This window comes from Sphingobium cupriresistens (assembly GCF_004152865.1).
GTDB classification, from domain to species: Bacteria; Pseudomonadota; Alphaproteobacteria; order Sphingomonadales; family Sphingomonadaceae; genus Sphingobium; species Sphingobium cupriresistens.
On record NZ_SEOO01000024.1, the window covers coordinates 1 to 54,140 of the forward strand.

At 63.6% G+C, this 54,140-nt stretch carries 63 protein-coding genes (1 of these 63 running past the window's edge); 50 read left to right on the forward strand and 13 right to left on the reverse strand.

Annotated elements, in window-relative coordinates; genetic code table 11:
- Window positions 1–71 precede the first annotated feature (71 nt).
- The 19 genes from EWH12_RS14345 (at window position 72) to EWH12_RS14435 (ending at window position 10,945) form a co-directional block, all read left to right on the forward strand.
- The gene (locus EWH12_RS14345; protein ID WP_129927024.1) at window positions 72–767 is read left to right on the forward strand and encodes a hypothetical protein; all 696 of its coding nucleotides are present in this window, start codon (window positions 72–74) and stop codon (window positions 765–767) included.
- A gap of 3 nt (window positions 768–770) precedes the next feature.
- Window positions 771–1,073 (forward strand): hypothetical protein, encoded by a 303-nt coding sequence (locus EWH12_RS14350; protein WP_017183247.1) that lies wholly within the window; start codon window positions 771–773, stop codon window positions 1,071–1,073.
- Window positions 1,074–1,266: 193 nt separating this feature from the next.
- Window positions 1,267–2,928 (forward strand): ATP-binding protein, encoded by a 1,662-nt coding sequence (locus EWH12_RS14355; RefSeq protein WP_011950458.1) that lies wholly within the window; start codon window positions 1,267–1,269, stop codon window positions 2,926–2,928.
- Between the two features lie 23 nt (window positions 2,929–2,951).
- On the forward strand, window positions 2,952–3,146 hold the full coding sequence (locus tag EWH12_RS14360) for a hypothetical protein (protein ID WP_017183246.1): 195 nt from the start codon (window positions 2,952–2,954) through the stop codon (window positions 3,144–3,146).
- Entirely contained in the window at window positions 3,143–3,469 is a 327-nt protein-coding gene (locus EWH12_RS14365; RefSeq protein ID WP_011950457.1) for a hypothetical protein, read from the forward strand. The genes EWH12_RS14360 and EWH12_RS14365 overlap by 4 nt, the downstream gene beginning before the upstream one ends.
- Window positions 3,470–3,606: 137 nt before the next feature.
- On the forward strand, window positions 3,607–4,071 hold the full coding sequence (locus EWH12_RS14370; RefSeq protein ID WP_011950456.1) for a DUF736 domain-containing protein: 465 nt from the start codon (window positions 3,607–3,609) through the stop codon (window positions 4,069–4,071).
- A 126-nt stretch (window positions 4,072–4,197) separates the two neighbouring features.
- A complete protein-coding gene (locus tag EWH12_RS14375; protein WP_026002487.1) occupies window positions 4,198–4,710 on the forward strand; it encodes a hypothetical protein in 513 nt (170 codons plus the stop codon).
- Window positions 4,711–4,712: 2 nt separating this feature from the next.
- Window positions 4,713–5,183 (forward strand): DUF6878 family protein, encoded by a 471-nt coding sequence (locus EWH12_RS14380; protein ID WP_011950454.1) that lies wholly within the window; start codon window positions 4,713–4,715, stop codon window positions 5,181–5,183.
- Between the two features lie 3 nt (window positions 5,184–5,186).
- On the forward strand, window positions 5,187–5,579 hold the full coding sequence (locus tag EWH12_RS14385) for a DUF6915 family protein (protein ID WP_017183642.1): 393 nt from the start codon (window positions 5,187–5,189) through the stop codon (window positions 5,577–5,579).
- A gap of 33 nt (window positions 5,580–5,612) precedes the next feature.
- Window positions 5,613–5,873, forward strand: coding sequence for a type II toxin-antitoxin system Phd/YefM family antitoxin (locus tag EWH12_RS14390; protein ID WP_017183643.1), 261 nt, complete (start codon window positions 5,613–5,615; stop codon window positions 5,871–5,873).
- Window positions 5,873–6,283, forward strand: a complete 411-nt coding sequence (locus EWH12_RS14395; protein WP_011950451.1) for a type II toxin-antitoxin system VapC family toxin — start codon at window positions 5,873–5,875, stop codon at window positions 6,281–6,283. Before EWH12_RS14390 ends, EWH12_RS14395 begins: the two co-directional genes overlap by 1 nt.
- 190 nt (window positions 6,284–6,473) lie before the next feature.
- Entirely contained in the window at window positions 6,474–6,788 is a 315-nt protein-coding gene (locus EWH12_RS14400) for a DUF7673 family protein (RefSeq protein ID WP_011950450.1), read from the forward strand.
- Between the two features lie 41 nt (window positions 6,789–6,829).
- Window positions 6,830–7,027 (forward strand): hypothetical protein, encoded by a 198-nt coding sequence (locus EWH12_RS14405; RefSeq protein ID WP_017183644.1) that lies wholly within the window; start codon window positions 6,830–6,832, stop codon window positions 7,025–7,027.
- 192 nt (window positions 7,028–7,219) lie between these two features.
- Window positions 7,220–7,915, forward strand: coding sequence for a hypothetical protein (locus EWH12_RS14410; protein ID WP_011950449.1), 696 nt, complete (start codon window positions 7,220–7,222; stop codon window positions 7,913–7,915).
- Window positions 7,916–7,927: 12 nt separating this feature from the next.
- Complete coding sequence (locus EWH12_RS14415) at window positions 7,928–8,212, forward strand: hypothetical protein (protein ID WP_011950448.1); 285 nt, start codon at window positions 7,928–7,930, stop codon at window positions 8,210–8,212.
- Window positions 8,213–8,289: 77 nt separating this feature from the next.
- On the forward strand, window positions 8,290–9,228 hold the full coding sequence (locus tag EWH12_RS14420) for a hypothetical protein (RefSeq protein WP_011950447.1): 939 nt from the start codon (window positions 8,290–8,292) through the stop codon (window positions 9,226–9,228).
- Window positions 9,229–9,336: 108 nt separating this feature from the next.
- Window positions 9,337–9,609, forward strand: coding sequence for a hypothetical protein (locus EWH12_RS14425; RefSeq protein WP_011950446.1), 273 nt, complete (start codon window positions 9,337–9,339; stop codon window positions 9,607–9,609).
- Complete coding sequence (locus EWH12_RS14430) at window positions 9,606–10,172, forward strand: hypothetical protein (protein WP_011950445.1); 567 nt, start codon at window positions 9,606–9,608, stop codon at window positions 10,170–10,172. The genes EWH12_RS14425 and EWH12_RS14430 overlap by 4 nt, the downstream gene beginning before the upstream one ends.
- 221 nt (window positions 10,173–10,393) lie before the next feature.
- A complete protein-coding gene (locus tag EWH12_RS14435) occupies window positions 10,394–10,945 on the forward strand; it encodes a DUF736 domain-containing protein (RefSeq protein WP_129927025.1) in 552 nt (183 codons plus the stop codon).
- A gap of 123 nt (window positions 10,946–11,068) precedes the next feature.
- Here EWH12_RS14435 and EWH12_RS14440 read toward each other — a convergent pair whose 3' ends face one another.
- Window positions 11,069–12,349 (reverse strand): SulP family inorganic anion transporter, encoded by a 1,281-nt coding sequence (locus EWH12_RS14440; RefSeq protein WP_011950443.1) that lies wholly within the window; start codon window positions 12,347–12,349, stop codon window positions 11,069–11,071.
- A 2-nt stretch (window positions 12,350–12,351) separates the two neighbouring features.
- Window positions 12,352–12,666, reverse strand: a complete 315-nt coding sequence (locus EWH12_RS14445) for a helix-turn-helix domain-containing protein (protein ID WP_011950442.1) — start codon at window positions 12,664–12,666, stop codon at window positions 12,352–12,354.
- Between the two features lie 173 nt (window positions 12,667–12,839).
- Between EWH12_RS14445 and EWH12_RS14450 the strand changes: the two genes are divergently transcribed.
- The 7 genes from EWH12_RS14450 (at window position 12,840) to EWH12_RS14480 (ending at window position 19,679) form a co-directional block, all read left to right on the forward strand.
- Window positions 12,840–14,660, forward strand: coding sequence for a phosphoenolpyruvate carboxykinase (GTP) (locus tag EWH12_RS14450; RefSeq protein ID WP_011950441.1), 1,821 nt, complete (start codon window positions 12,840–12,842; stop codon window positions 14,658–14,660).
- 15 nt (window positions 14,661–14,675) lie between these two features.
- The gene (locus EWH12_RS14455) at window positions 14,676–14,984 is read left to right on the forward strand and encodes an alkylphosphonate utilization protein (protein ID WP_011950440.1); all 309 of its coding nucleotides are present in this window, start codon (window positions 14,676–14,678) and stop codon (window positions 14,982–14,984) included.
- Window positions 14,985–15,592: 608 nt separating this feature from the next.
- Entirely contained in the window at window positions 15,593–15,922 is a 330-nt protein-coding gene (locus tag EWH12_RS14460) for a single-stranded DNA-binding protein (protein WP_011950439.1), read from the forward strand.
- A gap of 58 nt (window positions 15,923–15,980) precedes the next feature.
- Window positions 15,981–16,310, forward strand: a complete 330-nt coding sequence (locus EWH12_RS14465) for a hypothetical protein (RefSeq protein ID WP_011950438.1) — start codon at window positions 15,981–15,983, stop codon at window positions 16,308–16,310.
- Between the two features lie 32 nt (window positions 16,311–16,342).
- Complete coding sequence (locus EWH12_RS14470; RefSeq protein WP_011950437.1) at window positions 16,343–16,945, forward strand: hypothetical protein; 603 nt, start codon at window positions 16,343–16,345, stop codon at window positions 16,943–16,945.
- A 901-nt stretch (window positions 16,946–17,846) separates the two neighbouring features.
- A complete protein-coding gene (locus EWH12_RS14475) occupies window positions 17,847–18,926 on the forward strand; it encodes a DUF2493 domain-containing protein (RefSeq protein ID WP_011950436.1) in 1,080 nt (359 codons plus the stop codon).
- Between the two features lie 186 nt (window positions 18,927–19,112).
- Complete coding sequence (locus EWH12_RS14480; RefSeq protein WP_017184750.1) at window positions 19,113–19,679, forward strand: hypothetical protein; 567 nt, start codon at window positions 19,113–19,115, stop codon at window positions 19,677–19,679.
- Window positions 19,680–19,685: 6 nt separating this feature from the next.
- Here EWH12_RS14480 and EWH12_RS14485 read toward each other — a convergent pair whose 3' ends face one another.
- Window positions 19,686–19,946, reverse strand: coding sequence for a hypothetical protein (locus EWH12_RS14485; RefSeq protein ID WP_017184751.1), 261 nt, complete (start codon window positions 19,944–19,946; stop codon window positions 19,686–19,688).
- Window positions 19,947–20,530: 584 nt separating this feature from the next.
- Here EWH12_RS14485 and EWH12_RS14490 point away from each other — a divergent pair.
- A complete protein-coding gene (locus EWH12_RS14490) occupies window positions 20,531–21,346 on the forward strand; it encodes a hypothetical protein (protein ID WP_011950433.1) in 816 nt (271 codons plus the stop codon).
- Between the two features lie 371 nt (window positions 21,347–21,717).
- The gene (locus EWH12_RS14495; RefSeq protein ID WP_011950432.1) at window positions 21,718–21,942 is read left to right on the forward strand and encodes a hypothetical protein; all 225 of its coding nucleotides are present in this window, start codon (window positions 21,718–21,720) and stop codon (window positions 21,940–21,942) included.
- A gap of 119 nt (window positions 21,943–22,061) precedes the next feature.
- Here EWH12_RS14495 and EWH12_RS14500 read toward each other — a convergent pair whose 3' ends face one another.
- Complete coding sequence (locus EWH12_RS14500) at window positions 22,062–22,280, reverse strand: hypothetical protein (RefSeq protein WP_026002696.1); 219 nt, start codon at window positions 22,278–22,280, stop codon at window positions 22,062–22,064.
- A 481-nt stretch (window positions 22,281–22,761) separates the two neighbouring features.
- Between EWH12_RS14500 and EWH12_RS14505 the strand changes: the two genes are divergently transcribed.
- The 6 genes from EWH12_RS14505 to EWH12_RS14530 are packed head-to-tail and all read left to right on the forward strand — an operon-like array spanning window position 22,762 to window position 29,831.
- Window positions 22,762–23,052 (forward strand): hypothetical protein, encoded by a 291-nt coding sequence (locus tag EWH12_RS14505; protein WP_011950431.1) that lies wholly within the window; start codon window positions 22,762–22,764, stop codon window positions 23,050–23,052.
- A complete protein-coding gene (locus tag EWH12_RS14510) occupies window positions 23,042–25,348 on the forward strand; it encodes a type IV secretion system DNA-binding domain-containing protein (RefSeq protein WP_011950430.1) in 2,307 nt (768 codons plus the stop codon). The genes EWH12_RS14505 and EWH12_RS14510 overlap by 11 nt, the downstream gene beginning before the upstream one ends.
- Window positions 25,348–28,392: a MobF family relaxase gene (gene mobF / locus EWH12_RS14515; protein ID WP_011950429.1), complete on the forward strand. Its 3,045-nt coding sequence runs from the start codon at window positions 25,348–25,350 to the stop codon at window positions 28,390–28,392. Before EWH12_RS14510 ends, mobF begins: the two co-directional genes overlap by 1 nt.
- Before the next feature lie 50 nt (window positions 28,393–28,442).
- Window positions 28,443–28,643 carry a hypothetical protein gene (locus tag EWH12_RS14520; protein WP_011950428.1) on the forward strand — a complete coding sequence of 67 codons (201 nt, stop codon included), beginning with the start codon at window positions 28,443–28,445 and terminating at the stop codon, window positions 28,641–28,643.
- A gap of 13 nt (window positions 28,644–28,656) precedes the next feature.
- The gene (locus tag EWH12_RS14525) at window positions 28,657–29,166 is read left to right on the forward strand and encodes a DUF2726 domain-containing protein (RefSeq protein WP_011950427.1); all 510 of its coding nucleotides are present in this window, start codon (window positions 28,657–28,659) and stop codon (window positions 29,164–29,166) included.
- Window positions 29,167–29,171: 5 nt separating this feature from the next.
- Entirely contained in the window at window positions 29,172–29,831 is a 660-nt protein-coding gene (locus EWH12_RS14530) for a hypothetical protein (RefSeq protein ID WP_011950426.1), read from the forward strand.
- A 37-nt stretch (window positions 29,832–29,868) separates the two neighbouring features.
- On the opposite strand, the gene EWH12_RS14535 is transcribed toward EWH12_RS14530, so the two are convergent.
- Complete coding sequence (locus tag EWH12_RS14535) at window positions 29,869–30,780, reverse strand: LysR family transcriptional regulator (protein ID WP_011950425.1); 912 nt, start codon at window positions 30,778–30,780, stop codon at window positions 29,869–29,871.
- A 100-nt stretch (window positions 30,781–30,880) separates the two neighbouring features.
- Between EWH12_RS14535 and pdhA the strand changes: the two genes are divergently transcribed.
- The 4 genes from pdhA to lpdA are packed head-to-tail and all read left to right on the forward strand — an operon-like array spanning window position 30,881 to window position 36,033.
- Window positions 30,881–31,963 (forward strand): pyruvate dehydrogenase (acetyl-transferring) E1 component subunit alpha, encoded by a 1,083-nt coding sequence (gene pdhA, locus EWH12_RS14540; protein WP_011950424.1) that lies wholly within the window; start codon window positions 30,881–30,883, stop codon window positions 31,961–31,963.
- A complete protein-coding gene (locus EWH12_RS14545) occupies window positions 31,963–33,333 on the forward strand; it encodes a pyruvate dehydrogenase complex E1 component subunit beta (RefSeq protein WP_011950423.1) in 1,371 nt (456 codons plus the stop codon). The genes pdhA and EWH12_RS14545 overlap by 1 nt, the downstream gene beginning before the upstream one ends.
- Before the next feature lie 19 nt (window positions 33,334–33,352).
- On the forward strand, window positions 33,353–34,615 hold the full coding sequence (locus EWH12_RS14550) for a pyruvate dehydrogenase complex dihydrolipoamide acetyltransferase (RefSeq protein WP_011950422.1): 1,263 nt from the start codon (window positions 33,353–33,355) through the stop codon (window positions 34,613–34,615).
- A 20-nt stretch (window positions 34,616–34,635) separates the two neighbouring features.
- Window positions 34,636–36,033: a dihydrolipoyl dehydrogenase gene (lpdA, locus tag EWH12_RS14555; RefSeq protein ID WP_011950421.1), complete on the forward strand. Its 1,398-nt coding sequence runs from the start codon at window positions 34,636–34,638 to the stop codon at window positions 36,031–36,033.
- Between the two features lie 70 nt (window positions 36,034–36,103).
- On the opposite strand, the gene EWH12_RS14560 is transcribed toward lpdA, so the two are convergent.
- Window positions 36,104–37,303 carry a tyrosine-type recombinase/integrase gene (locus tag EWH12_RS14560; RefSeq protein WP_011950420.1) on the reverse strand — a complete coding sequence of 400 codons (1,200 nt, stop codon included), beginning with the start codon at window positions 37,301–37,303 and terminating at the stop codon, window positions 36,104–36,106.
- Window positions 37,304–37,330: 27 nt separating this feature from the next.
- Between EWH12_RS14560 and EWH12_RS22260 the strand changes: the two genes are divergently transcribed.
- The 4 genes from EWH12_RS22260 to EWH12_RS14575 all read left to right on the forward strand — a co-directional run bounded on the left by EWH12_RS22260 (window position 37,331) and on the right by EWH12_RS14575 (window position 39,487).
- Window positions 37,331–37,501 carry a hypothetical protein gene (locus EWH12_RS22260; protein WP_017184755.1) on the forward strand — a complete coding sequence of 57 codons (171 nt, stop codon included), beginning with the start codon at window positions 37,331–37,333 and terminating at the stop codon, window positions 37,499–37,501.
- Between the two features lie 6 nt (window positions 37,502–37,507).
- Window positions 37,508–38,242, forward strand: a complete 735-nt coding sequence (locus tag EWH12_RS14565) for a hypothetical protein (protein ID WP_011950419.1) — start codon at window positions 37,508–37,510, stop codon at window positions 38,240–38,242.
- 324 nt (window positions 38,243–38,566) lie between these two features.
- Entirely contained in the window at window positions 38,567–38,809 is a 243-nt protein-coding gene (locus EWH12_RS14570) for a hypothetical protein (RefSeq protein ID WP_242496070.1), read from the forward strand.
- A 3-nt stretch (window positions 38,810–38,812) separates the two neighbouring features.
- Window positions 38,813–39,487 carry a nucleotidyl transferase AbiEii/AbiGii toxin family protein gene (locus EWH12_RS14575; protein ID WP_011950417.1) on the forward strand — a complete coding sequence of 225 codons (675 nt, stop codon included), beginning with the start codon at window positions 38,813–38,815 and terminating at the stop codon, window positions 39,485–39,487.
- Here EWH12_RS14575 and EWH12_RS14580 read toward each other — a convergent pair.
- Together EWH12_RS14580 and EWH12_RS14585 are read right to left on the reverse strand one after the other, a co-directional pair.
- The gene (locus tag EWH12_RS14580; protein ID WP_011950416.1) at window positions 39,484–39,792 is read right to left on the reverse strand and encodes a hypothetical protein; all 309 of its coding nucleotides are present in this window, start codon (window positions 39,790–39,792) and stop codon (window positions 39,484–39,486) included. The genes EWH12_RS14575 and EWH12_RS14580 overlap by 4 nt on opposite strands.
- 72 nt (window positions 39,793–39,864) lie before the next feature.
- Window positions 39,865–40,479 carry a hypothetical protein gene (locus EWH12_RS14585; protein WP_017184756.1) on the reverse strand — a complete coding sequence of 205 codons (615 nt, stop codon included), beginning with the start codon at window positions 40,477–40,479 and terminating at the stop codon, window positions 39,865–39,867.
- 221 nt (window positions 40,480–40,700) lie between these two features.
- Here EWH12_RS14585 and EWH12_RS14590 point away from each other — a divergent pair, with 221 nt between their 5' ends.
- From EWH12_RS14590 to soxR, 7 genes are all read left to right on the forward strand, one after another.
- Window positions 40,701–41,102, forward strand: coding sequence for a hypothetical protein (locus tag EWH12_RS14590; RefSeq protein WP_017184757.1), 402 nt, complete (start codon window positions 40,701–40,703; stop codon window positions 41,100–41,102).
- A 6-nt stretch (window positions 41,103–41,108) separates the two neighbouring features.
- Complete coding sequence (locus tag EWH12_RS14595) at window positions 41,109–41,528, forward strand: PIN domain-containing protein (RefSeq protein ID WP_011950414.1); 420 nt, start codon at window positions 41,109–41,111, stop codon at window positions 41,526–41,528.
- Between the two features lies 1 nt (window position 41,529).
- Window positions 41,530–42,504, forward strand: a complete 975-nt coding sequence (locus EWH12_RS14600; RefSeq protein WP_011950413.1) for a CBASS cGAMP-activated phospholipase — start codon at window positions 41,530–41,532, stop codon at window positions 42,502–42,504.
- A 99-nt stretch (window positions 42,505–42,603) separates the two neighbouring features.
- Window positions 42,604–43,668, forward strand: a complete 1,065-nt coding sequence (locus EWH12_RS14605; RefSeq protein WP_011950412.1) for a PIN domain-containing protein — start codon at window positions 42,604–42,606, stop codon at window positions 43,666–43,668.
- Window positions 43,669–44,046: 378 nt separating this feature from the next.
- The gene (locus EWH12_RS14610; RefSeq protein WP_017184758.1) at window positions 44,047–44,322 is read left to right on the forward strand and encodes an HU family DNA-binding protein; all 276 of its coding nucleotides are present in this window, start codon (window positions 44,047–44,049) and stop codon (window positions 44,320–44,322) included.
- Window positions 44,323–44,471: 149 nt separating this feature from the next.
- Entirely contained in the window at window positions 44,472–44,672 is a 201-nt protein-coding gene (locus EWH12_RS14615) for a hypothetical protein (RefSeq protein WP_017184759.1), read from the forward strand.
- A gap of 167 nt (window positions 44,673–44,839) precedes the next feature.
- Window positions 44,840–45,409 (forward strand): redox-sensitive transcriptional activator SoxR, encoded by a 570-nt coding sequence (gene soxR, locus EWH12_RS14620; RefSeq protein WP_081095122.1) that lies wholly within the window; start codon window positions 44,840–44,842, stop codon window positions 45,407–45,409.
- A gap of 42 nt (window positions 45,410–45,451) precedes the next feature.
- On the opposite strand, the gene EWH12_RS14625 is transcribed toward soxR, so the two are convergent.
- On the reverse strand, window positions 45,452–46,627 hold the full coding sequence (locus EWH12_RS14625) for an AAA family ATPase (protein ID WP_026002697.1): 1,176 nt from the start codon (window positions 46,625–46,627) through the stop codon (window positions 45,452–45,454).
- A 115-nt stretch (window positions 46,628–46,742) separates the two neighbouring features.
- Between EWH12_RS14625 and EWH12_RS14630 the strand changes: the two genes are divergently transcribed.
- Entirely contained in the window at window positions 46,743–46,952 is a 210-nt protein-coding gene (locus tag EWH12_RS14630) for a hypothetical protein (protein WP_017184762.1), read from the forward strand.
- A 3-nt stretch (window positions 46,953–46,955) separates the two neighbouring features.
- Here EWH12_RS14630 and EWH12_RS14635 read toward each other — a convergent pair whose 3' ends face one another.
- The 4 genes from EWH12_RS14635 to EWH12_RS14650 all read right to left on the reverse strand — a co-directional run.
- Window positions 46,956–49,763: a conjugal transfer protein TraG N-terminal domain-containing protein gene (locus tag EWH12_RS14635; protein ID WP_017184763.1), complete on the reverse strand. Its 2,808-nt coding sequence runs from the start codon at window positions 49,761–49,763 to the stop codon at window positions 46,956–46,958.
- A 29-nt stretch (window positions 49,764–49,792) separates the two neighbouring features.
- The gene (locus EWH12_RS14640) at window positions 49,793–51,193 is read right to left on the reverse strand and encodes a conjugal transfer protein TraH (RefSeq protein WP_037515325.1); all 1,401 of its coding nucleotides are present in this window, start codon (window positions 51,191–51,193) and stop codon (window positions 49,793–49,795) included.
- A 65-nt stretch (window positions 51,194–51,258) separates the two neighbouring features.
- A complete protein-coding gene (locus EWH12_RS14645) occupies window positions 51,259–52,074 on the reverse strand; it encodes a conjugal transfer protein TraF (protein ID WP_026002698.1) in 816 nt (271 codons plus the stop codon).
- A gap of 271 nt (window positions 52,075–52,345) precedes the next feature.
- Window positions 52,346–54,140 carry the 3' portion of a conjugal transfer protein TraN gene (locus EWH12_RS14650; protein ID WP_017184766.1) on the reverse strand. It continues 71 nt past the right edge of the window, so the window shows 1,795 of its 1,866 coding nt (coding positions 72–1,866); its start codon lies beyond the right edge, outside the window; it ends in the stop codon at window positions 52,346–52,348.

The following is a 54,140-nucleotide window of genomic DNA, read 5'->3' on the forward strand; positions in this document are numbered from 1 at the left end:
CCGGCAGCTTCACACCGAACCGTTACCAGTCCCGCATGTGCCGGTAGGCTACTGATGACGGAACATCAGGTTTGATTCATGAGATAACTCCTTTCAAACAATTACTTAAGCGACTTCACGTCGCACGAGGCAACTTCCATTATCAGGGCGATCTCTATCGTCCCAGTGATAATCTTGCGACCCTCGCTGGCCGCATCGAACCGCATCTGGCGCGGTGCTTTCCGAACGCGTCCTTTGCGATCCAGACCCAGAAATTCGCGGGAGGACGCAAGATCACCGCTGAGATCCTCGACTGGCCCGAGGATCTGACCGGGCGTGACGCTCAGGAGGCCGCGCAGGTCGCGATCCGCGACCAGATGGAGCGGTTCGGAACTACCCGCACCAACCCTCTACAGGACTTCTGGTCCTGCTCCTTCTACTGCGAAGCGCGCATTGGACAGGTTTATTGGTCGGCGCTCGCGAAACGCAACGGACTGAAGAATCCGGTCGACGCGATCGTATCGCTGGCCGCCTTCAAGAAGCGCGTAAAAGCGGGCGACGCCCTCAAACTGGTCGATGCGCCGGCAGGGCATCGCGCAATTGGGACCACGCGGACGATCACCAAGGTGCGCTCGGGCGATCTGATCCTCGAAGGCAAATCCTATCTCGGTTTCCCGCGGGCGTCGGCTTTCGCGTGCGATGGCAAGTTCGTTCGCATCTCGATCGGATCGGAATATGAGCCGGACGCCCATCTGCTGTACGAGTGGATAGTGCAAAAGGCCGCGTGAGACATGGCCCTCATCGTCAAGGGCGGCGCCGTCTGCCAGAGCCCTCCGCGTCGGCGCCGACCATTCCGTATCGTGCAGAAGGGCTATCCCGACATCTGGGCGGCTGACTGGGCTGACGCCTCGCGCCTTTACTGCGATCGGCGGGACATGAACGGCCTGGGCGCAAGTATGTTCCCTGAAGCCACCCTGCTCCTCGAACACATGCCTGTCGGCCGCATCAGCTACAACGGCCGTATCTGGCTTCCAGGCGAGTGGCGTCCGGACGACCGGCCACTGTACGATAACCAGATCGCGTCCGGCACCTGACCGCGCGCTCTGGTCCTCCCATCCGAAATCGCCGTCCCGAGGAAACTCCATATCCGCAAGCGGCGTCCGAACGGCGAGCGCTACGTCCACATCGAGACCGAGGCCGAGACCAGCGCCGCTGTGCCTGATCGGTTGCGAAAGGGGAGAAGGGGAGGGCCGGGGGAGCAGGTCCGCTCTTGTCCAGGAGACCCCGATGCCCCTTCCCACCGTCATCCACAGCCAGGTCGATCCCGCCGCGATCACCAAGGTGACGCGCCTCTTCAACAACACGCTGGTCGACACCCTGGCTGAGCTCATCCAGAATTCGCGCAGAGCCGGCGCGACGGTCATCGATCTCGATGTTGCCGAGGCCGACGGGCAGAGCTGGCTTGTCATCGCGGATGACGGCGCGGGTATCGCCGATCCCGCCGTGATCCTGGCGCTCGGGCGCTCGGGCTGGGACGACAACATCGCGCGGCGCGAAGACCCTGCCGGCATGGGCGTCTTCAGCCTTGCCGGTCGCCATGTCGAAATCCGCTCCTGCCCGCGCGGTCCGGGCGAGGGCTGGGCTATCACCATCGGACCAGACCATTGGGAATCGGGCGCACCGATAGCTGTCGCCCCCTGCGATCATGGCTTCGGAACTGCAATCCGTCTTCTGCTCGACGACGATTGCACTAGGAATCTCGAAGCAGTGGCCAGCGGCGCGGCGCGCTATTGTCCCACACCGATCCGTTTCAACGGCGTACCCCTTACGCAAGCCGACTGGCTCGCCGGGGCCGATGTGGTCGAGGAGGTCGATGGCGTGCGGATCGGCCTGTTCACCGACGGGCGCACGACGCCCCATCAACCGCGCATCAATTTTCACGGCCTCACGGTTCCTTGCGTCCTGCCGTCAGTCGACGAGAAGGATCGCCATTGGTGGGCCCGGGTCGATATCGTCGATGCGCCGGCCCTGCAGCTCGTCCTGCCGGCCCGCAAGGAGATGGTCGAAAACGCCGCCCTCGAAGCGCTTCGCAATAGGGTGCTCAAGACGATCTACCGGCACATCGCCTCGCTCGGCAGCCATCGACTGTCTCATGCGCAGTGGACCGAGGCCGCCCAGCTTGGCGTCGATCTGCCCGAGGCGACGCCGCTCTTGCGGGCATGGATCCCGGCGACTGCCGACCAGAACAGCGGGCGCGAGAGTCAGGGGCTCATCCCCGCCGATAACCTGATGCTCGTCGATGACTTCGGTCCGCCACTCGAACAATGCGCGGCGTTCGCGCTTGCCCGCGATGGCCGTCTGAGAGGACGCTTGGCTGACCCCGACACTGCCATGGCCGGATATAGCTGGTACGACGCACTGCAGCGCATCGCCGCGCTCCGCTTCGAGATCGAGCGCGATGGCCGCGCCCATGTCTTCGACTGCACCGAGCTACCCGGTCTCGAAAGCGGCCCGGTCGAACGGCTCGACCTCGTGCTTGAAATCACAGGTCCGCAGCCCGAAACGATTACCGTCCCGGCACCTGTCGTCATCGAATATGACGATGGCCTGTTCTGGACCTTCGAAGATGCGAATATCCTGCTGGGCTCTCGCGACGCCGTCTCGCCCGAGGAGCTGGTTGATCTGCTGGAAGCCGCTTGCTTCTGCGCGAGCGACGATCGCGACGCTGATAGCTGGGAGACCCAAAACGACCGCTTCCTTCTCGACGCCAGGGAAATGGCTACCCGCCTTCTGCTCGGCGACGATGCCGCGCTCGTCGAGCGCCTGCGGGCGATCATCGCTTATCGCGCCCAATGGTTCGTGCCCGAAGGCCGGCAGTTCTCGGCGGTGATCGGCCGCGACGCGATCGCCATCGAGCTCCAGCCCACCAACCAGGTGGCGGCATCCTGACGGCATAATTGGAGGACCAAGCCATGCGATCCATCAAACGAGCGGCGCCGGCCGATCGCGCCGCCGTGGCGGAGGCGATTGACCATCTGCGCGCCGCGCGTAACCTTCTCGCCAGGAGCGGCGCCCCGCGTGCCGCCAGGGCCGTTCGCAAGGCACTGCGCAGCGCCGAAGGCGCGGCCCGGCACGTCAACCATCGTATCCGCAGGAGCCAGACATGAGCCGCTACGAACTGAAGCCGAGGCCCGGAAACGGTGTCATCAAGGCGGTGATCGGATGGGATCGCCCGCTGCAGAGCTTCTTCGCGCAAGTCTTCACGCCCACCGAAGACGAGCCCGACGAGGGCGAAGCAACGATCTGGCTCGGCACGGAGCCGGGGGAACTGCCGACCCCCGAGGCCGCGATCCGCGTCGTCGAAGCCTATGCGGACATTCCCGAAACGCTGGCGGCGTCCCTCGCCGCCGACCGGCACGCGACCATCGGGATGGTGGACGGCGTCCACCAGACGCGAGCCAAATTGAGTCTCTTCGGCACTCGCTCCTAAACCCCCCGAGGCCGCTGAAGCGGGCCTCGGAAATGGCGCTTGCGCGCCTGCTCGGCCGAACGGCCGAGGAGGGGAGTGGGGAAGGAGGAAGTTGGCTCGGACACAGTGTTCGAGACCGGCTTTCAGGAGACTTTCCCATGAATATCGGTTCGATCAAGCAGAATGACGCCGGCATTTTCGTCGGCAAGATCGCGACGCTGGCGATCGCGATGACGATTGCGCTGCGCGAGGTGCACTCGGCCAATCCGAAGGCGCCGAAGTACGAGGTGCTGGCGCTGTCGGCATCGCGGGCGTGGGTGCAGGTGGGTGCTCTGTTCGAGCTTGCCTCCAACAGCACCGGCGAGGCGTTCCTCAACGGCAAGATCGAGGATCCGAGCCTGGCCGCGCCGCTCTACGTGTCGGCGTTCCGTCAGGAGGACGGCAGCTACAACGTCGTGTGGTCGCGCCCGACGCGCCGCCGCGACCTCGCCTCGGAGATGGCGCCCAAGGCCGACGAGGGCCTGCCGCCGCTGCCCGGTGCCGACGAGACCGCCGGCCCCGCCACACAGGGCACCGAAGCCGGCCTCGGACAGTCCTCCGCAAGCCATGCCTTCGCTGGCTGATCGCACACGCCAAGTCACGAAAGGCCCTCGCTCTTCGCGGAGCGGGGGCTTTTCGCAATTTCCCCGGCCGTGCGGCCGCAGAGGAGAGGGGGCTTGGGCTGGTTGCTCACCGAATTGGAGAAGGCCATGTCCGACATCATCGATCTGGGCGGCGCGCCAGCGAACGAGGATTGCGCCCAGCTCGGGCACACATCCGACTTCGAGCGATTGAACCGCCTTGAGGTCGCCACCTACCGCGCGGCAATCATCGCCCGTTTCGGTCCGCCGCCTGACGGCTGCGCGCTGCTCACATTGACCAACCGGCACGATTTCGGCGTCTATTACACGCTCGGTCTCAAGGTCGATGCAAGCGCCACGCGGCGCGATTCCACCGTCGCCACCTATGCGGAGACCGTCGAGAACGGCCTTGGCAGCTGGATCGAGGCCGGCTTCGCCGCGCCGGTCTGCTATGAGGACGGGGAGGCCCCCAAGGTCGAGCGAAGCTCGATCGACGACATCGTCATGGGGGCGCTCCTCGCCACGCGGCCCGGCCCCGACGGACACTTCCCGGTCGCCGACTTCGCGATACTCCACCGCAATCTGGCTGCAGGCTATCCCCGCAGCGCCGAGGCCGCACAGCGCCTCCCCGAGGAGATTTGACCATGACCGCGACAGATCAATCTGCCGATGCCGCCATCACCGATCCGATCGAGGCCGAGTTGCAGGCGGCCCTGTCCGCCGTGCGGACAGTCGAGGCGCGCTGCAAGGATGCCTTCCTCCCGCATCTGCTCGATCATGGCATTGTCCGTGTCGAAATCCACTACGATGGCGGCGGCGACCAAGGCAGCGTCGGTGATGTCAATGCCTACACGCTGGAAGGCGAGATCGCGCTGCCGCGCATCCTCTGCGATCACCATAGCCTCGCCTATAGCGGCGAAGTGTCGACCCGCACGATCGACCTCGAGGATGCTCTGAGCGCCTTCGTCGACAACGCCATCTGCGCGCGGCACGCCGGCTGGGAGGACGGGGAGGGCGCTTATGGCACCATCGCCATAGACGTCGCCAGCGGCGCGGTGACCCTCACGCACAACAGCCGGTTCATCGACTATGACACGACCGAGGCGGAGCTATAGGCGATGTCGCACTGCTATTATCACGCGCTCAGCTCCGTGAAGCGCTGGGGCGGCGAGGCCGAGGACTATCTGCCCCTCCACCAATGGTTCGACGAGTCGAAGAAGATCGTCGCGGACCCCCGCCACCGTTCCTTGCGCCACCATGCAGAGGGCATATTCATGCTCGAGACGGTCTTCGGCGTGACGATCCGAAACGCTGATGGACGGGATATCCCGGTGCGGTTGATCGGGGAACAGCACGTCCAAGAGGATCTTGGCCGTATTCCCTCCTTCGCTGACTGGGCGCGGCTCATCCAGCCGATGCCGTGGATTCTTCGGGGCAACCCGGCCGGGTCACCGGGATTGGATCCAGATGTTGAAAACATGTGCCGGGTTGCTCCAGCGACGCAATTGTAGTAACATGGCTACATGCCCAAGTGCGAGGCTCTTATGAACATGACAACCATTTCAAGTCGTGACTTCAACCAAGGTGCGAGCCGGGCAAAGAAAGCTGCCCGCAAGGGCCCTGTCTATATCACCGAACGGGGCAGGCCCACCCATGTGCTCATGACGATCGAGGATTATCATCGACGGCAGGGCAAGAAGCCCCGCAGCTTGCTCGCGACCTTGGCGCAAGCCGGCGACGATGCTGACTTTGACTTCGAACCCAGCAAGCTGGATCATATCGTCCGACCGGCGGATCTGGATTGATGTTTCTCCTAGATACGAACGTCATCTCCGCGCTTCGCAGACCTGAACGGCTGCCTCCCGAGGTGACATCCTGGGCGGACGAAGCCGATGTCGACCAGTGCTACATTTCGGTCATATCGGTCCTCGAAATTGAACTAGGCATTTTAGCCAAGGAGCGCGTCGATGCTTCTACCGGCCGCATTTTGCGGACATGGTTTCAAACCGACGTGCTGGCGGCGTTCGATGATCGCATCATCCCGATCGACACCGAAGTCGCGATGCGGTGCGCCGCATTGCATGTGCCGGATCCCCAACCGGAGCGGGATGGTCTGATCGCCGCGACGGCGGTTGTGCATTCGATGACGCTTGTTACCCGCAACGTTGCGGATTTCGAGCGCACGCCGGCCAACCTCCTAAATCCCTGGCATTGAACTGGCGCTGAGCCGAAGTTGATTTGAGGTGACAGACCATGAAGTCTCGGCACAAAGATCCGAAAGCAGGCGACACATCCAGGCGGGAAGTGCTGCGCCTCCCCGACTTCAATGCAGATGATCGCAAAAATGTTGCAGCTGCTCGTCCTCCGGTAGCAGCGGACGCTTTCAATGAAGAAACGCGGCCGGCGTGACCGCGGCACCCTTCGGCAAGGCCGCTGCGGGAAAAGCTCTCGATCGCCTGATCGATCTTGCCCGGTCCGACACGGGCCAGGCGCGCCGCGCCGCCAACTTCCTGCTCGCCTGGTGGAATGGCGAGGATTGCGGTCATTTTCCCATCGCCGATCTCTTCGGTGTCGATGCGACGATCGCGACCCATATCACGACCATCATTGGATTTCTTGGCCAGCATGAAGGTGCGATCTACCCCGATGCCTTCGGTCGCAAGGCCGAGATGATCGAACTGGTCGGGCGCTGGCGCGACTTCGCCGACGAGGATGGCTGAGCGCTCGCATCGGGACGCTATCGGCGCTATTGTCGAGTCCCATGGCCGAGCTTGATCCCCACACGCTGCGCGTCGCCGCTTCGCTCGTTCGCTCGCGGATCGAGACCATAAAGCTCGACGGGCGCATGGACGGGCTCCAGCGGTTGGGTGCGCACCGTACGCTCACCCAGCTCGCGGTGGATCTCGAAGTGTCGGCCGACCATGTCGGGCCTCCCCGCCGGCGCAAGCGTACGAGCTGAACGCGCCAACCCGGCGGTGACGCCGGCCGGGCCTTCCGACCATCGCTGACCGAGGCCGAGAAGCTTCTCCGCACGTCTTCTGCCGTCCGCGCTCCGCGCACGGGGAGGGAAGGGGGGAAGAGGATGGCGGCCGGGCCTGTCTCCGAGGCCGGGGACCGGCCTTGCGCCGCACGCCCTTCCTGAGGAGCCATTATGGCCAACCATTTTACCAAGGCGAGCTTCACCTTCGCTGTCACCGATGCCGAGGCCGAAATCTTCCGGCATGTCGGCGAGGCTGCCGAGATCGTTGGCGATTCCCGCCTCGCACCCGATCAGCGCGCTGCAGCCTATGCCGACCTTGGCGCGGGCTTCGCCGCCTGTTTTCCCCCGATCGACTCCGATCCCTTCGGCGGCTTCCTCGCGATCTTGAGCGATCCCGATTATCCACGGCTCGGCTTCTCCGTCCAGGTCGATCCGTCGGATGGGACAGGGCGGTGCAAGGTCTGGCTCCATGGCGATCAGTTCGACGTAGAAACCGCCGCGCAACTGATCCAGAAGGTCGCGAAATCCGCGCTGCCGGCCGGCTTCGAATATTGCCTCGATTGCGACCGCCTGCGCCCTGGCGAATTCGGCGGCGGCTATGTCGTGATCCGCGAGGATCGCTTCGAATTCGCCTCATCGGCCCAGCTCCTCGAGCGGGCGCTTTCGCGCGAGCACCGTGAAGGCGCCGACGGCTACGTCCTCACCACGCGAGATGCTGAAGAGGGTCTGCTGTTCTGGAACAATGACACGGGCTTTGGCGAGCTAAGCACCGCAACCGTGTTCTCCGAAGCCGAGGCCGGCCGTTTCGACGTTCCCATCGCCCATGATCAGCCGGAATGGCTGGCCATGCCGGCGCCGATCTCCTGAAGGAGCCCGCCCATGCGCTTCATCATCGCTCTCTACGAGATCGACCGCGCCTATGGTGGGCCTGAAGAAGGTGCCTGGTGGTACGATACCGGCGAACTGGCTCGATTGCTGGCGCTCGCGCCCACCGAGACCCGCGCCGTCCAGCTTGCCGATCGCGCCAATCGCCTGCTCGAGCGGTTACAGCGCCACCGCCGCCGCGTCGATTCCGTCCTCTACGACGGTGGGCGCTATGCCGCCATCGTCTTCGAATGGACGGCGCCGCCGGCATTTCCCGAAGTCCGGCCGCAATACGCCTGACCACGCACGCGCAGGCAACCGGTCCGCGCCTGCTCCCTCCTGACCCCCCAGACCGACCATCCCAAGGAGGATTCTCCATGTCGACCTATCATGTCGCCTTCACGGCGCGTGTCCCTCACTGGATTCTCGAGCACGCCGAGGCCGGGAACACGGACCGTGCGCGCAGCTGGATCCTCTTGCAAGGCTGGTATGAGCGCCGCAGGCTCGAATGGAACGCCACGCTTACGGTGGAACCGGACAAGGCCCACTCCCCGATACGCCATGAGGTCATTCTCGATCTCGATTGTCCCGAAACCGACAGGCCCAGCGCCGCCTCGTTCGCGTTCACCGTCAAGGTAGGCGTTCGCCATGGCGAGGATCCGATCCACAAAGCGCGCCGCGTGCTCGATCTGTCCCGCCGCCGTGACTCGCTGTGCCGCAAGGCCGACCGCTGGGACGTTCTGGACCGCGGCTCGTTTCGCGCCGTGCGCGGCAGTTCGCTGATTGGACCGATGCCGCCGCAGTGGCCCATCGACCGGACGCTGACCGCCTTTTCGAGCCATCTGGGGAGCTATGGACAAGGCGGGGTCGGCCTCGCGGGCTGGCAATGCAACGGGGGATCATGGATGGTGCTGCCGCTGACCTACTCCGACGGATGGATCTGGCTCACGCGCGAGGAGATACGGCCAGCGCCGGACCATCGGTCACTTGCGATCGCTGTCGATCAGCGAATCCTCGGTGTGCATCCCGATCAGCTCGCGGACTTCCCGCCCTGGGAGCATCGCTATGCCGGTCAACATCAGATCCTCGACATGCCTGACTTCGGAGCCGAAAGGCCCACAATCCTGCGGTTCGACGCGAGCGAGACCGGCTTCATCCTCGAGGCCGCCAACGGTCCGACCCGCTGGCGCTTCGCCATGGGCGACGACCTACCGCGCCCTGTCTGGGGCGGTTCGCGGAAACCGCGGCTGCTGTGCGAGGGCGAATCCGTCGCCGAGGCCTTCTGCCTCGCCCATGATTGCTATCTTGAAGTCTGACCGGGGTCACGCACGTAGCACTCGCCCACGCGCTACCGCGATCGTTGCTGTGACCGCATGCCATCGGTCGCGGCCCGCTGACCTACCGCTTCCGACATGGAGGATCACATGATCGTAATTTCAGGCCTGCGATGGAAGGTCCTGGCAGCCAGCGCCCCAGCCTGCTGCGACCCGGCAGATGTATGCCGCGAGGCCGTCGAACACTGCAACGCCTTGAGGGTCGGCATCGACGTCAGCTTCCGCGACAACATCATCGAAGCCCGGCCCGGCAGCGATCCCGCGCAGCTCGCCGACATCTTCGAGCGCCGCGCGGCCGAGCTGGCCAAGCCGGTCGGCTCTCCCTCGTCCGACCACGTTCAGTCCCAAGGGGAACGACCATGACCACCATCGTCCTGAGCAACGGCCATTTGCGCACAGAGACCGCCGACGCGGCGATCGACGCGCTGATCGAGATCCTGCGCGATCATCCGCTCAACCGTCTGTTCGAAAAATATGGCGACTTTGTCGAACGCGACGCCCGCAATCTGCGCGGCGAATGGCTGGAAGGCGTCGAGAATGCCGTCAGCTTCTTCGGCAACTTCTTCGATCGCTCTCATATCTTCAGCATCGTCTCGAACGATCCGGATCATGTCGACCGGCTCTGCACGGCGATCGCGGCCAACAGGCAGCGCGCCGACTATCTGCGTCAGCCGCCGCCTTATGATTCCGACAAGCTGGTCATCGAGCGCAAGCGTTTCAGCGTCACCCAAGGCGAAGTGCTGCTGACCTATAACGGCCAGCGGATCGAGCAATATGGCGACACGATCCGGCTCAATGGTCGCGGCGACTATGACGGCCATGACGACCATTACTGGCACGGCATCGCAAAGCGCGACCTCGCCCGTCGCCATGTCGAGGCCTTCGACCGCAGCAGGACCGCGAGCGAGCGGCCTGCTTCCTTGTAGCTGTCATCGCCCAGCCAGTACCGGCGGCCCGGGGCGGCCTGACCGCTTTAAGGCGATCAGCGGCATCCCCTCACAGATCCATTTTCGCCCCGAGGCCGCGGAAGCGGGCCTCGGATGTGGCGCTTGCGCGCCTGCTCGGCCGAACGGCCGAGGAGGGGAGTGGGGAAGGAGGAAGTTGGCTCGGACACAGTGTTCGAGACCGGCTTTCAGGAGACTTTCCCATGAATATCGGTTCGATCAAGCAGAATGACGCCGGCATTTTCGTCGGCAAGATCGCGACGCTGGCGATCGCGATGACGATTGCGCTGCGCGAGGTGCACTCGGCCAATCCGAAGGCGCCGAAGTACGAGGTGCTGGCGCTGTCGGCATCGCGGGCGTGGGTGCAGGTGGGTGCTCTGTTCGAGCTTGCCTCCAACAGCACCGGCGAGGCGTTCCTCAACGGCAAGATCGAGGATCCGAGCCTGGCCGCGCCGCTCTACGTGTCGGCGTTCCGTCAGGAGGACGGCAGCTACAACGTCGTGTGGTCGCGCCCGACGCGCCGCCGCGACCTCGCCTCGGAGATGGCGCCCAAGGCCGACGAGGGCCTGCCGCCGCTGCCCGGCGCCGACGAGACCGCCGGCCCCGCCACACAGGGCACCGAAGCCGGCCTCGGACAGTCCTCCGCAAGCCATGCCTTCGGCTGCGAGCCGCAGCAGGAACAGCAGCAGGAAGGCGGACGCCGGCAGCGTCGTCAGCGCGCGCCGGAGCAGGCGGAGGAGCCCGAAACCGTCTGAACCTCCCCGTGCCCGGTCCCACACCTCCAGGCCGGGCACACCCTCCCGCTGGGCTCGCTTCGCTTCTCGCGAAGCGGGCCCTGTTTTCATTTACCCGGCAGCCCGCACGTCTGCATTCCGGCTTCAGTCTCCCTCTTGCGGAACCCGTCGTCGTGCCATGGCCAGCAGCGCAGCGACGACGCATCCCGCGACGATCCCGAAGGTCAGGTCCTTGACCAGGGTCAGCCCAAAGGTCGCCAGGAGCACCAAGGCCGTGGGCCAGCTGCGGATCAGGCGCAGAAACTCCGCCTTCTCGGCCATGTTCCAGCACACCACCAGAAGGACGCCGGCGAGCGCGGAGAGCGGAACGTACCGTGCGAGCGGTGCCGCGACGAGCATGAAGAGCAGGACGAACAGCGCGTGCATCATGCCCGACAGCGGACTGATCGCGCCGGCCCGAATGTTGGTTGCTGTGCGTGCGATCGTGCCGGTGACGCTGATCCCTCCGAACAAGGCGGACACGATATTGGCAAGCCCCTGCGCAACAAGCTCCATGTTGGAGCGATGCTTGCGCCCGGACATGCTGTCGGCGACCTTCGCTGACAGCAGACTTTCGACGCCGCCGAGCAGCGTAAACGACAGGGCCGACGGCAGCAGCTGGAGAACCAGCGCCCACGACAGCTGCGGCGCCTGCGGCGTCGGAAGCCCACGCGGGATCTCTCCGAAACGGCTGCCGATCGTCTCTGCCGGAAGCTGCAGCCAGGCGGCAGCTATCGAGGCCAGGACGACCGCGATCAGCATACCGGGCCAGTTCGGCCGGAACCGGCGCACCACGAAAATCAGCGCGGCGCATCCCAGGCCGAGCACCGCGGCCGCGGGCGTCACCGTCGAAGCCGCGTTGCCCAGCCCCACCAGCTTGGGGATGAGGGGGCCAGGTTCCGCTCCGTCGAGATGAAGACCGAAGAGGTCCCGGATTTCTCCGGAGAAGATCGTCACCGCAATGCCGCAGGTGAAGCCCACCGTCACCGGATGGGGAATATGGCGGATCAATGAGCCCAGCCGCGAAAGTCCAATCAGCGTCAGCAGGGCCCCGGACAGCATCACGGTGACGAGGAGGCCGTTCAGACCGAATTTCGTCGTGGTCGCCGCGACCAGAACAATGAAAGCCCCGGCGGGACCCCCAATCTGATAGCGGCTACCGCCCAAGGCCGAAACGAGGAATCCGCCGATGATCGCGGTATAGAGCCCTCGCTCGGGCGACACCCCCGAAGCCACGGCGATCGCCATCGACAGCGGCAGAGCGACGATCGCGACCGTCACGGCGGCCAGCACGTCCTTGCGAAACGACGAGAAGGAGTAGCCCTCGCTCAGGACCGTGAGCAGCTTCGGCCGGAAGAGATGCGATGTCGCCGTTCCGTCAGGCATCGCTATGACGCCGACGCATTGTCCGGCGTGCGCCGCACGGGCTCGCGCAGGGTCGGGCTGGTGGGATCGCGCAGCCGGACGCCACGCCCGCCACTCGTGCTAACGCTGTTTTCCCGGATGAGTTCGATGCCCTCGCGTTCGAGCGCGTCGACCACCTTGGTCAAGGTGTCGACGACGCCCCGGACATAGCCATCGCTCGCCGCTTCCATCCGCTGGATCGTGGGAAGCGATACGCCGGCGCGCTCGGCGAGCGTGCGCTGGTCGATTCCGAGAAGCGCGCGCGCCGCGCGAAGCTGGGCCGGAGTGAGCATCGGCATGATGTAAAATACATCAGAAATGACGTCAAGGATCGCTTAAAAGCGTTGTAGAGTATCTATCATGCTATCCTAAACTTGCTTTCAGCGCCATCAAACTGCTAACGCTCAGGCACCCAAACCACCTTTTTAACCGCGCGCGCTCGACGCGACGCCCAGGTATTCGGAGAGTTTCGATGTCGGACGCCCTTATCGCTGAAACGCTGGCCGCCCCGACTCGCCATCGTCGCCTCGCCGCCTGGGTGGACGAGATCGCCGCCCTTACCAAACCGGACCGGGTCCACTGGTGCGATGGCTCCGAGGCCGAGTGGGACGCGCTTACCGCGCAGCTCGTCGCCGCCGGAACCCTGCGCCGCCTCGATCCCGCGAAGCGTCCCAACTCCTTCTGGGCCGCATCCGATCCACGCGACGTCGCGCGCGTCGAAAGCCGCACCTTCATCTGCGCCGAGGACGAGGCCGACGCCGGCCCTACCAACAATTGGCGCGCACCGCATGAGATGCGCGATACGCTCCACGGCCTATTCGACGGCTGCATGCGCGGACGCACCATGTATGTCGTGCCCTTCTCCATGGGGCCGATCGGCTCGCCCATCAGCGCGCTCGGCGTGGAGATCACCGACAGTACCTATGTGGTGCTCTCGATGCGCGTGATGACGAGGATGGGCGCACCGGCGCTGGCAGCCCTGGGCGATGACGGCGAATTCGTTCCCGCGGTCCACTCGGTCGGCGCTCCGCTGGCGCCCGGCCAGGCCGACGTCGCCTGGCCCTGCAACGAGACCAAATATATCGTCCATTTCCCTGAAACGCGCGAGATCTGGTCCTATGGATCGGGCTATGGCGGCAACGCCCTGCTAGGCAAGAAATGCTATGCGCTGCGCATCGCCTCGGTCATGGCCCGCGACGACGGCTGGCTTGCTGAGCATATGCTGATCCTCAAGCTGACCTCGCCCGAAGGCGGCGTGCATTATGTCGCCGCCGCTTTTCCCTCGGCCTGCGGCAAGACCAACCTCGCCATGCTGCAGCCAACCATTCCAGGCTGGAAGGCCGAAACGATCGGCGACGACATCGCCTGGATGCGCTTTGGCGACGATGGCCGGCTCTATGCCATCAATCCCGAGGCCGGATTCTTCGGCGTCGCACCCGGGACGAGCGCAACGACCAACGCCAATGCCCTGGCCAGCCTCAACGCCAACACGATCTTCACCAACACCGCGCTCACCGCCGACGGTGATGTCTGGTGGGAGGGCCTGACGAAGGAGCCGCCCGACGGGCTTACGGACTGGCGCGGCCAGGCCTGGTCTCCCGATCTCGGGACGCCGGCCGCCCATCCCAACGCGCGCTTCGCCTGTCCCGCCGGCCAGTGCCCGGCCATCGCACCCGAATGGGAGGATCCCAAGGGCGTCCCGATCTCGGCGATCCTGTTCGGCGGCCGGCGCGCGACGACCGCTCCGCTCGTCACCGAGGCCTTCGACTGGCAGCACGGTGTGTTCCTGGCCTCGAATGTCGCCTCCGAAGGTACGGCTGCGGCCGAGACCAAGATCGGGGATGTCCGCCGCGACCCCTTCGCGATGCTGCCCTTCTGCGGCTACAATATGGGCGACTACTTCGCGCATTGGCTCAAGCTGGGAGCAGAAGCAGCGGATCCAGCCAAGCTGCCACGCATCTTCTACGTCAACTGGTTCCGCAAGGATGCCCATGGCCGCTTTCTCTGGCCCGGCTTCGGCGACAACGCCCGCGTCCTCAAATGGATCGCGGACCGGCTCGACGGGTGCGTCGAGGCGGAAGACAAGGCCATCGGCCGCCTTCCCAATAGGCACGACCTCGATCTGCAGGGGCTCGATCTGTCGGATGACGCGGTCACCGCCTTGCTCGCCGTCGATGACGATGAATGGCGCGCCGAGGCCGAGCGCATCCGCCGTGACTATGCGCGCTTCGGCGACCGCCTGCCCGCCGCCTTGACCGCCGAACTCGGCGCGCTCGAAGCCCGTCTGGCGTGAAGGGCGCCATCGATCGTGACCGACGCAAACGACGACTATGTCTATGACGAAGCCTCTGGCGACTGGATCACCGCTGCCGAGGCAGCCGTGAATGCCCGGACCGCCGAGACGATCGAGGTCCGCGATGCCGTTGGCAACGTCCTCGCCGATGGCGACAGCATCATCACGATCAAGGACCTCAAAGTGAAGGGGGCGGGGCAGACCCTGCGCAAGGGTACCGTGATCAAGGCGATAAGGCTGACCGGCGACGCTCAGGAAATCGACTGCCGCTACGAAGGCATCAAGGGCTTGGTCCTGCGCGCGGAATTCGTCCGCAAGCACTGACATGGCTGGCGAGGCTTCGCCGACCGCTCCAAGGACGAAGCAGGCCGGTGCCCCGCGGCCCGATGGTCATGGAGCCTGACCGAGTTGCGTGGACGGCGTCAGAACCTGCGCCCATCGCCGTCCACGCGGCCGGTGATCATGCCCGACCACTTGGCGCCGCGCCCTTCTCGTGTCTGGCGCTAGCCGAGCGCCGCCCGGCATGACCTGACGGCGTAACGCCGCCGTGGAAGGCGCGCCGATGTCAAGCTGCGACGCAGGCCGTCCCCGACCATTTGGGCACCGATGAATGTCTGACGCGCGCTGCAGTCGTGCTGCCGGCGTGTCTCGCCGTGGCGGGTCCGTGTGAAGACCGTCCATGCCGCGCGCCTTGCCGATATCACCGCGGGGCCATCCGCTTGTCTGGATGAACGCTACGCCCGTGCGGGATCCCCGCAACCCGCCATTTTCCGACCGTGTTGAGGCCTGACGGCCTCTGCCCGCACCACTCGAAAAATGGGGGTTTCCCCGCGCTGAAGCGCAGGTGCGGTGCCCCCTCGATCACGGGCCTTCGCGATTGTTCATCCCAGCGGGATCGGCCCGCTGGCGTGAAACGCGAAAGGCATCAGGCCATGAACAAGGTTTTTCTCTCGGGCCGCATCACCTCGGACATCACCCGCTTCGGCACGGACAGCAAGGGCGGCGTCAGCTTCAGCCTCGTCACCTCGAAGCCGGTGATCAAGGACGGCCAGGTCCAGAAGGACGACAACGGCTACACCGAAACCTACGACGAGTTCCATCAGGTCAAGGCCTTCAACGGCCTCGGCAAGTCGGTCGCCAACAACAAGAAGAAGGGCGACAAGCTCCTGGTGGTCGGCGAGATCCGCTACAGCCGCAACGAGCGCGACGGGCGCACCTACTACAACACCGACATCGTCGCCGAGGAAATCGAGTTCCTCTGACCGTCTCCCGGGCGGTCGCTCGCGGCCGCCCTCCACCTTCCTTCAGATGGAGAGCAAGATGTTCACTCTCACCAGCTTCGACGACATCGCCGGAATCGCCCAGGGCGTCGAGATCACCAACCCCAACATGGTCGAGCGCATCCGCCGCGCGGCAGACAGCCTTAACCGCCACGAGATCGCCGCGCACCTCGGCCAGGCGATCACCGAGGCGACCGACGCCGCGCATGTCCGCGACTTCGAGGAAGTGCAGTTCGGCGAGGCGAGCGCCGATGCGATCGTCGATTGCGAATATTACGAAGATCTCGCCGCAGCCTGGTCGCTGATCGCCAGCGAGCATCAGCTGACCATTCCCCATTCCATCTTCGCGCACGACGGGTCGGTCCACTGACCCGTCACACGCCTTTCGAACGGAGTACCGTCATGATCAAACCTGCCCCTTCGAACACCGCCGCCGCCCATTGCTACGGCATCGTCCTTCACCATCGGCTCGCCTGGTGGCTGGTCGAATTTCCCGAACTCGACGCGGCGCCGACCGCCGCGCGCAAGCTTTCGGGCAAGCTCACGCCGGGCATGGCCGACTGGCTCCGCTCCGAGACCGGCGATGCCGGTCTCGCGGCCGACGTCGCTGCGCTCCATCCCCAGAGCCGGTGCTGGTCCGGCGAATTCTCCTACCTCCCCGCGGCCGGCGCCGCCGACCAGATCGACATCGATGCCCATCCCTGGGGCAGCGAAGCCGGTGAACTCGAGACCCGGCTCGCGCGCACGATGATCGATGCGACACTGCATCCGGTTCCCGCGGGCTTCATCTCAGTCTTCACGGGCCTACCGCCGGAGAACCAGCCCGTGCTCGCGATCAGGTTGAGCGGCTACACCTGTTCGACCTTCGAACTGCTCACCGCCCGGCATATGCCGACCTATCGGCCGCGGTCGCCCTGGCGCGACATCTCGGCCGATGCGGTCAGCGATAGCGGCAGCGACATCATCGGCTGGCAGCCGGCGGCCGACTGGATCAGGCCTATCTGATCCGTGCGGCGAAGCCGGCGAGTGTCGTTGGCTTCGCCCTGCCTTTCGCTCGAGCCTGACTATCATCTGCCCGCGCGAGCGCACAGCCGGGCGCCACCACCGCTGGTGGCGTTTTCCACTTGCCGTGCCCACCTCCCGGTGAAATCCGGACGCCGGCGGCTCCTGTCGTGACCCGGCTCTCATGCGTGCCGCAGGTTGTGCCGCGCCTTGTGCCGCGTGAGGTTCATCGCCCTGCCGCGAGCCGCGTTCACTGCGCCCGGGCCCTATCGCTCAGCCCCGTTCGGACATGCGGGCGCGAGCGTGTCAGCCGGCGATCGAACTGCCTCGCAGCCAGCTCCTCAATCCAGGTGATCGATACCGTGACGCCCCAGGACGTCAGGCACCGGGGAGGTTTGCGGTGACCATCCAGTGCCGGGCGGGCCGGCGAGGTTTTGCCCGGACAAGAAGAAGAGAAGAGGGTTTCGGCGCATCCCGCCCAACGCTTCGCGCCGGGCGGGACCGGGGCTCTATTCGCTAAGCCGCCGCCCGCGCGTACCGCACGTGCCCCGGCCAAGCTCACGGAGCCAGGCCTTCGGCCCGTCTCCGCCCATTCGGGTGACGAACCCGCTTGCGGGATTCCCCCGGTGAGGTTTGAAATCCCTATTCCTCTCTTGTGTCTGCCTAGTTTGGCATGCGGGGTTGGCAGTCCGTCGAGGATGAGCGGTCCCCCCAATTTTTTCGTGCGGCCGCTGCCGCGCCCACCCGAAAAAAATCGGTTCCCCCGCTCCCCGCTGGTGCGGCGTCAACCGGGGTCCGGCCGCGGCCGGCTTCCCGGTTAACGTCCCCGACCTCCCTGACCGCCGCATGTCCTGAACAAGGCCTCATCGCGTGGATGAGACATCCAAAAGCCACGGAGGCCAACATGTCCAAGTCCTTCTCGAACTTCGCCGATTTCGCCAGCTTCATCGCCAGCGAGACGGGAACCGACCAGCGTAGCCCGCTCTACGAAGCCGCCTTCATCGAGCATGACGAGCGCGCCAAGCTTTCGCCTGTCGACGAGAGCGAGCAACTGGAAATGCCCGATCCGGAACAGAGCCGAGCCGCCGTCGAAATGGTGATGGCGACGCTCTTCGATGTGTTCCGCGACACCCGCCTCGAACCCTTCGCGAGCGATCTCGCCTGGGGCTTCGTCAACAGCTTCCATGTGGTGGCGAAGCGCATCAGCGACCGCGAGGACGATGCGGCCAAGGAGCTTGGCGAACTCGCGCGCAGCTTCGATCCCAGCGAAATCTACGCATCGCAGATCGAGGAGGCGCAGCTGCTCTGCCAGACGCTGCAGGGGTGCCGGGATGCCATGGAATGCATGCGCGACCACGCCGCCGACGTCTACCGGGTCGAGACCGGACGGCCCTATTCGCCGACGCGCGGCAGCCGGGTCTCGAAGGGCGTCACCGCCTCGATGATCGACGCCCGAGACTATCTCGCCGCCCGGATGCGGGAACGCCGTGAGCAGTTCGCTCCGGAAGGTCCGGTCGTTGCCTTCTCGGGCGGTCAGGTCTGGGAGGATCATGACATGCTCTGGAAGGGTCTGGACTCGATCCTGGCCCGCATCCCGGAGATGATCCTCGCCACGACAGCACAGACCAAGGGCTGCGATGCCATCGCGCAGGCATGGGCAGCAGCACGCGGCGTGAAGGTCATCATGTTCCGCCTCGACCGCCGGCTGGGGGCCAAGGCCGCCTTCGTCCGCAACGATCGGCTGCTCGCCCTCAAGCCGGTCGAAGCTGTCGTCTGCGAAGGCTCCGGCATCCAGATGAACCTCGCCCAGAAGCTGCGGCAGGCAGGCGTTCCCCTCCACATCGTGAAGCTCGAACCGTCAGCCAAGCCGCAGCCCGCCCAGCCCACCGGCAGAACCGCAAAGTCGCGGGACGAATTCGATCCCTGGACCCAGGACGACTATTACGCCGCCATGGTGAACGGCGGTGGTCGCCGTCGTCGGTGACGCGTCCGGGAGAGGCTCCGGCAATCGCCGGGGCCTCTCCTGCTTTTTCGCTGCGAGGATGCGGTGCGCGGGGGCATCGAACCCCCGCGCACCGCCGGGCGCTGGCGCGCGCCGCACGGACAATACCCGAAAGGGCCAAGGAAAGAGGGGAGAGGCGAGGCGCTTTCAGCCGAGGAGACCAAGCCCGTGTCCATCCTGTTCCGCATCACCGAGCCGGCCGACGATACAGCCTCGCCCAGCGCCATCATCACAGCCCGCAAGCTTGCGGCTTTCCGCCGGTTCCTCCGTTCCGAAGGAGATCGTATCGGCATCGCGCTGCTCGAACCCGACGAATATCTTGGCGACAGCTTCGAGGCGCGCGTCTGTCCACTCGCGCTCGCCGCGATCACGGGCATTTTCGACCACGAGGCCACTGTCATCGCAGTCGTCGAGGAGGCCCAGTTCAGAGGCAAGCGCATCGCGATCCATCACTGCCCGAGCAGCGCCGAGATCATCCTGCGCGTCGCCCTCACGTCCGATCAGGGCGTCGAACTCGATCTCGCCTACGGCAATGCCTACGCGCTGCTCGAAGCGCTCGCGATCGAGCCTGACAGCGTCGGTGACATCCCCATCGATCTCCTACGCGCCCGGCTGTCCGATCCGGCCACGCCGAGCCGCGCGGCGCTGCGCGGTGTCGGTCATTACCTGCCCCGACTAGAGCGTCTCGTCGCGAGCGCGCAGGAGCGCGAGGCTGCCCGCTTCGCATGGGCCTGACATGCGTTAGTCCCGGCAATTCTTCTCCGGCGGGATCCTGTCGGTCCTTCGACGCATGAGGCTGTCGATCGCCGCCTGTAAATGACAGGTCGCCATCTGCTCGCCAGCTTGCTCGAGCGCCGCCATCGCCTCACGCATCAGCACGACTGCGAGGGCCCGGCGGACGTTTGAATCGATTCCCTGCGGATCATATATGTCGATTGATTCCGGCGTGCGCGGTGCGGCTTTCGCGCGGCGGGGAACAATCTCTCGTCCCGAATTGGTCATCCCCAGGCTCCCCGCAATGCGCAAAGGTCGAACCCTTGCTCAAAACTCCCGCGCACGAGGCGCGGGAGCCGGGGCTGGTAACACGTCGAGACATGCGCCTACGCTTTTAGCACCAAGGCACCTGGACATATGCGCAGGCACCCCGGCGTGAGATCACACCGAGCTGCCTTTCTCGACGGGATTACCAGTCCCGGCGCCACGGCCTTCGCGGCGCAAACAGCCACCTATCACAGACATGGGAAGACACCAAGGTGGGTCGTCTGAACAGCGAGCCACAGTGCCTTGCCGGCAGGCACGGACACGTGCCTAAGATGGGAGACGGGACCCAAGCTCTCTCACATCTCGGCATCAGACGAGGCTTCATCGCCAAAGCATGACGCTGGGTGTCGATCGGCCGTCAAGGATCAGCGGTCCCCCCAATTTTGCCGGCCGGCGCGCTGCGCTTCCCGGCGACAAAATCGGCTCCCCCCGCTGCCCGCTCACGCGGCGGCCATGCCGTCCCTGACCGCCTCAACACCGCGTCCAGATGAGCCCATCCTCATCGATGCGAGATGGGGAGCGCACCATCATCAACGGAGGCTTCGATGGACAATCTTCACCACTCCCTGCGCACGCTGTTCAGCACCCCATTCTGTCCAAACTGCACGACCCTCTTCGACGCCGAGCAATATGATCATGTCGACGAACGCGCGCGCTGCTCGCACTGCGGAACCGTCTATCGGATCCCCGACGACCATGTGCCGGACAATCCGGATGACGACATCGACGACGTCCGGCCGGATACCGCCCATATTGTCCAACCGCACGAGCCGGGCTACTGGCCAGCGCAAGCGACTGGCTTCCGGCTCATTCGCCTGCTCGAAAGATATCTCGCACTTACCCAGACCTGCGGGCGCTTAGTCAGCGTTGCCCAAACCTCCACCGAACGGGATTTCTTCAGGGCCGAGCATGACCGGCTCTACCGCCTAACTTGCCGCATCGCACGCCAGGTCGCCCGATCGAACGGCTACGCGATCCTTCGAGCACTCTCGGACGATAGCCCGGCCTATCGCGTGGTGATCCAGAACCAGCCTATCGCTCTATCCGGGGGTTCGTGCATCAAGGAGACGCCGCAGTTTCTGACCCTCGAACAGTTGCGTGCCGACGCGGAACGGCTCGCCGAAGCGGAGATGCGGGCCACCGCCGGCGCGACGTACGAACTCTACGCCCGCCAGTTCTCCACGGCCTGTGCACGCGCCATCAACAAGCTTGATCCGGACCTGCGCCGCTACGCCGTCAAGATCGCCAATGACCACGGCTACATCGCGGGCGAGGACGAGCGATATGCCGACTTCGGACCCGGCCTATGCTCCCTGACCGGCATCGACGAACACTATTGCCATTGCGGCCGTCACCCCTGACGGCAGCCGGGACCGGGCCACGCGCTCGGTCCCGTTCTTTCGACGAGATGGCTCGATGCCCCGGCTCGCTCGCGTGCCATGCGGACCCTTCGGTCCGCACGTCGCTACGCCTCGGCCGAGGTCTCCCGACGAGAGGGAACATCTCTCACAGTCTTCCCATTCTGTCAGACGTCCGAGGCCGCCTCAAGGACGGCGGGGCCCCACGATTTTCTTCGGCGGATCGAGGGGAGGCGCTCGTCCTTCGGCGTGGTGGCCGCCGAAGAAAATCGTGACCCCCACCGCCGCTTCGCGGCCCGCTTCGCGGGTCCTTGACCCGGCCTCGGCCGCCTGACGCGCCGCTCCTGTCATTCAAGACAGACAGGAGCGAATCCATGCAGATGATCTCGACCAGCGCCGCCGCCGACAACGCCGCCTTCTTCGCAGCCATCGCGAACGCCGAACGCCGCGCGCTTCACAGCTACTTCGACCAGCACGTCGTGGCGGACGACGAGGCGGGCTACATCACCATCGACGAGGGCGATTACGGCGCGCTGCCGATGACGATCATCGACCGGATCGTCCACAGCGTGCCGGGCGGACTGCTCGACGAATATTGAGGCAAGACGGGGAGGGGCGCGCACGCGCCTCTCCCTTTTTTTGTGTGGCGATGTTACGGGCATGGGGGGCATCGAACCCCCCATGCCCGTGCCGCGACAAGGGTCGCGGCGGGGGCTGTTCAGGCCGTGAGGCGCTTTTCCACTTCGTCGATGCCGAGCGACCGGATACGGGCAACGAGCCCACCCAATCGCTTGCCGTCGAGCTTCAGCAGGCCGGTCTTCTCAAGAGCCTGGATCGCGGCCTCGCGTTCCTTCTCTTCCAGCCGTTGCCGTCGCTCCTCGAGCTTGCGGCCTTCCTCTTCTATCGCTGCTCTTTCCTGTTCCAATGTGCGTGCCATGAAGGGCCTCTCGGTTCACGCTGATCGGGCTATGAACAGGCCCACTATAAGCGCTCACCGGCCATGCCGGAAGCACGGAATGCGCGCCCGCCAAGCGGTTGGTCAACTGCCGCAACCATGGCTTTCCTTCCGTCCACCGGACGGCCTGGCGTCCCGCCGGAGGCGCTTCCCCATGCCATTTGATCGCGTCACAAGACGCCCCGGGGAGTGGATCAGCCCTGGTGCAGAGAAGCACACCGAACGCACCTCGGTGCATTGGGTTCTGGAACAATTCCAGCGACTTATGGCGGTCTTGGTGCGTGTGCGGCTGTGGGACAGGATTTCGCTGCCCACAAAACACACGAAAATCGGCCATTTCAGCGTGTTACACGAGAACACGCTCCGCGCCGCGCATGCGATTTTCTTGCTCCACCGACACGATTGCGCTATAAGTCGGATCGGTTTCTGAGACCCCACCAGCCTCCCTGCTAGGAGGCTCGGTTTGACCATTCCCTACAAGCATTGCTCGGTCCGGCTCGACCGGAGCAAATATGATCGCCTCGTAGCGCTCGCCGCGGAGCGCGGATGCACGCCGTCCGACCTGCTGCGCGCGGCCGTCGATGCCTTCCTGGGATCCGGCCAGCTCTTGACCTCAAGCCACCGTCGGATCGCCCGCATCAGCGAGTTCCAGCATCTCGCGCTCGACATCATCATCCGCGAACAATTCCCCGAATATCGCGACCGCATCATCGCGGAAACCGACAAACGTCTGGAGCAATATCATGGCGCGTGAGGACATCCGCACGGACGGGCGTCCCGTCCCGCTCACCCATCATTCGGCGCGCGGCCGCGTGCAGCGCAATGCCGGCAATTTCACCCGCGGCAGCCAGCTACTCACCCATGAGATGCTGATGTGGTTCTCGGGCGCCAAGCTGCCCTTCATCCTCTGGTTCTTCGCCTTTCTCGCCGCCTGGTTCATCATCATGTCGCTCAAGCTCGACGAGCATGGTTTCCAGCTCGTCTGCATGAAGGTCTATGCGACCCTCTGGAACTGGATCGACCTCAATCCGAACAAGCGCGTCAACGTCACGCTGCCGAACGGCGACCTCATGCGCACCGTGATGAAAGCGGTGCCCTATATTCCCGAGGTCATCACAGCCTGGGCCGTCGCGATGCGGGGCCTCATCGGCGCTTTCCTGATCTCGGTCTTCATCACCATTCCGGCCGCCATCTGGTTCGTCGACATCTCGCATCGGCGCGGCCGTTCGATCCTTCAGGAACGGCATGAACGCGGCGCCATGCTGGTTGATCGCAGCGTGCTTCTGGTGGAGATCAACGAGCATAACCGGGTGAAGTTCGAAGAGGAGGCGGCCGACCTCTTCCCCGGCCTGTCCTCGCGGCAGGTTCTCGCGCTCCCGTTCCGAGCGCGCAAGGAAGCCGGCATCCATCATCCCTACACGCTCGCGGGCATCCCCTTTCCGCACCGCACCGAACAATCCCATGCGATGCTCATCGGCACCACCGGATCAGGCAAGACGACCGAGCTCAGAAGCCTCGTCACCCAGATGCGCGAGCGCCAGGACACGGCCGTCATCTTCGATCTCACCGGCGCCTATGTCGAAGCCTTCTACGATCCCACACGCGACACGATCCTCAATCCCATGGACGCGCGCTGCCCGGCCTGGTCGATCTTCAACGATTGCCGCACCCACAGCGAATTCACGGCCGCCGCGGCGGCGCTAATCCCTTCGGATGGCGGTTCGTCCGAACCCTTCTGGGCGCTCGCAGCGCGCACCCTCTTCATCGAGATGTGCATTCGCCTGATGGAGCGGGGGCAGACCAGCAATCTGGCGCTGTCCGAGAACCTGATGACGGCCGACCTGAAGCGCGTCCACCGCTTCCTCGCCAACACCATCGCCGACCCGCTCACTGCCCCCGAAGCGGCCCGCATGGCGGAATCGATCCGCGCCGTCTTCAACACCAATGCGCAGGTCCTTCGCTTCCTTCCCGACGAGGGCGAATCCTTCTCGATCCGCGACTGGATCACGCGGGACAAGAAGCCCGGATCGATCCTGTTCGTGACGTCGAACTATGTCGATCTGCCGATGAACCGGGCGCTGCTCACGCTGTGGATGGATCTCGCGATCAACCGGCTGATGACGCTGCCGCGCACCCGCAGCTTGCGCACCTGGTTCATGTTCGACGAGCTTGGCGCACTGCATCGCCTTCCGGCGATCGAGAATGGTCTCCAGACGGCGCGCGCGTTTGGCGGCGCGATGATCCTGGGCATCCACAGCTTCGAGAAGCTGGTCGAAGTCTATGGCGAGCAAGGGGCACGCAATCTCGCCTCGCTCGCCCGCTCCAAGCTCATCCTCGCGACGGCCGATCTCGACACGGCCGAGCAGTGCGCGCGCTACATCGGCAACCGCGAGGTTCGCCAGATGGATGAGGCCTATAGCTACGGCTACAATAACACCCGCGACGCTTCGACCCTGACCCCGCGCAAGCAGGTCGAACCACTCGTCATCGCCGATGACATCACCAACCTGCCCTCGATGCACGGCTTCGTGAAATTCCCCGACGGCTTCCCCGCCGCGCGCATCCTGCTCGAGTGGAAGGACTATCCCCAGGTCGCCCAGGGCTTCGTCCAACGGCCCGATGTCGGGCCGGTACGCTCAAGGCGCGGAGAGGAGGTGTTCGAGGAAGACGGGGCAGGGGAGGCGGGCGGGCGCGACGGCTCGTTGCAGGTCGTGGAGGAAGTGGCCGAGATCACCAATCTCGCCCGCGATCTCGCCGCACGGATCCTGTCGGCCGAGGTCGAGGAGGAGGACGATGCCGCCCGCCGCGCGGCGCAGCGGGCGGACGACCGGGACGAACAGGCGACGCCTGGCACGCATAGCGCGGACAGGGCGCAGGCGGCGCGCGCCAGCGGCGAGGAACAGCCGGTTTCCGCGCGCGACCGGGACGATCGTCGTGATGGCCACCGGCACGGGGAGACGAGCCCACAGGTCGAGGACCAGACCCTGATCGAGCTGCGCCACGACTTCTCCACCGGCCGCGAGGATGACGGCATGGACATGGGCATCTGATGCTCTCGGTCGCCGGCGTCCGCTCCGCTTCCGGTGCCGCGAACTATTTCGCGAAGGACGACTATTACACGGTCGAGGGCTCGTCCGAGATCAGCGCCTGGGGAGGGGAGGGCGCCGAGGCGATCGGCCTGTCCGGAGAAGTCTCGAAGGACGCCTTCGAGGGCGTGCTGAACGGTATCCTCCCAAGCGGCGAAGCGGTCGCCCAGGTCGAGAACCGGCGCGCCGGCTACGACCTCACCTTCTCCATGCCGAAGTCGGCTTCGGTCATGGCCTATGTCGCCGGCGACAAGCGCGTGCTTGACGCCAATATGGCCGCGGTCAAGGCGACCATGGCCTGGGTCGAGAAGAACCTCGCGGAAGGGCGTCGCGACATCGAGGGGCGCAAGGTCCCGGTCCAGACGGGCAATCTCGTCTACGCGCTCTTCCAGCACGACACGAGCCGGGCGCTCGATCCGCAGGCCCACATCCACGCCGTCATCGCCAACCTCACCCGCATGCCCGATGGCAAATGGCAGGCACTCCACGCCGACAAACTCTGGAGCCACAACAGCATCATCGGCTCGATCTACCATGCTTTCCTGCGCGCCGGGCTCGAGCGGATCGGCTATCAGGTGGACCTCAAGGGCAAGCATGGCACCTTTGAGATTGCCGGCGTTCCCAAGGCGGTCATCGGCGAATTCAGCCAGCGCCGCGAGGAGATCCTCGATCACGCAACGCGGCTCGGCATCAAGTCGCCGGAGGGCCTGCGCGAAATCACCAAACGCTCGCGCGATCCCAAGCTCGACGTCGAGGACCGCGCCGCGCTGAAGCAGGGCTGGATCGACCAGGCCGCTGCCCACGGCTTCGACGGCAAGGACCTGCGGGCAGCAGCCGAGGCGCGCGCCGGGATGGCGTCTTCGGAAAATGCTCTCGAGCGCGGCTACCGCGCCATTGTCGATGCCGTAACTGGTGCCCGCCAGACGCTGGGTGCGCTGCTCCGCCCCCAGGACCCTTTAGTGGACAATGCGCTCGCCCGCGCGGTCAAGTCGCCAGCGGAAGCGCGCGCGCAGCTCGCGGTCGCGTCCGCCGTCCGGATCCTCTCCGAACGTGAGGCCGCATGGCCCGTCAATCTGCTCGGCAAGACCGCGCTCGATCTCGGTCTCAAGGGCGTCACCGTCGACCTGATCGAGAGGCGGATCGACCGGCTCGTGCAGAACCGTCAGCTCATCCCGGGCGTCGCGACAGCCGCGGACCGGACTGGCCGCATGGTGACCACGCAGGAGGCGCTGCGGACCGAAGAGAAGATTCTTGCCGCCGTCGAGGAGGGGAAAGGGAAGTCCGAGCCAATTGTGGCGGCCGCCGATGCGCCGCAGCGATTGCAGGATGCCGCCGAACGGCCGCTCAATCCTGGGCAGCTCGCCGCCGCGACGATGATCCTGTCATCCGCCGATCGTACCGTCTCGGTGCAGGGCGCCGCCGGCACGGGCAAGTCCACCATGCTCCAGGCGGTCGCGCGGGTCGCCGAGGAGGAGGGCGCCCGGATCACCGGACTTGCCTTCCAGAACAAGATGGTCGCGGACCTCGCCGAAGGGGCGGGCATCAAGGCCCAGACGATCGCTTCCTTCGTGCTCGCCAACGAGCGGTTCGTGACCGAGCGTGACACGCTGGGATATGAGGCTGCGCGCGAGAAGCTCGCCGGTACCATGCTTCTCGTCGACGAAACCTCGATGGTGTCGTCGAACGAAATGCTCAAGCTCCACCAGATCACAGCAGCCTTGGGCGTCGACAAGCTCGTTCTGGTCGGTGACCGGCAGCAGCTCTCTTCGATCGACGCGGGCAAGGCCTTCGCCATGATCCAGGCGGGCGGCGGCACGATGGCGCGGATGGATCAGAATATCCGCCAACGCACCGACCAACTGCGCACCGTCGCGGCGCTCGCCAATATCGGCAAGGCCGGCGCGGCGCTGAAAGTGCTGGGGGACCGTGTCGTCGAGGCGGGGGAGCCGGCCGCCGCTGCGGCCGACATGTGGCTCGAGCTCTCCCCTGGCGAACGGGAGGCGACCGCTGTCTTCGCTTCGGGCCGCGACGCGCGCGCCGTCATCAACCAGCGCATCCAAGATGGCCTGATCGCGGAAGGGAGCGTCAAGGGCCAGGCGATCCATCTCACTGTCTTTGAGCGGGTCAACACCACGCGCGAGGAGCTGCGCTATGCCTCGACCTACCGTCAGGGCCAGACGCTCGAGGTCGGCCGCGGCGGCGCGCAGGACGTCGGGATCAAGGCGGGACGCTACGACGTCCTCAAGGTCCACGCCAACGGGAAGGTCGAACTGTCGGACGGTCGGCGCAGGATACGCTTCGATCCCCAGAAGCTGTCGCCGACCGAGCAGCGCGATCGCCTGCAGCTTTCTGAAAAGAAGGACCTTCAGCTGCGCGAAGGGGACCGCATCCGCTGGACGGCCAACGACAAGCAGCGCGGCCTGCACAATGCCGCGCTTGCGCGCGTTGTGGGCGTCGATGCCGATGGCGTGAAGGTTGAGACTGCGGACAAGGTGCTCCTCACGCTCAGCCTCGGTGACCCGATGCTATCTCGGCTCGACCTTGCTTATAGCCTTAATATGCACATGGCCCAGGGGATCACCACCGACAAGGCGATCACCGTCATGTCGTCGCATGAGCGCAACCTCTCGAACCAGCGCCTCTTCAACGTCGGGGTCACGCGCGTGCGCGACGAGCTGACAATGGTCGTGGACGACAAGGAGAAGCTCGCGCGGCAGCTCGACATGAATCCCGGCAACAAGACCTCCTCGCTCGAGACGCTCGGCCGCCTCGATATCGACGGCAGGAAGGGGCCGGGCGCGCAACCCCGCGAGAAGTTCGATCCCGGTCCGATCGACGGCGTCAACCTGTCCGATCTTGCTCCCGTTCCAAGCGATCTGCCGCCTCTGCCCGATGGCGCGGCATCTGCGCCGGCCGCGAAGGCCCCACAAGCGCCGCCCGATCTGAAACCCGATCGCGGCGATCCGCTGCCACCGCTGCCCGAGCGCAGCCTCGGGCTCGACTTGTGAATGGAGAAGTCGCCGGCGTGGTGCCTGCGGCGAAGAGAAGGAGACGAACGATGGGTTGGGAATTCGATGAGGCTGGCAAGTTCGGGAGCGAACGGGCAGCCGAAGACTATGCGAAGCGCAACAACATCGATCCGCGTGATGTCCAGCTGACCCGCAAGGGTGAGGAGGTCGAACTCAACATCCGCCGGTCGGCCCTCGATGGCCGTAAGCTGCGCGACAATGGCGAAGGTCGCCGGGACGGCTGGGGCTGAACGGAGGGCTACAATGAGCACATTTGAATTTCTCGCCTCGCTTCTGCTGGTGGGCGTCATCGTCGCGCTTGGCTGGTCGAAAATGTCCCGAGGCTTCACTCCACAGAAACCGCTCGACCCAGTGGCGCGGCCATTCATGACGCAGCGCGAGCAAGCCATGCTGGCCGCGCTCGAGCACATCCTGCCCATGTACCGCCTCCATGCCCAGGTCTCGATGGGAGCCCTCCTCAAGGTTCCATCGGTGCCGGGCCGGCGGCCGACCCCAGCGGACTGGAATCGCTTCCAGCGAAAGATCATCGACTTTGTGGTCGAGGATCCCACGACGGGAAGGGTGGTCGCCTTGATCGAGATCGACGATCGTTCGCACGATCCCGGCAAGGATCGGGAGCGTGACGCGATGACCGCCCGGGCCGGCTATCACACATTGCGGATCCCCGCTGGTGCAAGCCCCACGGTACAGACGGTGCTCGGTTTCGTGGGTGACCTTCGCGACGGTGCGGCGAGCGCCGCATATCAGGGATAACCGGCATGGGGCTCAAAGATCGCGACTATATGCGCGAGCGCTATCGCGCGCGCGCGAAGGGAACCCGATGGAACGATCGGGCCGGGCGCGTCGAGGGCGCCTGGTTCGATCCCGTCAACCGCGGTTTCGATTATCAGCGCGGCCGGTTGAGGGGATCGCGCGGTAATGCCGGCGGGATGCTGCGCTGGATGTCGCTCGCGTTGAGCCTGTTTCTCATCGCTATCCCGGTGTGGCATTCGCTGAAGCGGGAAGGCTGGCTGGCGGATAGTGAACCCGGATTACCCTTCCCCGAAACGGGCAGCGTGACGGTCAACCCCGCATTGGATCCGGCCGGGGCGACATCGCGGATGGCAGTCACGACCTCCGATGCGAACGCCGTCGTTCAGCTCTTCGACCCTCAAAGCGGGCGGCATGTGATCTCGGTCTATGTCCGCAAGAACGATCGGGCGATAATCGCGGTTCCACCTGGAACCTATCGGATGAAAGTGGCGGAAGGGCAGCGTTGGCACGGCCCGGTGGACTTTTTCGGTTCGTCAACGACCTATGACGCCGTCGTGCCGCTGATGGTGTTCACCAGACAACGGGGCAATGGCATCGACCTGCACAGGCGTCCGAACGGCACATTGCCGACACGGCCCAACTGGCGCGGTCCAGCGCCCCTGTAACGAACGATCATGCGGAAGCGCGGCCGAAGACCCGGTCCTATCGAGCGGCGGGCGCCGATACCTCTTCGGTTTTCAGCGCATGGGCAATTTCGAAGATATGAAGAATGATCGGGTCCTTCTCAGCAGATCGGATCGCTGCCTGCAACAGAATAGGAGGCGGTGACTGATCGAAAACGCGAACGATCTCGCCACTAGATATCTTCTCTCCCACCATGTTGAGAGGAAACAAGCTTACGCCGCCGCTGGACACGATGATATCGATCAGAGAATGCAGGTCGTTGCAGGTGTTTATCTTCCCGTCATGATATCCCAGTCCACCCAAGGCATCATGCATGATCGCATGCATGGGGGAGCTTCGTGCCAATGACCAGAACAGCAGGTCTTTTGGGGGCACGAGTCGCTGCTCCAGCATGTTCGCGAGGCTGGGAGACGCGAGCCATATCAACTCGACCTCGCCGATCCGCCGCGTCTTGATGCCGGGCATTTCAACGGGACCGATCGCGAAAACCAGATCGGCCGCGCCACTTAGAAGTCCATCGATCAGTTTCGATGTCAGGTCGATTTCGATCTCCAGTGAAAGCCCTGGCATCTCCTGACGGATCGCATTCACGAAAGCGGACAGGCAACTGGCGGCCGCAATTTCACCCGATCCGATACGGACGATGCCGGCCACGCTGCTGAGGTCCACCGGATTGAGCAGGGCCTGTTGAAGCGACGGCCACACCTGCTCGCATCGGCGCACCAGTTCACGGCCCTGGACAGACAGGATCATGTTACGCCCTTGTCGCGCGAACAACGGAATTCCCAGGTGATTCTCAAGTTCGCGTATTCGCGCGGAAATGCCCGGTTGCGTGGTGTTGAGGCGATTCGCTGCCGCGCTGAACGAGCCAAGGCGGTTGATCCAAAGCAGGGTTTCCAGATGGTAGAGCGCGATCCGATTCATCACCATTGGTTATACATACATCGAATGAACTATGATTTGAACTGATGTGACATTTATCTCATGGCCAGACCCCGAAAGCGCAGCAGGCAGGGGAAGGGAAGGGTTCGTGGCCAAAGAGCAGCATGTGAAGGCAGAGAGCCGAGCCGGGCCGGCAAGGCGGGCTTCGGTTTCATCTGGATCCGCCTCCAATCGCGAACGTCCGGCCGAGCCCGTCCGCTATCAGGCGACCAATGCGGAGATGCTGGAACTCTACCGCCAGATGCTGCTGATCCGCCGTTTCGAGGAAAAGGCCGGCCAGCTTTACGGCTTCGGCATGATCGGCGGCTTCTGCCATCTTTATATCGGGCAGGAGGCCGTCGCCGTCGGCCTGCAATCGGCTATGAGGGTGGGCAAGGACAGCGTCATCACCGGCTATCGCGACCACGGCCACATGCTGGCCTACGGGATCGATCCCAAGGTCATCATGGCAGAGCTGACCGGCCGCGCTGCGGGCATTTCACGCGGCAAGGGCGGGTCGATGCACATGTTCTCGGTCGATCATGGCTTCTATGGCGGCCACGGCATCGTCGGCGCGCAGGTGGGGCTGGGCACGGGCCTAGCCTTCAAGCATAAATATGCGGATGATGGCGGCGTCTGCCTCACCTATTTCGGCGACGGCGCGGCCAATCAGGGACAGGTCTACGAAAGCTTCAACATGGCGGAGCTGTGGAAGCTGCCGGTGATTTTCGTGATCGAGAACAACCAGTACGCCATGGGAACCAGCGTCAACCGCGCGTCGGCCGAGGACCAACTCTATCGGCGCGGCGAGAGCTTCCGCATCCCCGGCATCCAGGTGGACGGCATGGACGTGCTCGCTGTCCGTGGCGCTGCTGAGGAAGCCCGGCAGTGGGTGCTGTCCGGCAAGGGGCCGATCCTCCTGGAATTGAAGACCTACCGCTATCGGGGCCATTCCATGTCCGATCCGGCCAAGTACCGCTCGCGCGAGGAAGTGCAGGCGGTCCGCGACAAGTCCGATGCCATCGAGCATCTCAAGCAGGAGTTGGAGGCGGCCGGCGTCACCGAGGATGAGTTGAAGGCGCTGGAGAAGGAGATCCGCCAGATCGTTCAGGAAGCCGCCGACTTCGCCGAGCAGGCCCCGGAGCCCGAGCTTGCCGAACTCTATACCGATGTGCTGGTGGGGCAATATTGATGGCGATTGAACTGAAGATGCCGGCGCTTTCTCCCACCATGGAGGAGGGTACGCTCGCAAAGTGGCTCGTCAAGGAAGGCGATGCGGTGAAATCCGGCGACATCCTCGCGGAGATCGAGACCGACAAGGCGACGATGGAATTCGAGGCAGTGGACGAGGGCATCATCGCCAAGATCGTCATTCCTGAAGGCACCGACGGCGTGAAAGTGGGCGCGGTGATCGCGCTGATCGCTGGCGAGGGTGAAAGCGCCGTGACGGTCCAAGCCGCCGCCCCCGCTCCCAAGGTCGAGGCACCCGCGCCCAAGGCGGCGGAGCCGGCCCCGCAGCCGGTTGCGGCGCCTGCGCCCCGCGCGGCGGTTGCCGATCCCGATATTCCCGCCGGCACCGAGATCGTGAAGACCACGGTGCGCGAGGCGTTGCGCGACGCCATGGCCGAGGAGATGCGCGCCGACGACCGCGTCTTCGTGATGGGCGAGGAAGTGGCGCAATATCAGGGCGCCTACAAGGTGACGCAGGGCCTGCTGGAAGAGTTCGGCGATCGCCGCGTCATCGACACCCCGATCACCGAGTATGGTTTTGCCGGCATAGGCACAGGCGCGGCGATGGGCGGCTTGAAGCCGATCGTCGAGTTTATGACCTTCAACTTCGCCATGCAGGCGATCGACCACATCATCAACTCGGCGGCCAAGACCAACTATATGTCCGGCGGCCAGATGCGCTGCCCGGTGGTGTTCCGCGGCCCCAACGGCGCCGCCAGCCGCGTCGGCGCCCAGCACAGCCAGAATTACGGGCCCTGGTATGCTGCCGTTCCTGGCCTGATCGTGATCGCGCCTTACTCGGCCGCCGACGCCAAGGGGCTGCTGAAGGCCGCGATCCGCTCGCCCGATCCGGTCGTGTTCCTGGAAAACGAGTTGCTCTACGGCCAGAGCTTCGACGTGCCGAAGCTGGACGATCATGTCCTGCCGATTGGCAAGGCCCGCATCGCCCGCGCGGGGCGTGACGTGACCCTGGTGAGCTACTCCATTGGTGTCGGTGTCGCGCTGGAAGCCGCCGACAAGCTGGCAGATGAAGGTGTTGACGCGGAGGTGATCGACCTGCGCACGCTCCGCCCGCTCGATAAGGAAACCGTGCTGAAGTCGCTCGCCAAGACCAACAGGATGGTGGTGGTGGAGGAAGGCTGGCCGGTCTGCTCCATCTCCTCGGAGATCATCGCCATCGCCATGCAGGAAGGCTTCGACGACCTCGACGCCCCGGTGCTCCGCGTCACCAACAAGGACGTGCCGCTGCCGTATGCCGCGAATCTGGAAAAGGCCGCGCTCATCAAGGCGGATGACGTGGTCGCGGCGGTCAAGCGCGTCCGTTATCGCTGACGCCTGCGGAGTTTCGAAAATGCCGATTGAACTCAAGATGCCCGCGTTGTCTCCCACGATGGAGGAGGGTTCGCTCGCCAAATGGCTGGTGAAGGAGGGCGATGTGGTGAAGTCTGGCGACCTGCTGGCCGAAATCGAAACCGACAAGGCGACGATGGAATTCGAGGCGGTGGACGAAGGCATTATCGCGAAAATCCTCATCCCCGAAGGTACAGAAGGCGTGAAGGTCGGGACCGTCGTCGCCATGCTTGCCGCCGAAGGCGAGGATATCACCGCTATCGGGGAAGGGGCTGTTCCCGCGCTTCTGCCGGCCCCCGAGATTGCCGACAAGGTCGCTACATCCATTCCCGCCGCTGTTCCTGTCGCGTCGTCAGCCGCACCCGCAATTGGTGCCAGCCGTATCAAGGCCAGCCCGCTTGCCCGTCGTCTGGCGGAGGCAAGCGCCATCGATCTTTCTACGATAAGAGGCTCCGGGCCTAATGGCCGCATCGTCAAGGTTGACATTGATGGCGCGACGCCTGCCTCGATGCCGGCCGTCGCTCCGGGGGTCCCCGCGGCGTTTGCCGCCGCAGTACCGTCGATCGAACCCGACATTCCACACGAAGTCGTCAAGCTGTCAAACATGCGGAAAGTCATTGCCCGACGGCTCACCGAATCGAAGCAGCAGGTTCCGCACATCTACCTCACGGCCGATATCCACCTCGATCCATTGCTGAAGCTTCGGGCCGATCTCAACGACGGGCTTGCCGAACGCGGTGTCAAGCTCTCGGTCAACGATCTGCTGGTCAAGGCCTTGGCGGCCGCCCTTATCGAAGTGCCCAGCTGCAATGTGCAGTTTGCCGGCGACAATCTGCTGCGGTTCAGCCGCGTCGATATTTCGGTGGCGGTATCGATCCCCGGCGGCCTGATCACGCCGATCATCGCGGGCGCGAACGCCAAGGGCGTTGCCGCAATCTCCAGCGAGATGAAGGATAGGGCGGAGCGCGCGCGCAACGGTAAATTGCAGCCGCATGAATATCAGGGCGGCACCGCCAGCCTGTCGAACATGGGCATGTTCGGCATCAAGCAGTTCGAGGCTGTCATTAACCCGCCCCAGGCCATGATCATGGCGATCGGCGCGGGCGAAAAGCGGCCTTATGTAGTGAACAATGCGCTGACCGTTGCCACGGTGATGTCGGTAACCGGCAGCTTCGATCACCGCGCGATCGATGGGGCGGACGGTGCGCAACTGATGGCCGCTTTCAAGCGCATCGTTGAGAAGCCGCTGACACTGTTGGCCTGAATCTCAAGGAATTTCCGAACATGGCTGATAGTTACGACGTGATTGTCCTTGGCTCAGGCCCCGGCGGCTATGTCGCCGCGATCCGCGCCGCTCAGCTCAAGTTGAACACGGCGATTGTCGAGCGCGAGAATCTAGGCGGTGTCTGCCTCAACTGGGGTTGCATACCCACCAAGGCGTTGCTGCGCTCGGCGGAGGTTTTTCGCTACATGCGGCATGCCAAGGATTATGGCCTGGTCGCGGAGAAGATAACCGCCGATCTGGATGCAGTGGTGAAGCGCTCACGCGGCGTTGCCAGGCAGCTTAATCAGGGTGTCTCGCACCTGATGAAGAAGAACGGGATCGCCGTTTATATGGGTGAGGGGAAGCTCACCGGCAAAGGGAGGCTTTCTGTCACAGCGCCGGATGGTAAGACCAGTGAGTTGACCGCGAAGAATATTATCATCGCCACGGGCGCGCGTGCTCGCGATCTGCCGTTCCCGAAAGCCGATGGAAAGCGCGTCTGGACCTATCGCCACGCGATGAACCCGCCGGAAATGCCGAACAAGCTGCTTGTTATCGGCTCGGGCGCGATCGGCATCGAGTTCGCCAGCTTTTACAACGACATGGGCGCGGAAGTGACAGTCGTCGAGATGCTGGACAGGATCGTTCCGGTCGAGGATGCAGATGTCTCGACCTTCCTGGAAAAAGCGTTGGTGAAGCAGGGCATGAAGATCTTGACGGGTGCAGGTGTCCAAAAGCTCGATATCGGTGCCACCGGCGTAACAGTCGCGATCAAAGCCCGGGATGGCAAACTTGTTTCGGACGAATACAGCCATGTCATCGTGGCAATCGGGATCGTCCCAAACACCGAAACCGTTGGGCTTGAGGCACTGGGTGTGAAAACGGAGCGTGGCCACATTGTTACCGATGGCGCATGCCGCACCAATGTCGAGGGAATCTGGGCGATCGGAGACGCCACGGCGCCGCCTTGGCTAGCGCACAAGGCCAGCCATGAAGGTGTTATCGCGGCAGAAACCATAGCGGGTCAGCATCCGCACGCAATGGACCCCAGGAACATTCCCGGCTGCACCTATTGCCACCCGCAGATCGCTAGTGTCGGCCTCACCGAAACAAATGCGAGGGAAGCAGGTCACGAAGTGAGGATTGGCACCTTTCCCTTCATCGGCAATGGCAAGGCTATCGCGCTCGGCGAGCCAGAAGGCTTCGTCAAGACGGTATTTGATGCCCAAACTGGCGAGCTGCTGGGCGCACACATGGTCGGCCCGGAGGTGACCGAAATGATCCACGGCTTCACCATCGGTCGTACACTGGAAACAACCGAGGCGGAGCTGATGGAAACGGTTTTTCCGCATCCGACCATTTCCGAAACGATGCATGAAAGCGTGCTTGCTGCCTTCGGGCGCGCAGTCCATATTTAGGCTATCTTCCATATTTGGGAGAGATCATGCCTCCTTCTGCTGCCGAACCACGAGCGGCGAGGCGTCAAGGTCAGCTACGTACTCTTGAAAGAACCCGTGCGGCGACATTGCTTCGCACCGCGAGCTTTCTACCGTAACGTAGCGCGGTTGTCGGTGAACTCCATCGCAGCGCCTGCGCAATGCCGGCTCCGTCCTCTCCGGCGGCGAAGAGGTCCTGGGTCAGGCCAACGCGCAGCGAATGTGTGGACAGCGCCTGAACCGCATCGGCCAGCTTGCTGGCGCTCAGGTTGACCAGCCCCATTTCGTAGGCGGCACTCGCCACGCGCCTGTAGATCCCATTGACCCCCTGCCGACTGAGGGCCTCCTTGCCGATGGTGTAGGTCGTTCGGGCCAGTGCCGTTTCCGGATCGGAGCCGCGCGCGCGCCGGCGATAGACACCAACCCTGCGAAACAGCAGCCCGTCCTCGATCGCGCTTTCGGCCTGCCACAAGGCGACCCTGCGCATCGTCTCGGCCGACAGCCACGCCCACGCGCCTTCCTGCTCCTGGTCGGTTTTGGAGAAGGGGATGAACAAGGTCGCCGAGCCGTCGTCCTGCGCATCGATATGCGTGGCTTCAACCCTAGTGAGCTCGCTGACCCGGAGCCCTGCGTCATAGCCGAGCGAAAGCAACGCCGCGTCCCGTAACCCCTGAAGATCGCCGCCACACGCTTCGAGTAGCGCAGCCAGGGTGAAGCCTTTGGCGGCGTGGTGATCCAGCGCCTTGCCTAACCGCAGAGGCGCAGCCTGACGCTGAAGTGCGCCTCTCTGCCGGCGGATGGCCTTCAGCGCGGCGCGAACCATCGGGGCGTCGGTCGGCGCGGCGGGCGAGGCCAAGCCCAGCATGCGGTGGACCGAGGCGATGCTGGCGATGCGCCGCGCCAGCGTCGCGGGCTTCCTGCCTTTGGCGTCCAGCGCGTTTACATAGCGCACCATATCTTCGGGATCGGCTGGCAATGGCCTGCGGCCTTCTTCACCGCACCAGTCGCGCCAGCAGTCGAGATCGGCGGCTATCGCCGCCTTCGTCGCGTCGGCCATCGCCGCCAGGGTCGTCTCGAGACCGAGCTGACTGATCGGCGGTAGATCGGTCGGAATGATTTCCCCGATCGTGCGCAGCAGCCGCACATCGACGGATTCGGCGTCTGTCTTGCGCGATCGTGTCGGCAGAGCAGTGTCGTTCGTCCTGACGACGATGATTTCCATGGGGGAGGATTTGGTGGAACTCTCGGTCATCGTTCGCTATATGTCTTCCCGGAGGATATGATGCAGCTCAACTCGGCAAAAGCTCTGGCCCTTGGCCGGGAGGTCCGCGAAACCTTCGGCAGCTGGAAGAAGGCACGCGAGGCGGCCGTCCAGCGCGATGGCGTCTATGTCATCGATCGGGCGAAGATTCGTGCTGAAAAGGCCAAGAAGCTCGCCAAGACGGCCTGATCTCGAATGACATTCGGCTACGCGCTGCTTGGCGCTCTGGTTCTTCTGCTTCCCGGGTTTGCGGGTTATTTCGGTCTTCGTATTGGCGAGGCGAGTGATTTTGTGTCGCCGCGGCCCGACCGGCCCAATTCCAATCTCACCATTTTCCTGATTGTGCTGCTGGCGCTCGCTGCGCACACCGCCGGGGCGGGAATTTTTGCCTTCAACGAAGCGATAGCGGCGTGGAAGCCGCTGATCTCGCTTCCCTATGATCCCAATCCCTACAAGGCACTTCTGTCCGGCCAGGTCCCATCGGGGCTTTCCGCGCTCGCAATCGAACTGGAACTGCTGTTCTGCCTGGCGCTTTCCTTTGGGACCGGCTGGGTCTGCGAGAGAATGGCGCGCGCCAAGCCGATTACGACCCGAACCGCGCCCTTGCGCTTCGGATGGCTCCTGCCGATCGTCGAGAAGGTCGAGGCCGGTGGCCATGTCGCGGTCGGTTATGTGCGCACGACGAGCGGCCACAACGGTGCCTGGGTCGCCTATGAAGGCAGCATCCGGCGCCTGACGCTCGACGATGACGACGGAATCCGCATGGTGGTGCTCGAGCAGTGCGATCGCTTCATTGTCCGGATGACGGACGACAAGATCGAGCGGGTCGACATGGACAGCGCGCCGATCGCCATGATGCATCTTGCCGCCGACCAGATCGCCGATTTCGCAATCGAACTGTTCGAGGTTCCCGAGATCGGCGCTGACTGAGGCGAGCGGCGGCGTTCTGCTCAAAACATGCGGCACAAGGCGCGACACATCTGTGCCGCATGGTTTTTCCCCGTTCGTCATCATCCGCAAAATTTGCCCTTCCCTGCCGTTCCAGCAGCCCTGTACTTACCATAATCTCCCATTATGGTAAGTGAGAAAATCACGCGGGGAGGGCGGTTTACGCGGAGAATCGGCCTTGCACATCCCGCCTGGCCGGATAGCGGATTGGCGCCGTTCTTGTTTTGATAACGCCGAAGCGCTATATGCGCTGAACGATCCACGAGATCATGGTACAGGTTAGAAATGGCAAAGGCGGTAAGCTTGGTGTTGGCGACGGTGAACGCTCCTTATGGGGCGAACCTTTCCGCGCATCAACTCGCTGCGCTGATCGCCGACCCAAAGAGCGCGAGCGATTTCAACGCGCCCGTGTTTTCCTTCTTCTCGGAAGTAAGCCCGGCTCTGCAGCTGCAGTTCGTCGAGGAAATGGGTGTCGACGCCGACAAGGTCTGCGCGGTCGCCGACCAGTTCTCCCACCTCTCGGGCTACGCGCTCCCGCTGGCGGCGTAACGCATGGTCGAGCGCGGCCCAAGCCAGTGGCCGGTCCTGTTCGATCTTGCGATGGAAATCTTCGCCCAATTCGAGGAGAACGTCGGCTTCGTGCCCTCGTGGAGCTTCGGCGGCGGGACGGCGCTCATGCTCCAGATCGATCATCGTGAAAGCCACGACATCGATATCTTCCTTGATGATCCGCAAATCCTGCCTTTTCTCAATCCAGAGATCCAGGATTTCGCAATGACCCGTCGGCCGGACGAATATAAGAGCGACGGGACGCAGGCGCTCAAACTCGCCTTTGACGAACTGGGTGAGATCGACTTCATTTGTTCGTCCGCCATCCTCGATGTTTCCAGTGAGCGCCACGATGTGAGGGGGCGGACGGTCGACCTTGAAACTCCGGCCGAGATTGCAGCGAAGAAAGTTTACTTCCGGGGCTGGAACTTGCAGCCACGCGACATGTTCGATCTTGCTGCCATCGCCGAGCACCATGGTGACGACTATGTCGTGTCAGCATTGCGTGAATGCGGCCATGAGCGATGCCGCAAGGCGCTGGAAGTCGTCGAGAAGGTCAACCCGAAGGCTGTCGAGACGGTGATTGGCCAGCTGCTGTACAGGGAAAAGAACAGCCATCTGGTCGCAGAGGCGCAGGCGATTACGCACCGAATTTTAGGGGCTTCACTTTCCGATTAAGACGGTCGCAGCACGGGCGCGAGGAGCCGTTCGGCACGAGCCGAACCGTATTCCTTCACCGCACGCGCGAGCTGCGCGCTATTCATCTCCCCTGCCTTGGCAAGCGCACGCGGCAGGATGGCCACCTTGTCCTCGGGCAGCCTGTCGATGTTATGGAGGAGGTCGACAAGCAGGACTTCCTTGGACAGCCGCCTGGGCACCGACGGCCGCATCCGGAAATCGTACATCCGGCCATCCAGTTTGAACCGGCCATGGCGTTTGCGATTATAGACCACGGGCTCGTTGTGGAGCTGGGTCGTGCACACGCCAAGCCCATTGAATGCGCTTGGAGAGACCAGCAGGAACCGATCGTCGCCGAGAAATGTGAAGCTGCGATCCTACCGCGCCGCAGCCGCTCGAGGCTGAGCGTGTGCGCCTCGTACATAAGGCTGCCGCCGGTTTTCGCTGGTCACGATGCTCGGCTGAAGCGCGGCGCGGACCGCATCCGTGACCGTATAGACCGCATGACGCTGCGCACCGCGGTTCTCATGGTCCACGAAAAAGCCCTGGTAATGCCGTCTGATCAGTCCTGCCTTCACCAACTCCGACACCGCCCGGCTGATCGCCGTCATGCCGGTTTCGCGGATGCGCTCGCTGAGTTCCGCGTCGACGCGGCGCGCGGCCTCCACCGGATCGCCCGGCAATTCTCCTTTGGCTGCGAGCGCAGCCCGGACCTTATCGGCGGTGGCCCGGCGCTGGTGGTGACGCGCGCCGCTCGGCGCAATCGCCGCGGCCAGCCATTCGCGGATGGGCACCAGAACCTCGCCTTCTCGAACCAGAGGCCCCGCCTCCCCGTTCGTCCGGGCGGCCCTGGCGATGAGATCGAGCACCATGAAGGTGTAGCGCGGCCGACCCGAGTGCTCCGCGATGATGCGCACGATATCCGGCAGGCCAACTACTGGTGCTGGCGCCGGGGTTGGGATCGATGGCGCGAAGAGATCGAACTGAAGCATGGAACGAATCAAGCACAAAGCACGACTCTTGTGAATCCCCCAATCGCTCACAGAAACGACCGAAAGACGTTTTGCCATCCGTGTCACTTTACCCGACCGGTACCTGAAGGGTAAAGTGACGCAGCCGTCATTGATCGATGCATCTGCCCCGTGGCCACAATCATTGACATTTTGTGGCCACGCCCTATAACCATCGTCATTGGCAGCGAAGGTTGGTTGGTATGGACGTGCAGCTTCTAGCCGGAATCGAGAGGATCTGCTCCCTTCCAGAGCATCAGCTAGAGGTTGAACTCGGCAAACTGCTCGAAGGTCGGGCTCCGATGGCCACTATCACCATTCGCGCCGCGCGTGACAGCTTCACCAAGCTGCTTGCGCGTGCGCGTGACGGATCGGTTCAGCTTGTCGGCAAAGACAAGGGAGAGCAGACCGTGATCCTCTCGGTTGCGGCTTTGGCGAATGTCATTAAGGCAGCCGCTGGCGGTATTTCCGCCGGAGAATTTCTTGCCGCCACGCAGTTCCAGCCGTCACGCGGAAAGCTCGTCCATGTCGAGAGCGACGACGACAGCAGCCAGGAATTCACTGTCCGATCCGGAGAAGCTTCCTGGCAGCAGGCCAGCGCCTAAGCGGCCATGTATCTTCTTTCGACCCAATGCCTGCTTGACCGGATCACGGGTCAGGCGCCGGCCTCGATCGATGCGCTGCCTGCCCGAGAGATCCACCTGAGCGCGGTTTCCCTCGGGCAGGCGCTGCTGGCCATCGAGCAAAGCCCGGCGGGTGAACGCCAAGGCCACCGCGATGCGCTGCGCGGCTATGTCGGCATGGTGCGCAGCTTCGATAATATCGTGCCGTTCGACGAAAAGGCCGCCATGCTGTGGCCTGGTCTGCGGGCTCAGAAGCTGATCGCCACCAACCCGGCCGGTGCCGTGATCCCGGTCAGCGAGGCGACGACGATGGTCGTTGCCTCGGCTCTCGCTACCAATCTTGTCTTCGTCGACTATCCGCAGCCCTACCATAGCGGCGTCAGCGGGCTGACGGTGGTGAACCCTTGATATGACCGAGAGCGACGTCGGGATCAGGGAAGGTGCGCGCGCGCAGCCGGCCAAACGGTTCCGCATTCTGGCGCTGACCGGAGGTGGGTATCGTGGCCTCTTTACCGTTCGGATCCTCGAACAGATCGAGCGGACGATCGGAAAGCCGATCAAAGACCATTTCGATATCATCGCCGGCACTTCGATCGGCGGCATCGTGGCCATCGGCCTGGCCCAAGGCATTCGCCCAGCCGTGATCGGCGCCGCGTTTGAGAAGCACGGCCAGGCGATCTTCCCGAAGCGGGGTTTACTCGGTCGCTGGGGGCTGGCGCGCTCGCGCTATGACGCGGCTGGCCTCGCGCAGACGATCGACGCCGTTCTTGGCGAAGCGGGAAAGACGCCCCTGTCCGGCCTGAAGACACCCCTGATCGTGACCGCGGTCGATTTCGGCGCCTGGGCGCCGGCAATATACGAAACCACTGGCATGTCACCGAAGCTCGAAGGAACCTCGCTACGGGACATTGCCCTCGCCACCTCCGCGGCGCCAACCTATTTCCCCGACCATGTGATCGACGGGCATTCCTATGTCGACGGCGGACTGATCGCGAACGCTCCGGATAGTATCGCCCTGATGCGGGCGCTTGGGCGCTATGGGCGCACGCCCCAGGAAATCGACCTCATCAGCGTCGGGACCGCAGGAGAGCTGCGATGGGATGTGCCGCGTGCGCCCAGGCGCCGCGGCGGTGTGATGCTGATCGCAAAAGACGAGCTCGTGTCGAGGACGATGAAGGCGCAGGAGAGCCTGTCGCTCGACCTCGTGCAGTCCGTCCTGGGCTCGAGCTACGTCCGCATCGATAGGGTGCCTTCGCTCCAGCAGCAGAAGGAACTTGCGCTCGATCGGGCAACCGACAAAGCGGCCGAGATCCTGGGACAGCTCGCGCGCGACGCCTATGCGGGAGCCTCGGCGAGCAGCACGTTCAAAGCGATGCTTCGATAGGGGACGGGTGGCGGACTGACCAAGCCTTACGTTCCAGAAAATGCTGCCTGTCCGTCAAGCATCTGCCCAACATGACCTCAACACGGATCTACTCTGACGATGGCGAAGAAAACGACCAAAAGAACGCCGAAGGTCTTCCTGGATGCGAACATCGTCATCAGTGCCGGCAAACCACCAGGCGGGCCTGAAATCGCCCGTGTCGTCGATCTTGTCGATGCCGGTCTGATAACGGTGTTGACCACCGATCTCACCATCACCGAGGTTGCCAAAAAGTACATCCAGAGTGATTTCGACGCGATCAAGGAGATCAGCCAGCCGCATTTCCGGAAGATTGTCGAGGGAGCGACCGGCGTTGCGCTTCCCGCGCTCAAGCGGCCGGAGCTTCGCGCAAAGCTGAAATCGATCTACGATGAGTCGACTACGCAGATGTTCGATGCGCTGGAGGCCAAGACGCTCCAGATCGACGAGGTGAAGCCGTCGGCAGTGTTCAGCGCCTATGCGGCAGGGGAAGGTTTCTTCTCAGGCGACGGCAAGAAGGACCAGTTCCCCGACGCCTTTGCCTTCGAGTGCCTCAAGAAGGAGGCGTCGAGAAATAGCCCGGTGATCATCGTTTCGAACGATGGCGACTTTGATGGCCCGGTCGGGTCTGCGAAGCATATTTCGCTGGTGAAGTCGTTGCCCGAACTGTTCGCGGCGCTTGGCCTCGAGATGGCCGCGCCGCAACTCGATCCCTTCCTGGAGACGCAGGAGGAACAGATCGTCGACCTCGTCAGTCAGGAACTTACGAATTGGGGACTGCACAGTAGCGACGTCATGGATGCGGAGATCGACGAGATCACCGTCAATTCGGTCGAAGTGAAAAAACTCACCGCCTTCAAACCAAGTGAGGCAGGTAAATCAATCCTTGTGGTCGGCACGATCGAGGTCGCAGCATTGGTGTCTTTCACTCATCCCAACTGGGATGAAGCGATGTATGATTCCGAGGACAAGGTGCTTATCCCGTTCGAGGATGAGAGCGGGGAGACCGAGATCGAGCTTACCATCGACGTCGCCATGTCGATCGCGGTCGACGAGGCAGGCAATCCCGAGGAGATTGAAGCCTTGCGGTTTCGCAACAGCGATTTTCAGTATGTGACGCTCTATCCACCCGACATGTACAAATAGGGTCCGTGGATGAGACGATTCGAGGTCGAGAAGCAGTTCTGCGACATGGTCAGCCGGATCACATCGTTCAGGTCGAGTCGGCGACTCTGTTTCGGGTAGAAAAAAGCCGCCCACAAGGAGGCGGCTTGATAGTTGGGAGAGGATGCCTGAAAGGCCCGTCTCTTGTGCATTGCATCATAGAATATTGCAACTGCGAAATTCGCAACTATGGACACGCCTGATACCGGCGTTTGCCACTAGGTGCCGGCAAAAACTATCGCTCATGGCCTGTCCGGCCAATAAGCCGGAATCCTTCAATAAGGTCGAGCATTGAGATAGCGCCGCACGCTCCTCGCCACTATTAGAGGAATCCCGAAAAATTGCAGAAGGAACAGCATGATGAACAATAGCGACCTTGCCGATCATCTCGCCGGTGCGACCGGGGCCACCAAGGCTGATGCCCGCAAGGCGGTCGATCTCGTCTTCGCCGCAATAGCTGACGCCGCCGCCAAAGGCGAAGAGGTGAGCCTCAACGGCTTCGGCAAGTTCAAGGTCAAGGACGTTCTCGCCCGCGAAGGCCGGAACCCGGCCACCGGCGAAACCATCAAGATCGCAGCGTCGAAAAAACTCTCCTTCAGCGTGGCGAAGGCCGTCAAGGACCGGCTCAACAGCTAAAGCGGGCTTGACGCCTCGATACCAAGAGATCGAGGCGTCCCCCTTCCCCGCAAGAGGCTTCCCGCAAGACCGCCACTCGCGGCTTTAATGATCGAACGACGCGATAATCTCCGGGAAGAACATTGCAACGGCCTGTATCGGCGAACGGCGTGACCTGCCTGGACCTGCTGACACGACAGATCGCCATCCATGTTCCAGCATTGCAGGATTGGTCGTTCGTAGCGGTCGATGTCGAGCTGGCGGTACATGACATTGCCCCTCGCGAGCAAGGTACGCAAATTCTCGCGGCTATCGTAGGGATTGTCCCGCACGCAGAGCAAGTGCTGAATTCGGGCACGTCGATACCGTAAAGCCGGGAGTGACCAAACGCCTCGCACCGGATTATAGTCGCCGTCGTAGATGTAGGGGCGGATGCACGGCACGGGCTTGGTCTGCGCGGTCGAGAAATGACCACATCCTGAGTCCTGAAGTAGTTTGCCGGTGCTCTAGCACCGACATTTGGTAACGAGTCTTTGCAATGACTGTTGACAAAACACGTCCTCTATCTGTTGGCGCCATCGCGCAACGTAGCGGAGTCGCGGTTTCGACGATCCATTTCTACGAGGCGAAAGGCCTCATCAAGGGCGAGCGCACAGCCGGCAATCAAAGGCGGTATCCTCGATCCGTATTGAGACGGATCGCCATTATCAGAACCGCCCAATATGTCGGGCTTTCGCTCTCCGAACTAAAGGATTTTCTTGACCGGATTCCAGAGGGGCCGGTTACGTCAACGGATTGGCGTCGGCTCAGTGCCGAGTGGAGTACGCTATTGAACGAGCGGATAGCTAGTCTCATGAGGCTGCGTGACCGCCTCGAAACCTGCATTGGATGCGGCTGTATGTCCCTCACCGACTGCCCCTTGCGAAACCCCGAAGACAGGTTGGGCGCAGTTGGGTCAGGCCCTCAGCTCCTCTTGGTGAATTTCGCTCGTGAACCTCGTGATGATGAAGATAGCCCCGTTCATTTTCGCACCAAACGTCGCTCCTTGGCGGCGGTCAAATCCACTCTTGACGTTAACCAAGACACAAAAGGGAACGATGACTCATAGCTTGGTGCCCTTCCCCGGTCGTTCGGGGCGGTGCTTCAAAAATCATCCTTCCGGCATCACTCTTCGCATGAATGCATCGAACAGGGGCACGGTGAACGCTGTATCTCCATGCGCGGGACTATAGAGCATTCCTTTCGCGATCAGGCTGTTTCGCGTCGGCGCCACGCTTGAAACCTTCACGTGCAAGGCATCGGCAACATCTCCCGACCTGTGCGGTCCAGTGCCCAAAGTGGCCATGGCGCGCAGATAGCGCTTCTCGGCAGGGGTCAGACGATCGAACCGAACGCGGAAAAAGCTGGCGTCAAGTTCCGCGAGCGCGCTACGCGTTGCCGCCGCAACATCGTCTTGGGTGATCGGCGACGCCTCAGCTGCATCCCAGCTATGCTTTCCCCACTCCTGGAGGAAATAAGGGTAACCTTGGGTCTGCTCGCAGATCGCGTCCAACGCCGCATCATCGACAGCTTCGCCTTCCCGCTCGATTGGAAGCCGAATGGCATCGCGCGCGGCGTGATCATCGAGCGGTCCGACGGAGACGAACTCGAAAAGTCGCTCCGCATAGGACTTGGCCCGGCCCATCTGCCCAACGAGTTGCGGCAAGCCAGCGGCGATCATTGTAATGGGAAGCTGCTTCTGGCTGGCCCGGTGGAGCGCACTGATCAATGCGGCCAATTGCTCTTCAGGCACATATTGGAGCTCGTCGATGACGAGTACCACAGCTGACCCCTTCTCTCGCGCCGCCTCGCCGATTGCAACCAACAGATCGGCGAGATCAGCTTCAAGGTCGCCGCTGTCGGCCAGGCCCGGCTCGACGTCGAAATCGAGTCCCACTTCGAGATCGTCATATTTGACCTTGAGCTTTGCGAACCCGGCCAGCGCGCGAAGCGCGCGCTTAACGCCGTCCGAAGCTTGCTTCATGCGATCGAGCCTCAGCAGCGTCGCCCGAAGGGCAGGCACGAGGATGCCGGGGAGCGAACGGTTCTCGGGAGCCTCGATGGCGACGATAGCCATGCCCTCCCCCTCGGCTGCGTCACGCATCGTCGTGAGCAGAACGGTCTTGCCTACACCGCGCAGTCCATAGAGGACGCTCGGGCGTGCCGCGCGCCCCGCGCGGATTCGGTCGAGCGCGACCGCGTTGCGTTCAAGCAACGCATCTCGCCCCGCCAACTCTGGAGGGCGAGTGCCGGCGCCAGGCGCGAAGGGGTTACGACGAGCATCCATAGCGAGGTTATGGTGGTTTATCGTTTTTTTGTAAACTTGATAATCTCGCTATAAGTCGCGTCTCAAGGGTTGCGGAAAAGCGCCCCAACCGCTATTCTCCGTCACAGGAGAAAGCATGCGCTTCCCAAAATTCGACCTCGACACATATAATCGAACGAAGGATTTGTCCGGCGGTCCCATCTACGCGATTGTCGAGGAAGAGATTCCTGAGATCGAAATGATCACCGACGAAAACGGGAACCCCACTCGTGGCGGTCTAATAGGCTACGCCCTCGCCTACGTTTGCATGGCCGGCCTCGTGGGAGCGATGTTCTACATCCTCTAAGCTCTATTCGCGAAGCTTGGGGTCTTGGAAGAATCCGCGATCGTGGTCGCGGTTCACCTCCTGCTCAAGATCAGCGGCCCCTTGAACCCGCTGCCCTCGCATCGTCTGCGCCGCAGCGCGGTCGCCCCCCAGCTCTGCCTTGCCGGCCTCGATGATCGCAGCGGCGCCGACATCCCCGCCGCCGCCAGGACCGGCGGGCAGCCGCCCAGGACCATGCGGCCGGTAGGAGGCCCTGACATCCGCCTCGTTCCCCACGCTCGGCCGATTGACATCGACCAGGTCCGGATCGTGGAGGCGCCCCGCAATCTCCGCCCGGATGCCATCCTGCTTGTCATGCATCCAGCGCGTGATCATCTCCTGGCGCACAAGCCGCTGCTGGTCTGTGAGATCGGTTGCCCAAAGCTCGGGCGCGTCAAGCCCCGGATTTTCGACCTGTTGGCGGCGATACCATTGCGCAAGATCCTGGCTCAGATTCTCGCTGAGCTGCATGCCATGCGTCTCGGCATAGCTGGCGTCGCGTGACAGCTGCTGGGAAAGCTCCTCAAGGCGCCGGGCCGTCTCAGAGTACGACTTTGCCAGCGCCAGAGAATCCTCCGTACTCGCCGACGCCGATGATGTGGCGGATGCCCGGCTGAAGCTACCGCTGCGCGAATAGGTCCCATCGGACATCGAGGCGCCGCTTCCGCTCGAATGTTCGTCACGCACGCCACTCGAGGATGTGTTGGCGCTGTCGCTGCCGCGGGTTTCGTCAGTCGCATGCCTTAGCGCATCTGTCTGAGACCCTGATTTCGATACGCTGCCGCCAATGCCGGGAAGGCGGCCCAAAATTCCTCCGCGACCGCCCGACCCTCCAGCCGTCTGCCGTCCCGTTCCTGCGGACACCACCCCGGAGATCTGGTCGCTCGTCTGCGCCTGACGATCATGGCCCTGAGATATTCGCTGACCTTGAGAGATCGTATCCCGTTCCTCCAGACCCTGCGTGCTGCTCCCGGTCCGCCGGTCGAATTGATCGACGGACGTGTTCGCCTGCCGGCCGCTGCTCGAATCCCAGCCGGACGACCGCTCGGTCGAGGTGCCGAATGCACTGCGGTTGGCATGCGTAGCGGTCAGGACCTCGGCCGCGGCATTCTCATAAGCCTGCGACTGTCGGTGCGCCTCGCTCGCCATCTCCCGCCATTCCGCGACCGACCCGGTCGTCATGGTAGGGGTGAAGCCGAGGCGCGAAATGGCCCCCGACGTGTCGAAGACGTCCTGACCATTGCCAAAGCCGTTGATCATCGCGCCATTATCCTGGCGCCAGCCCATGCTCGGGGCGCCGCTCATATAGCTCGGCGCCGTGGTCCACTGATCGGCCTGCCGCATATTCGAAGTCGAGTTCGCCCAGCTCACATTGCCATAGGAGTAGTTTCCGGTGGTCTGCTCGAGCGCGGCGGCCTCCGCCGCGTTCTGCGCCGGCGCCAGCATCGACATGGACTGGCCAGCAATCGACATCGCGCCGCGAGCAAGACCGGCCGCGAGGAAAGGCACGCTCATCAGCATGAAGCCGGCGATCGTCGCCGTCTCGCCGTTGACCGCGCCGATGCCGGCATAACTTCCAAGCGTCACGCCTCCCCCGGCCACGCCGTTCGCCGCGGATTCCGCCCTTGTCATGCAGATCATGTGGAGGATGACATAGAGCGGGCCCCAGGCAGCCAGGTAGAAGAAGCCCATGGCATAGCCCTTGAGCGTGCCAACCCCCGTCTGGGGCATGAGGAACAGCGGGAAGATGACTGGGAACATCGCGAAGAAGACGACGGTCAGGACGATGTTGAGGATCGGCACCCAGGCCATCGCCTGCTGGGCAATCGAATTATAGGTGTTGCGCGCCTGGATGTCGGCGCGCGTCTGGGCGAAGGTGTCTATCGCGGCCGCGCCTGCCCCACCAGCCATGCTGTTGCGTGCTTGCATGAAGGCGTTGATCGCTGTGTTCTGCCGCATCGTTTCGGTGAAATTGCTCCCCGATCCGGTGAACGCCGTGTTCGCGATCGGCACGTCATGCTTGAGCTTGTCGGCGGCCAGGGCGTTGCTGAGCCTGGGATAGACCTCCTTACCCCAGATCGGAGCATTGGCCTCGATCATCGGCGCCCATTGCGCGTCGAGCGCCTGGTAGGCCTGGCGGCAGGTGATGATGAAGTTCTGAACGGTGCCGTCGCCCTGGCGCTCCAGCCATTCCTGCGAGCGCGCTTCCGAGCCCGGCCCGATCGCGGCCCACAGGTCGGGCGCCTTGGCGAGGTTCGTGAGCGACTTCTGATAGAGCATCACGTCGCCGAACACGCAGTTCTTGAAATGGTTTTCGAGGTTGGTCGAGAACTCCGCGTCGCGAACAACGAAATTGCGGGTCGCGTCGAACAGGCGCGCGCCATAGACCATGCCATTGCTCGAATAATTGAGCTCGCTGGGCATGACGAACACCGTCTCGGCCGTCCGCGTCAGCCAATCCCCGACCTGCGTCGTAAAGCTCGCCAGCACACCCAGGCCCATCGGCACATTGTCGATAGTCGATGGCGCGAGGCTCGGGTTGATCCGGTCGGTCACCTTGATGCTCACCGTGGGCACCATCAGGCAAAGATAGATCGCCGTCGCCTGGAGGAACCAGTTCATCCACGCCTTGTAGTTAAGCGTGAAGGCGACAACGAGCAGCGAGTAGATGAGGCCCATCACCATCACGACCCGCAGGAGCGAGCGGTAGCCCCCTCCCCCTGACCAGGCAGCGACGGCGTTGAACACGTTTACGAGATACTCGCCGCCCCCGACCGTGAAGACCTCCAGCATCGACGCGCTCCCGCTTCAGTTCAGCCGCACTAATTCAGACCTTGGGCGTTCAGCCCGCGCGAGAAGTTGAGCGCGGACGCCATCCCCGGCGTCATCGAGTTCTGCAGGGTAGACTCCAGCATGATGCTGCGGTTGATGATCTGCATCGTCACCTGCAGTTTGTTGTTGAGACGGACATCCCGCTGGCTGAACTTGGCGCGCGTGGCCGCGATCTGTTGCTTCCACTGCGTCGCGGTCTCCTGGTCGAAGGTCTGGTAGTGAACCTTCGCCTGCTCGACCCGGTCCAGCATATTGTCGAGCATGGCAGAGAGCAGGTCGACGGCCACAATCTCGGACAGCGTCTGGATCTCGCCGTCGGTCAGCGCATAGTGGGCATAGGCCTGCACGGCGAGGATCTTGTAGATCGGCACGGTCGCGAGGTTGAGGAGCTGCTTTTCGGCGGCGTTGAGCGGCGTGTCCGACCGGATCTTGTCGCTCATCGACTTGATCATCGTGGCGATCCGCGGGCGCAGCGCCGACGATGCCGGGACCGACAGGGTCTGTTCGCCGACATCGTAGCAATTCTCGTCGTTGCACTTCAGCATCTTGACCGGCGGCGCGTCCGCCGTGCCGTCGAGCAGCGCAGTGACGACGGCGTCTTCCGCCGGACCGAACATCACCACCTTGCCGCCAACGCTCGGGTCCGTCGACGGCGTCGTCACGACCGTACCAACGAGCGTCATGATATATTCGGAGAAGGACTGGTCGAACGCCCCGAACTTGGCGGACTTCTTCAGCGCCTCCCAGGTATAGTTGTGCGGTTCGCCGACCAGCTGGTCCTTCATCGACGCATCGGTGTTCCCGGCGATTGTCGAATCCCGCCGATTGCCGTTGTTGCAGCCCTGACGCGAGGCGGCCCAGTCGGAAAAGACGCCCTGGCTGTTGCCGACCGCCTCGCAAATGGTCGCCCGGGTCGAATCCATCTGGGGCCAGATTCCGCCGACCAGCGCCTGAGCGGTCTCGCAGCTGGAGATGTTCATCTGGTTGAGGAGCTGCGCCTTCTGGCTGAACTCGTCCATGACCTTACCGATCTCGGGCGAGACGGAATCGATGGCCAGCTTGAAGGCGAACCCAAGCGCGTTGTTGGCCGTCGCCTTCAGCATCGCCACGATCTCGGACGCATTGATGAAGGAGAAGCTTCCAGAAAACAGGTCGATGCCGCCGCAGCCCGCACGGGCGCTCGGAAGCTGAAGATTGAACGGCTGCACGCTCTTCTGCGGGAAACGCGTCCAGACATTGCCGAGAGAGTAATAGCCGGCCGACTGACCCTGATAGGCCGAGGGGCCGGTCACGTTGGCAGCGCCGCCCGCGTCGGAGAAGAAGTTGTTCATCTCGGACGCGACGTCGGCGCGCGCGACCCCGACGATGGAAAAATTGAGCGCGGCCATCATGGCCATCGAGCCGGCGGCCGAGCGGAAGAAGCGGCGGGCGCGCCCTTTGCGATGATCCTGTCCCATCAGTAATCGCTCCCCACTTTCGTGTTCGTGAGCGTGAAGATGCGATCCATGATCTCATCGGCGCTCAGGATGCCGTATCCAACCGGAATGGTCCGTTTGGTCACCGTGTCGAAGAGGACCAGCGCCGGTGTCTCATTGCCCGGCACGCCCATGCGCGCCCGCTGCCCGGAATCGACGACATGTTCCGGAAAATCGCGGCTCGGCCCCCCGTCCATCGATACGGCCATGACCGCCATCCGGTGGCTGTCGGTCACCGAGCGAAGGATCGGGGCGAACAGCTCACAGGCGCCGCAGCTCTGCGCGAAGAAGTAGAACAGCCCGTAGCGCTGCCCCAGGTTGGTCAGGACCGCGTCGCGATCGGCCTTTCGATTGTCGAGCCAGGCACGCTTGCCGACCGTCGAGACGGGCCTTTGCAACGTGTAGTCGATGTCGGGGTTCTGCCAGAGCGCGCGCTGCCACACGTCGGAGAAAGTCGAGGCGCGGTCGAGCTGCTCGCGCTGGAAGCGGACGTAGGCGATGACGTTCTCTTCGGTCGGCTCCAGGATCGCCTTGGCCTTCAATTCGTCGAGCTGCTTCGTGATCGCCGCCATCCGGTCGACCGCGCTCGGCGGCGGCGACGGTTGCGCCTCGCGCGGCAAGGGTCTGGGCTTGTCGCAATAGAACCATTGTCCGAGCTTCCGCTCGCCGCAGTAGAAAGCATCCGGCCGGTTCTGCTCGATCGTGTCGCGTGACGGCGGCGCATCCTGCGCCAACAGGGGAGCAGCAGTCCCAATCGACAGGGCGAGCAGCATCGAGAGTTTAGCGACGGGGGACATCACGCTTCGTCCTTTCATCGGCTGAGGCGGTTTGCGCGGAAGGGAGTGCGAGCGGTGGGTTGGGTGTCAGACTGTCCCAGGCTGCGGGGTGGACGCAGCAATCGGCCACGGTCGCGGGAGAGCCACCGCAACGATGGTGGGGCGTTGGGGCCGACGGTTGCAGCGCCAGGGATGCCAGGACGAGGGGCAGCTCGAGAACAGGGATAGGCATGGTCACTTTCCTTGGGTTTGCGCTGCGGCCCCTGCGGCAAGGAGATCGGATCGGCCCATCTCACTTGCCGTGGAGGTCGTAGTAGTTCTGAATTTTCTGCTGGATTTCGGTCATGGTCTGGACTTCGTCCGGCAGCTTGGCCGCATCCATGAAGTCCGCATAAACCTCGGTGAAATCCATTACCGACAGGTCGAGCCGCGAGAACTCGTCGATCGTGAAGCCAATGCACTGTTCCTTTTTCGGCGCCCCCCACGGCTTGCCGAGCTGCACACGGCCCTGCTCCTGGAGGATGCGGGAGAGCTTGCTCTCGAAGCAGCAATAAGCGGTGCGCCGCGTGCTGCAGATGCCGAGGAAACTCGACGAGCAATAGGTGCCGAGATTATGGCACAGGCCCATCCGGTCCTTGATGTCGAGCCTCATCTCGTCCTGTGAACATGCGAAAAGGACCAGGAAGGGGGTCGCGAGCGCGGCGATCGCCGCGGGACCGCCCGCCAGCGCAGCCGCGCCAGCGCCGACCGTCAACAAACCCGACGTCTTGCCCGCACAGCAGTTGATAAGGCCGAACACCGGCTTGTGGCAGGTCTCGCGCGTGCCGCTGAAGACCCGGAGATCGGCTTCGTTGAACTCCTTGCCCGCCTGGTCGATCGCATGCAGCGCAACGAGCGCGTCCTTGAACTCGGTCGACGCTTCGCGAACGATCGGCTCGCAGTCGCCGTTGATGCAATAGACGTCGTCGCCGCAGATATATTGCGGCGCATCGCTCGTGCCTCCGGAAGGCGTCGGGCACCTGTAGACGCGGTTCTCGACTTTGCAGGGCCCGCCATCAGGCTCCTCGTCAAGGCATTCTGTGCGCAGATAGGTGCAGCTCCCGTTCGCCTCGAGATCACCGCAGTCATTGGCTGTTGAGATCCGGTGGCATTGATAGGTCCGCTGCCAGGCCCAGCAGGGCTGGGTGACAGGAACGCCGTCGACGATCCGGGTGACCGGGTCGCTCGACGTGCACACTTCGGTCTCGAGCGTGCAGTTCGGGTCGCCGGCATTGGCGGCGCATAGCCCCTCGTTGCGCGTGATGACCGGCACGGCCGGTTCTTCCTGCTTCGTGAGCCAGTAATTGCCGGTCGAGAGCACATAGCCCGGATGATACTCGCCCGGCGTGATCCCCTGGGCCTCGGCGGTGCATTTGACCTCGACGGCGGTGTGGCCAAGGCTTTTGCAGGTCGGCGCCGCAGTATATCCATAGGCGCTCATATTGTCGCAATAGTCGATCGGGCGGCTTTCCCAGCAGATGCCGGTGGCGATCTCGTCGTCAAAAGCCGCGCGGGCGGGATAGGGCCCGCCATCTGTCGGCAGGAAGCTCAACCGACCCGTGTAATAGGTGTAGATCGTCCGCTTCTCGGTGTGAACGTCAAGGCTGACGTTGCAGGTCCGGGCTTCCGTGGTGACCTTGCTGCCGGCGTTGCAACTCGCCTCATAATAGCCCGCGCTCCCCGGCGCGGCGGGCAGCGGCACGCATGTGCCCTTGGTGCCGCCCATTTCCTCGCCAGCGAGATAGGTCGAGGGATCGTTTTCGACCGATGTCGCGCGCGCCGTGGTCGCGAGGATCTCGGAATTGCTGAACGTGGCCCGGCTGTGATCGGCATCGGTGGTGATGCGATATTGCTCGTTGGACGACTTGGCCGCCTGGGCGTCGGACTCAAGCTTACCGGGATCGTCGAAATAGGATCCTTCGGGCAAGCTCGTGCCGGAATAGCCGGGGACCGCGGCGGCTTGCGCATCGCTGGACGGCACCAGCGTGGAATCGTTGCGCTTCTCCGTACCCAGCGCCTTCCCCTCCTGGCGCGCCTCGTCGAGCGTC

Excerpts from the sequence above, each read along its gene's own strand:
- EWH12_RS14350 (WP_017183247.1), top strand. The coding sequence starts at position 771 with ATGGCCCTCATCGTCAAGGGCGGCGCCGTCTGCCAGAGCCCTCCGCGT.
- EWH12_RS14355 (WP_011950458.1), top strand. The coding sequence starts at position 1,267 with ATGCCCCTTCCCACCGTCATCCACAGCCAGGTCGATCCCGCCGCGATC.
- EWH12_RS14360 (WP_017183246.1), top strand. The coding sequence starts at position 2,952 with ATGCGATCCATCAAACGAGCGGCGCCGGCCGATCGCGCCGCCGTGGCG.
- EWH12_RS14365 (WP_011950457.1), top strand. The coding sequence starts at position 3,143 with ATGAGCCGCTACGAACTGAAGCCGAGGCCCGGAAACGGTGTCATCAAG.
- EWH12_RS14370 (WP_011950456.1), top strand. The coding sequence starts at position 3,607 with ATGAATATCGGTTCGATCAAGCAGAATGACGCCGGCATTTTCGTCGGC.
- EWH12_RS14375 (WP_026002487.1), top strand. The coding sequence starts at position 4,198 with ATGTCCGACATCATCGATCTGGGCGGCGCGCCAGCGAACGAGGATTGC.
- EWH12_RS14380 (WP_011950454.1), top strand. The coding sequence starts at position 4,713 with ATGACCGCGACAGATCAATCTGCCGATGCCGCCATCACCGATCCGATC.
- EWH12_RS14385 (WP_017183642.1), top strand. The coding sequence starts at position 5,187 with ATGTCGCACTGCTATTATCACGCGCTCAGCTCCGTGAAGCGCTGGGGC.
- EWH12_RS14390 (WP_017183643.1), top strand. The coding sequence starts at position 5,613 with ATGAACATGACAACCATTTCAAGTCGTGACTTCAACCAAGGTGCGAGC.
- EWH12_RS14395 (WP_011950451.1), top strand. The coding sequence starts at position 5,873 with ATGTTTCTCCTAGATACGAACGTCATCTCCGCGCTTCGCAGACCTGAA.
- EWH12_RS14405 (WP_017183644.1), top strand. The coding sequence starts at position 6,830 with ATGGCCGAGCTTGATCCCCACACGCTGCGCGTCGCCGCTTCGCTCGTT.
- EWH12_RS14410 (WP_011950449.1), top strand. The coding sequence starts at position 7,220 with ATGGCCAACCATTTTACCAAGGCGAGCTTCACCTTCGCTGTCACCGAT.
- EWH12_RS14415 (WP_011950448.1), top strand. The coding sequence starts at position 7,928 with ATGCGCTTCATCATCGCTCTCTACGAGATCGACCGCGCCTATGGTGGG.
- EWH12_RS14420 (WP_011950447.1), top strand. The coding sequence starts at position 8,290 with ATGTCGACCTATCATGTCGCCTTCACGGCGCGTGTCCCTCACTGGATT.
- EWH12_RS14425 (WP_011950446.1), top strand. The coding sequence starts at position 9,337 with ATGATCGTAATTTCAGGCCTGCGATGGAAGGTCCTGGCAGCCAGCGCC.
- EWH12_RS14430 (WP_011950445.1), top strand. The coding sequence starts at position 9,606 with ATGACCACCATCGTCCTGAGCAACGGCCATTTGCGCACAGAGACCGCC.
- EWH12_RS14435 (WP_129927025.1), top strand. The coding sequence starts at position 10,394 with ATGAATATCGGTTCGATCAAGCAGAATGACGCCGGCATTTTCGTCGGC.
- EWH12_RS14440 (WP_011950443.1), bottom strand. The coding sequence starts at position 12,349 with ATGCCTGACGGAACGGCGACATCGCATCTCTTCCGGCCGAAGCTGCTC.
- EWH12_RS14445 (WP_011950442.1), bottom strand. The coding sequence starts at position 12,666 with ATGCCGATGCTCACTCCGGCCCAGCTTCGCGCGGCGCGCGCGCTTCTC.
- EWH12_RS14450 (WP_011950441.1), top strand. The coding sequence starts at position 12,840 with ATGTCGGACGCCCTTATCGCTGAAACGCTGGCCGCCCCGACTCGCCAT.
- EWH12_RS14460 (WP_011950439.1), top strand. The coding sequence starts at position 15,593 with ATGAACAAGGTTTTTCTCTCGGGCCGCATCACCTCGGACATCACCCGC.
- EWH12_RS14465 (WP_011950438.1), top strand. The coding sequence starts at position 15,981 with ATGTTCACTCTCACCAGCTTCGACGACATCGCCGGAATCGCCCAGGGC.
- EWH12_RS14470 (WP_011950437.1), top strand. The coding sequence starts at position 16,343 with ATGATCAAACCTGCCCCTTCGAACACCGCCGCCGCCCATTGCTACGGC.
- EWH12_RS14475 (WP_011950436.1), top strand. The coding sequence starts at position 17,847 with ATGTCCAAGTCCTTCTCGAACTTCGCCGATTTCGCCAGCTTCATCGCC.
- EWH12_RS14485 (WP_017184751.1), bottom strand. The coding sequence starts at position 19,946 with ATGACCAATTCGGGACGAGAGATTGTTCCCCGCCGCGCGAAAGCCGCA.
- EWH12_RS14490 (WP_011950433.1), top strand. The coding sequence starts at position 20,531 with ATGGACAATCTTCACCACTCCCTGCGCACGCTGTTCAGCACCCCATTC.
- EWH12_RS14495 (WP_011950432.1), top strand. The coding sequence starts at position 21,718 with ATGCAGATGATCTCGACCAGCGCCGCCGCCGACAACGCCGCCTTCTTC.
- EWH12_RS14500 (WP_026002696.1), bottom strand. The coding sequence starts at position 22,280 with ATGGCACGCACATTGGAACAGGAAAGAGCAGCGATAGAAGAGGAAGGC.
- EWH12_RS14510 (WP_011950430.1), top strand. The coding sequence starts at position 23,042 with ATGGCGCGTGAGGACATCCGCACGGACGGGCGTCCCGTCCCGCTCACC.
- mobF (WP_011950429.1), top strand. The coding sequence starts at position 25,348 with ATGCTCTCGGTCGCCGGCGTCCGCTCCGCTTCCGGTGCCGCGAACTAT.
- EWH12_RS14520 (WP_011950428.1), top strand. The coding sequence starts at position 28,443 with ATGGGTTGGGAATTCGATGAGGCTGGCAAGTTCGGGAGCGAACGGGCA.
- EWH12_RS14525 (WP_011950427.1), top strand. The coding sequence starts at position 28,657 with ATGAGCACATTTGAATTTCTCGCCTCGCTTCTGCTGGTGGGCGTCATC.
- EWH12_RS14530 (WP_011950426.1), top strand. The coding sequence starts at position 29,172 with ATGGGGCTCAAAGATCGCGACTATATGCGCGAGCGCTATCGCGCGCGC.
- EWH12_RS14535 (WP_011950425.1), bottom strand. The coding sequence starts at position 30,780 with ATGGTGATGAATCGGATCGCGCTCTACCATCTGGAAACCCTGCTTTGG.
- EWH12_RS14545 (WP_011950423.1), top strand. The coding sequence starts at position 31,963 with ATGGCGATTGAACTGAAGATGCCGGCGCTTTCTCCCACCATGGAGGAG.
- EWH12_RS14550 (WP_011950422.1), top strand. The coding sequence starts at position 33,353 with ATGCCGATTGAACTCAAGATGCCCGCGTTGTCTCCCACGATGGAGGAG.
- lpdA (WP_011950421.1), top strand. The coding sequence starts at position 34,636 with ATGGCTGATAGTTACGACGTGATTGTCCTTGGCTCAGGCCCCGGCGGC.
- EWH12_RS14560 (WP_011950420.1), bottom strand. The coding sequence starts at position 37,303 with ATGACCGAGAGTTCCACCAAATCCTCCCCCATGGAAATCATCGTCGTC.
- EWH12_RS22260 (WP_017184755.1), top strand. The coding sequence starts at position 37,331 with ATGATGCAGCTCAACTCGGCAAAAGCTCTGGCCCTTGGCCGGGAGGTC.
- EWH12_RS14565 (WP_011950419.1), top strand. The coding sequence starts at position 37,508 with ATGACATTCGGCTACGCGCTGCTTGGCGCTCTGGTTCTTCTGCTTCCC.
- EWH12_RS14575 (WP_011950417.1), top strand. The coding sequence starts at position 38,813 with ATGGTCGAGCGCGGCCCAAGCCAGTGGCCGGTCCTGTTCGATCTTGCG.
- EWH12_RS14585 (WP_017184756.1), bottom strand. The coding sequence starts at position 40,479 with ATGCTTCAGTTCGATCTCTTCGCGCCATCGATCCCAACCCCGGCGCCA.
- EWH12_RS14590 (WP_017184757.1), top strand. The coding sequence starts at position 40,701 with ATGGACGTGCAGCTTCTAGCCGGAATCGAGAGGATCTGCTCCCTTCCA.
- EWH12_RS14595 (WP_011950414.1), top strand. The coding sequence starts at position 41,109 with ATGTATCTTCTTTCGACCCAATGCCTGCTTGACCGGATCACGGGTCAG.
- EWH12_RS14600 (WP_011950413.1), top strand. The coding sequence starts at position 41,530 with ATGACCGAGAGCGACGTCGGGATCAGGGAAGGTGCGCGCGCGCAGCCG.
- EWH12_RS14605 (WP_011950412.1), top strand. The coding sequence starts at position 42,604 with ATGGCGAAGAAAACGACCAAAAGAACGCCGAAGGTCTTCCTGGATGCG.
- EWH12_RS14610 (WP_017184758.1), top strand. The coding sequence starts at position 44,047 with ATGAACAATAGCGACCTTGCCGATCATCTCGCCGGTGCGACCGGGGCC.
- soxR (WP_081095122.1), top strand. The coding sequence starts at position 44,840 with ATGACTGTTGACAAAACACGTCCTCTATCTGTTGGCGCCATCGCGCAA.
- EWH12_RS14625 (WP_026002697.1), bottom strand. The coding sequence starts at position 46,627 with ATGGATGCTCGTCGTAACCCCTTCGCGCCTGGCGCCGGCACTCGCCCT.
- EWH12_RS14630 (WP_017184762.1), top strand. The coding sequence starts at position 46,743 with ATGCGCTTCCCAAAATTCGACCTCGACACATATAATCGAACGAAGGAT.
- EWH12_RS14635 (WP_017184763.1), bottom strand. The coding sequence starts at position 49,763 with ATGCTGGAGGTCTTCACGGTCGGGGGCGGCGAGTATCTCGTAAACGTG.
- EWH12_RS14640 (WP_037515325.1), bottom strand. The coding sequence starts at position 51,193 with ATGATGGCCGCGCTCAATTTTTCCATCGTCGGGGTCGCGCGCGCCGAC.
- EWH12_RS14645 (WP_026002698.1), bottom strand. The coding sequence starts at position 52,074 with ATGTCCCCCGTCGCTAAACTCTCGATGCTGCTCGCCCTGTCGATTGGG.